The sequence below is a fragment of the Paenibacillus sp. FSL F4-0100 genome (genome assembly GCF_037993005.1).
Classification (GTDB): Bacteria; Bacillota; Bacilli; order Paenibacillales; family Paenibacillaceae; genus Paenibacillus_AQ.
On sequence record NZ_CP150303.1, the window covers coordinates 4317026 to 4374696 of the forward strand.

Genomic DNA, 57671 nt, shown 5'->3' on the forward strand with positions numbered 1-57671 from the left:
GTTGTCATCCGCTTCTTAGAGCCATTCGACTTTCCTCCTTCTCTATGTTTACGCTAGTATATCAACAGATGGATTGTGGATATATATCCAAAACTGATGTAATCGAGCAATCCATAAAAGCGCACATTCCATTCCAACACCTTAGAAAGAAAAAAACGAACTCATTCCCTGATAGGAATGGTTCGTTTATGTCTACTATTTTATGAATAGATAGGCTTAACAAGGGCTTATATCTGTTCCTTTTCCTTCATCCATTCTTTATATTCTGGTAAAGTATATTCGTCAGTTTTTACGACGGTCCAATGGTTGTTCTTATGTTCTAAGAACAGCTTAATTAAATATTCCCCTCCGGACTCATCAAAATCATCTCTCAAATAAATCATACTTGCATGAATAAGAACTTCCACGTTACTATCGTTTATCGATTTCACTTTAATTCGTTCATAATCTTCAATATTATAATTGGCATCCAACAAGTTAACATTTTGATTTAAGGATTCAACCTCATATTTCTCAATATTAACACCTTGCTTGTGGTCAATATTTTCTTTTAGATCTGGGTAATGATCCCACAAAATATGAATATCCTTGTTAACCACGGCTTGTGTTCTATAATACATGTATTCTCTGACTGGCGTTATATATTTCACCCAATCCGATGGTTCTGGCTCCACAAAACCTTCTATATCTGATTCAGTAGTGAGGTTTTCTGTTGAGGTCGTATTTTGCTGACACCCGATTAAAGATACGAATAGTACAATCAATATACTTCTTAAAAGAATCATCATATTCTCTCCCTTCATTATATGACGATCTTAATTTCCATAAGTTGTAACATAAAATTACCCTTTCGCTCTCCTGACCATTAGTTGAATAACTTTACACGTTAATGCACTCGTTAACTATAGTGTGGAAACTGATCGCACATAAAAAGAGACAATGCTTCCTTCAAGTTTTTATTCTGGCTCATATATTCGAATAAGATGGTCGATGTGAGCACCGTTTCAGAATCTTCGATATGAATATTCCAGCACGTTGGCTCCTCATGGTTATTACTTTCCCTTACGATGCCATATGCTACACCTAACTTATCGATCATCTTATGAAGAATCTGATCCACTTCGCTGATCCATTGATCATTATCAATCCCATTATTTTCCAGAGAATTACCCTCATTGCCGTCGTCCATCATACCTTACCCTCCTCATGTACACGCGATAGATGTTTCACGAGCCTTCGTTTGTTGAACTTTCGCTTCCCGTTACTAAGACAAAAATAACCCTTCGATAATTACTCCCGAATCAAGTATCCAACCCCTCTTCAATTGTTCTTGACGACCATTTTACCACAAATTAGAAAGAGTGATCCTAGCCTGCTTCGCAAACTAAACTGCCCGTTAGTTTAGTGATTCGCCGCAGTTCCCCATCAGACATTCATCTTATCAACTATGAATCACCAAAATGGCGATTTTTTGGGTCCTTGCTTTATAATCCTTACGTGTTCTCGTCACTTTTGTATTCTAAAATATCTCCAGGTTGGCATTCCAGCGCTTTGCAAATGGCTCCTAAAGTTGAAAGCCTAATGGCTTTGGCCTTTCCATTTTTCAATATAGAGAGGTTAGCCATTGTTATTCCAACCCTCTCCGAAAGTTCGGTTACGCTCATTTTTCGTTTAGCCAGCATGACATCAATATTGATTATAATCGCCATCGTTATCACCTCAGACCGTCAATTGCCTCTTGTAGAAGCTTTTGAAGAACAGCAGCAAAAACGGCAATCACCATGGACGCAAAAATCAGAGCCATTCCGATGAGTATGATACCTGGGGCATCGTCTTTCTCCGCAATCAGATAGAAGAGTGGCATACCTACCACAAACAAGCTGCTGATTATGGTTGCACAATCTTTAGAACGCGCACGGATAATTCTGAGAAAGCTTTGTTCTTGTCAATATAGCCTATAAGCTTATAAGCCTGATACAAAGCAAAATAAAAAGGTATCGCGGCTGCATACAAATCGATGAGAACGAGATATTTCAAATAAGTATGATCTGGATAGCACTTGCTACCATAAAAAAACACACCCTAAAACTAGGGTGCGGAATGTATTTCTAAGTATATGCAGTTCGTTGTTCTATTAAATACTTTTATAACTTTAGTTATTTAAAATGGGTATATCTCCAAGGAGTTTCTTCAAGTTAATGGAGTCCCACGGCAAATGCTCTGTTATACCTAATCCAACGACATCTGTTGCTTCAGATAATTCTTTAATCAAACTCACTAGTTGAGGCATTTGCATGGTTCCTTTAGGAGATAAATTAAAGGGTTCTTCAGGATTAGCGAATAATAAAGAACGAAATGCCTGTGGATCAAGTACGTCTAAATCAAGGTGAATAGCCAGGTGCTTAATGCCGCTTTCTTTGATCCATTCTTTTATAGATTCAGTGCTGCTCGCTAATTCTTTCGTTCCGGCAGTTCTAATACCAAGCCTTTGAATCATTTCCGTGTCTGGTTCTGTAGGTGCAACACCTAGTCTTTGAAACGCTTCTGAAATCACTGCAACTTCTTCTTCTGTAGGAGTCGCTAATCCTGCAATAAAGACATTTTCAGGTTTTAGCGAGATTTTCACATGTTTTGCAAACTCCTCATCTCCTTCTCCCAAAAGATTCCCGAGAGGTAATGCGTGCCCGTTATCATAGCCGACATAATTGACCAAATCAGAGTGAGCGTCGATCCATATTAAACCTAATTCCCCATCGTACCGCTCGTTTAAATAGGCAAAAGGAGCTTGTTCAACTAAGCAATCACCGCCAAACATGACGATGCGATCTGGCTTATGAGCTTCAATAAGATGATGAGCAGCCTCTAGCTGTTTAAGCAGCTGTTTTCTTCCATTCATTCCATCCTCGTTTTCTAGCGGAGTTCCATCATATGCTTGAACCGGTACATGGATAAGGGGCTGATCACTGTCCGGAGCTAGCCAAGCAAGCAGCTCGGCTCCAAAAGAGTAGTTCGGGTTGTTTCCCCCTTGCCACTGTGGCATTAACAGGCGTATTGTTTTTTTAGTCATTTATTTCTCTCCTTTACATCAAAGTAAGGTTAGTATAGACTGAGCACAAATAATAAAATAGTACGCACAATTATGATAGGTACTACCCGAAAGGATAGTGTTAAGTATGAGTATGGCGGAATTTAAAGGTAAAGTTAAAAATGTTCAAGATACACCTTTTGGATATACCATTTCAATTATTGGTGGTAAATGGAAAATGGTTATTATGTACCTTTTGGCAGAAAACCAAACCGTTCGCTTTAATGATCTGAAAAGACAAATAGGAGCAATCACTTACAAAACATTGAGCTCACAGCTCAAAGAATTGGAAGCGGACGGCCTGGTGTCACGCAAAGAGTATCCTCAAGTACCGCCAAAAGTCGAGTACAGTCTTACAGATAAAGCGGAAACGCTATTACCCATCTTGGAACAGTTATGTGAGTGGGGAGCAAAAAACCAACACCATTAAGCCCAGCAAAAATAAAAAAATGGCGATCTCAGGGAGGTCATCCCTGTACCGCCATTTCCAAAAGAGTCAATTAAGCGGCCTTAGTCCTGAATTTCTTTAGGGTAAGGCCGTTTAATTTAATTTGCCATTTGAATAATTATGACAATGCCAGCATGGCATTCATGTCTTCCTCCGCCGTTGTCAGCTTCAGGCCGAACATATCGACCAGGATGTCCAGGCTGAATAAGCCCAGCATAATGGCAACCGCCTTTTGCTCAAACCAGGACAGCACGATGCTGACGGGCAGCTCATTGACCGTACACCCGAATGCATCGGCCAACGCCTGTGCAATTTTGACGGTGCATTGCCCCAGATCGATATAACGAGGAATGCCTGTATCGCCAACGGTGAGGTTACGTTTAAGTAAAGAGTAATTATTATGAATTTAATTTTTAATATTTCTCTGAATTATATCATTATAATGATATAATGTTTCAAGTAACTTATCGTTTTTGATAAAATCGGATTTCCGCAGACATGAAAGAATGCAATGGAGGATTTTCACCCAAATGACCATTCACAAGCTCAGATCATTCATCGTATCCACTTTCCGGATAAACTGGAATCACTTTAAGTCGAAGCTGCTCTTAAGATACGTTCTGTCTTATATTCTGATCTTCCTGATTCCCCTGACGGGGGTAACCATTTTCGTTTATGATAGCGCTGTCAGCGGGCTTCGTACCGAGATTGAACAATCCAACATTAATCAATTGAATCAGGTGAAAATGACCATCGACTCCCGTATCGCGGAGCTTCGGGAGCTTTCCGGTCGAATCGCTTACGACAGACGCTTAACCCCTTATATGGTCCGTGATTCTTATTACAGGGTGGAAGCCATACAAGCTTTGGCTAATTATAAGGCGAACAGCAGCATCATTGAAGACATTTTCTTATACTATCATAACGACCCGGTTATCTATTCTTACCGCGGCCTAACGAATGTTAACGTTGCGTTCGATTCCTTTTATCGTTATGAGAACTGGAGTCTGGAAGATATAATCGTTGCTCTGCACGAAACGAATCAGATGTTAATACGGCCTGCCGAGAATGTTACAATCAACAGCTCTAGGCAGGAGGCGATGCTGACTATAATCGTACCTATTAAGCCCAATGCTCCCTATCCCTACGGAAGTGTCATATATATGGTGAAAGAGTCCAACCTTACCGGGGTCATGGATTCCATTCTTAGCGATTTCACCGGGAGCAGCTACATCTTCAATCAAAATGATGAAGTGCTTACAGCCAACCATCAAGGCGTATCCCTGTCTCAAGAACATTTCGGGACATTGGCTGCGCTTGATGCCGGCATACACAATGTCTCCCTGAAGAATGACAAGTACTCCGTCGTATCCGTCAAATCCGGGGAGAACGGCTGGAACTACATGACCATCATGCCAAGCTACCAGTTCTTCAGCCGGGTCGCTCATGTACAGACGCTCATTCTCATGGTGTTTGGCATCGCAGTCGTAACCGGAGTGCTCGCCGCTTTTGTGCTGGCTAGACGCCAATATCACCCGATTAAGGACTTGATGGAATTCGCCAAGCTCAGAGTCAACGATGCCCCAGAGCCAAGAACGCGCAATGAATGGGATTGGATTCGTCAGACCCTTCACGATTACAGTGCCCGTATCGATATGCAAGAGCCCTTCGTGCGCAACCAATGCATGCTGCTTCTACTGAAGCACGGCAAGCCGGATGATCCCGAAATCGAGCGAATGATCGCCGGAGTCGGACTGGAATCTCCCCAAGAACAAGTCATTTATTTCTGTGTGATTCTGTCCTGGGAAGAAAACGATGCGACCGAGGATGTCCAGAATGATCGTCAGCAGGTGCATGAAATTCTCAGCCATGTTGAACCATCAGGGCTTCATGCGAATATTTACGGCGTTGAATTCTCAGCCGATAATCAATTTGCGCTTATCGTATCACTTCCTGACCCTGGTCAAGATTCGCTGAAGCTCCGGATGGAGCAGATCATTCGCGCGGTCCAGGAATTGATCTCCGAGAACACGCGGCTCGATCCGAGCATGGGCGTAGGTACGCCTTACCGGAGTTTGGGGCAGCTGAACCAATCCTTCATCGAAGCCGCAACCGCACTGGAGCACCGAATGGTTGGCAGCAGCCGCATCACCTATTTCGACCAATTGGCAGAGCAGAGTCATCCTGTCGCCAAAGGCGTGTGGCTTCCGAGAAAATCGCTGCTCAAGCTGGAGCAAAGCCTGAAGCAAGGCAACGAGTCGGTGGCTGTGCAGATGATCGCCGAGATGATGGAGACCATCCGGAGCGAACCGCTGCAGATTCATCTGCTGCGGTGCATTTGCTTCGATCTGCTGAACGCACTGCTTCGTTCCGCCTCCGAGGTCGGAATGAACGAAGTGTTCAGCAATATCTCGGACTATACGTCGTTTGAGACGCTTGAGGAATTCGAGGACAAGCTGTTGTCGCTGACGACGGAGGTTTGCGAGAAGGTTGAGCGCAACCATGAGCAAGCAGCGCCTAAACTGATCGATGATATCGTACATTATGTGAATCAGCAGTTTGCCGACTATACGCTCAGCCTGGAGCATGTTGCCCTTAAATTTTCCGTCTCTACCTCTTACTTAAGCCGCAGCTTCAAAGAGAAGACCGGGATCAGTTTCTCGCAGTATATCTGGAAGAGGCGCACGGAAGAAGTCATTCGGCTGCTTGTGACGACAAGCGCTCCCCTGAAGGAAATCATCGAACAGGTGGGCTACCTGGATGCACCCAATTTCATCCGCAAATTCAAGAAAGAAACCGGGCTTACGCCCGGTCAGTACCGCAAACAACATCGCTCGAACAGGCTGGATATATAACAAAAGGGCCCTTTAGGAGATCTTGTCTCGAAAGGGCCCTGATGCTTCTACTTCACTCACACTTCACTCACTGCGGTTCGTTCAAGATATGCTCTACCAGCTCATCGACCGGCACGGTAGCCAGTGCAATTGCAGTATCGGTCACACCATAATAGATATAGAGCAGGCCGTCTTTGACCACGTTTCCTGTCGGGAACACCACATTCGGAATTTGATAACCGAATTTCTCATAATATGTTTCCGGTTCCATAATGAAAGTCTTTGTTCTTGCTATGACCTTCTCAGGGTTGTTCAGGTCAAGAAGCATCGCCCCAACACGGTAAACGACCTGATCATCAACGCCGTGGTAAAGGACCAGCCAGCCTTTATCGGTTCGCACAGGTGGCGTTGCTCCGCCAATTTTCCTTGATTCCCACGCCGGATTCTCGGCCTTGGCCAGAAGCTTCGGCTCTTCCCAATGAACCAGATCCTCTGAGTATGTAATCCACATCGCCGCGCTGTCCGTTCCGTAAGCCGCACCCACGTATTCCTCCGGACGGCGCAGCAATACATATTTTCCGTTAATCTTCTCAGGGAACAAAATGTTGTCACGGTCGTTTATGTCGAGTGGTGTCGTATCTGCAACGAATTCCCAGTCGATCAGATTGTCCGACTTCACAATCGAAGAGCGAGTGAGCCAGTGGCCTTCCTCTTCTCCCCACTCGTCCGGATATTTCGGAATCGAACGCTCCGGTATGCCCGCTCCTGTCGGATAGTAACTCATGGCACACGGCCTAAGGGCATAGTTTAGATAGTACGTGCCGTCAATTTTGACAATCCGCGGGTCCTGGACGCTTCCATATGGAAAGCCCAGCATGTCAGGAGTCACGATCGGCTCGTCTTTTACGTGCGTAAAATTCACTCCGTCTTCACTCTCCAGCAGTCCCAAAACATTCTTGCAAGGCGTTAGCGAGCCTGCGGTACGCTCGATCATGTAAAACTTGCCGTTGTCGATAATAACCGCAGGATTGAATACGGTGACTTTACGCCATTCGTACTTCCCCGGAACGACGATCGGATTGTTCGGATGTCTCGTAATTTTCATAGACTATGCCTCCACATGTGTATGATATTCAGGATTTAATCAGGCCCACTGGAATTCTGCTAGGCACAATTTATGTTTAGTTCGACTTCCAGCGGTCATATGCACCTTGGTAGATTTCAACGACCCGATCGGCACCCATTTTCTTCATCGTACTCAGGTAGTTATCCCAATTTGACAATGGTTCTGCTCCGGTAACGAATTTCGCCTCCATCTGTTGTACATACGTGCTCAGATCAGAGTTCAGACTGTTAATCTCGGTTTGCTCTTCAACGGTAAGGAACAACGCAGGGAACGGAGGTCTGGCTCCGCGATCAAGCAGCTTTTCCTTCGTTTCCTTCTCAACCCACAGATCAAAGTCGGTCTTCAATCCTTTATTAATATCATCCGTGTTGATGGTAGGAGCCGGAATGCCGTAATTTGGCGTCAAAGTCGCACGGTAATCCTCCATTTCTTTGCCGTCTGGAACAGGCAGATAGCGCTTCACACGATTGGCTTCATCCGTGTACTCCCACAGCTTGCCTTCAGGTCCTTTGTTGAAAAAAAGCGATCCTTCATAAGAGTAAAGGTAGTCCACCCAACGCATCGATGCTTCAGGGGCAGGATTGGTAACCGTGATGGCAAAAGCTCCCATAGTAATCCCTCTGTTCTTGGCGATGGCCGGCTTGTCTACCAAATCGCTCTTCACCGGTGCGAACATCGGATCTTTGGTGGACGGTTCTCCCCCTTTGGTCATGTAGGCATGCCAGTCGGAGAACAGGGCCACCTGATTGTTCTGTGCCTTGGCCTTTTTCTGTTCTGCGGTTTGTGAATAGCTTTCGTGGTCAAGCAAATCCTCTTTCCATAGACGGTTCATATAGACCAGATACTCTCTGAAGCCCTCTTCTATCGGGGTATAATGAACAACATCCTCATCATCAACATAAATTTCGTCTTCATAAACACCGAAAGCGCCAAGAAGCCAAGTACGAATATCCCGAGCATTGGTCGTTGCTGTCGATACGGAAGAGATCGGGATTTCATCGGCGACACCATTGCCGTTCGGATCTTCTTCTTTTACCCGCTTCAGGAAGGTATAGAGCTCCTCGGTCGTCTCCGGAAGTTTGTCGATATTCAGGGCCTTCATGAAATCTCCGTTATACCACATCGGGTTGCGATACCAGTGCTGGCTTAAATCGATCGCAGGCAAGGAGTAGATATGCCCATCAGGAGCGGTAATGGATTTACGGATCTCGGGAATCTCGTCCATCAGCGCCTTGAAGTTCGGAGCATATTCCTCGATAAGCTCCTCAAGCGGAATCAGAATTCCCTGCTCGCCATAGTTCATCTGTTCAGCCGCCGTCAAGCCTGCAGCATAGAAGACATCCGGGTAATCGCCGCTGGCAAATACGAGGTTCTTCTTCGTATCAAAGCTATCCTTCGGAGCGTTTAAGTATCGGAAAGAAATGCCCGTCATTTCCTTCATCTGCTGCAGAACGATCATATCCTGCCAGTTCTGAACACCGACATCAGGTGCCATCATCGTCAGCGTTAGTGGTTCATTAACAATCGGGAAGCCTTCCTTATTCACTGCGGCTGCTTCTGTTGACTTCGTTCCAGTAGTCGTATCGCTGGCCGAACTGCATCCGGCGAGCAGAGACAGGGCCGTCATGCCCGTCAACACCAGCTTCCAAGGTTTGCTTGTCATCTTCATCCATGTTTCCTCCCTTTGAATACTCAAGTTCATATTTTTATAAAACGCTTTCATCATCCTTTTACAGAGCCAATCATGACCCCTTGGACAAAGTATCGCTGTAAAAAAGGATAGAGAGCCACAATCGGCAGTGTCGATACGACGATAACCCCGTATTTGATCAGTGATGCGGTTTCGGCTTTGGAATTCATTGCCCTGGCGGCATCCCCGCTGATTCCCGCGCCGGTCGTCTCCGCCGTCATTTCCTGAAGAACCAGAATCTGCCGTAATACCATCTGCAGAGGGTACTTGCTCTCATCGTTGAGATAGATCAGAGCCGGAAAATAGCTGTTCCAGTGACTGACCCCGTAAAACAAAGCCATGACTGCGATAATCGGTGCGGAAAGCGGCAGAATAATGCGGACGAACAGCTTCAGGTTGGTACAGCCGTCCATGTATGCCGCTTCCTGCAGTTCCTTCGGGATCGTCGTCTGAAAGAACGTCCGGGCAACGATGATATTCCAAACCGATGCTGCTACGGGAAGAATGAGCGCCCCCATCGTGTTGATCAGCCCCAAATTCCGGACTACGAGATACGTTGGCACAAGCCCTCCGGTAAAGAACATCGTGAACAGAATAAATCCCAAGAACAGTTGACGACCGACTAAATCAGACCTGCTGAGCGCATAGGCTGCAGGCAGAGTTACGGCCAAGTTCAACAGCGTTCCTATCCCAGTATAGACTATCGTGTTCAGATATCCGTTCCAAATCTTCGGGTTTTCGAAGACCAGCTGGTATCCGGCCAAGGTAATCTCCTTGGGAAACAGCCACATCGCACCCGAATTCACCTGCTGCGGGCTGCTGATCGATGCGCTGAGAATATAAATAAGCGGATAAAGGACAACAATCAGAGCGATGGATAAATAGATATAGACGCTGCCAAGAAATACCTTGTCCCACTTCGATTCCTTCATAGCGGTAACCAATGTACTTTCCTCCTTTCTACCATAGGCTGTTCTCGCTGGTGCGTCTGGCAATCCGGTTAACCGTTACCAGTAAAATGACGTTGATAACGGAGTTGAACAGGCCAACGGCTGTCGAGAAGCTGTACTGCGCGTCTACCAGACCGGTCCGGTAGACATAAGTTGAAATGACATCAGAAGACTCCATATTCAGTGAGTTCTGCAGCAGCAGTATTTTTTCGAAGCCTATCGTAAGAATGTTGCCCATGTTCAAAATCAACAAAATGGTGATGGTTGGGAGTATGGCCGGCAGGTTGATGTGCAACAATCGTTTGAAACGACTGGCTCCATCCACGATCGCAGCTTCATGCTGCTGGGGATCGACACCGGACAGCGCAGCCAGATATATAATGGTCCCCCATCCAGTGCTTTGCCAGACCCCGGACAGAACATATACGGTCTTGAACCAGGCCGGATCCGACAGAAAATTCGGCGCGTCGATGCCCATCCATTTGATAAATTGGATCAGTATGCCTGTGGACGGCGATAAGAACGTAATAATCATACCCGCCATGACAACAACGGATATAAAATGAGGCGCATACGTAACGGTCTGGACTATTTTCTTGAAGGGACCCGTCCGGATTTCGTTGAAAGCAAGCGCCAGGATGATCGGCAGCGGAAACCCGATTAACAGCTCGTAGAAGCTGAGGCTGAACGTATTCCACAGCAAATCCCAGAAATAGTAGGAATGGAAGAAACGCTCAAAATGATCGAAACCCACCCATGGGCTGTCCATGATTCCTTTGCTAGGGATAAAGTTCTTAAAGGCAATCTGGATACCATACATGGGCGCATAGTGAAATACAAGGAAATACAGCAAGACCGGCGCCAAGAACAGATAGAGCTGCCAGTTCACCCTGATTCTTTTACCAAGAGACGTTTGGTTTACGCCCTTATTAGGCGGCTTCGTTTCGCGATGGATTGAACGTCTTTCGGATATCACAGCAAGTAGTCTTTTCCCCTTCATGCTTCCCCTCCTTTCTCAAATATCGATTCATGTCAGGTTATCTGGTTCACTTACGTACATCACGTTTCAGTGATTAACAGGTAACGCTTACATTCCAAAGTGTAGAGAAGACAGCATGACATCGTAAATGTGTAAGATGTGCATTGTCATCCGTCTGTCCGGCGTAATCCCGCTGCTATCATCTTTTTTCTCATTCGAATCTCCGCGATCATTGCTCATATATGATGTTGAGAATGTGTGAATTATGAACCTATATCAAGTTTCATAAGTTACATATTGTGCTCCATCAAGCATTGTACGAACACCGCCTTCGAACACCGAACGACTCGCAGGAGAACAAGGAAAGACAAAATAAGATACAATCTAGGAGGAGAATCCTAATGAACCTGCCAGCCTCTATTATTGAGCATTTGAATGAAGCCGAAAAGCGGCTTAGCCATCATCCCAAACTGCAGAGAAGGTACGGAAACCGCTAGCGTTGAGTCGGGTAGCTTTCGCTCGCCCACAATTTGCTCAAGAAGAATCAATAACCAAAAGCCAGAAATGGCAGTGTAGGGATTACCTCCCTAGCACCGCCATTTCCTTATTATTGTTGTTTCTTTCATCTATCGAGTGGTCTTTTCGAGCGAACAGATCTTAACTTTTGGGACAATCTCTTCTAAGGTTGATCCATTGAAGCAGTGAATCAGAGTTGTAACACGGTTATTAACTCGTCTCCGATGCTTTCGCCGTTGTCACGGAAGCCGTAGCTTTCATAAAGCTTTTTGGCGGCCATGTTATCAGCTTTATAAGAAATCCAGCAGTAATGTGCAGGTCCTGCCGGAAAGGTGCGGATAAATTCCAAGATTTTTGTCATGGCTTCCCGACCATAGCCTCTGTTCTGATATTGCTTGTCAATCATCAGCCGCAGGATGCAATAGCTGTCGTCTGCGATTGTCGGGAGTTCGTACCCGGTGATTCTATAAGTAATCATAACAAAACCGACCGGCTGTTCATCCGCGTAAATAGCAAATGGAAAAGGATGTCCGTCATTGGTTGCAAGGACATAACACGAAGCCACGCTCGACAGATTGGACGCAACGAAGCGCCGTTGGTCTTCTGAAACTTCCAGATTAAATATGGCACGTCGGTTTTCTAACGTGATTTTTCTGAGTGTAATCATGCAAGACTTCTCCCCTCATTATCTTGGCTTATTCGTTTTGCGCCGCGGTCGCTTATATAACATACAATTTATCCAAAAAAAGTAATAGACTTATATTGAATTTTTTTATATAATATCATGTATCTATGGCTTTTTTAGGTATCAGAAATATCAGTCAACCGGCACATCCTTGTGCCGGTTTATTTGTTGTTAATATAAGCTGCCCCCTAGCATTCCTGTAACTGGATACTCCAGATGGAAAGCATTCATTTTGCTCGTTGTCGCTTATTCATCTGTTCCACCGCATTCTGCTAACTCATTGGGATTGACCGTTAACTTTCAGGCTGCCGCTAACCATGTCGATTGGGGAATTATATTGACCGAAAAGGTACTGGAAATGGTAAAGGTCAAGGGGATCAGCGGCGAAGGCGATACTGCTCACGGTGAACATTTAAAAGCAGAGGCTGAAGATACATTTTAATGAAGTAACCCCCCATAAAGTTGATATTGTTGGAAACCCATATGGGAAACCAATCATACTTTAGGGGGGGGATGAGGAAGAAGCTGATTGAACAACTCCGAGCGGACCGTGATTCCGCTATTTGTGAACAAAGGTGCTAAGCATAAGGTTAAGCGGACACAGGTTCCGCTATTACCGATATATCACCGCAAAATCAGGGAAAAACCGAGAATAACGGATCCTGTGTCCGCGAATCCTTGAATTTGGTACAGTTGTTGGGAAATAGCGGACCTCCTGTCCGCAAACATCAGATGCACTCTGCATTTATTAGAGCCATATCGCAAACATCAGTGCAGACTGCATACATCAGATGCCCACCGCATACTCATCAGTACACACTGCATACATCAGATGCCCACCGCATACATCAGTACACACCGCATACATCAGAATCAGATGCACACCGCGCACAGCTGTGCACACCGACACATCATCCACACTGCCCATCAATCGTCCGACGTTTACATTATTGAATCGGTATTGTTATTTCCAGCTCTTTTGTGGAGTTTTTCCGGCTTATCCATTTCTATCATTAAGCCATTGTATTAGCGGAGAGGCTTTTGAGAGAATAGAATCTGGATCATGCGTTGTTTCAAGTTGCGGAAAGAAGTCAGGAAACATGGCAAGATATTCGCTTACACACCATCGAACTGTCCAATTGATATCCGTTGACAATGGAATCCATTGGGAACCTTCATTTTTCCTTGAGTCTTGCAAAAATGCATAGGCATACCAACCACGGACGCCGCCTTCGGGTTCCCGAGCTAATCGATCCCAGAAAACCTTTCGCTCACCTTCATTCATGGGCTTTTCCAAAGCCGAAACAGCGATTTTTTTTACGATGGGCGAGTGATCGAATGGTGCGGACGCAAATCCACCTCATTTTAAAAAGCGACCCACCTGGGTGATCGAAATCGACGAAACGATTCCACGTTGGATCGCTTCGTCCCGAACCTCTCGAGGTGTCCAATGGCTGGTGGGACGACCGCTGTCCGCTGGATCTTCGCACACGATGGAAGCGGGCGACCAGACTTCCTGATGATTGACCGGGATTTTGCGAAAATTCGACTTCACGCAACCTCTTTGGACGACGAATTTTGCCACCATTGTTTGAGCGGAAAGCCGTATATCCGGGCCGCAGCTGCGGCCATCGCGATCGACACCAAACAGACCGCCACGAAATGAAGCAAGCTGTTCATGATCAGGAACGATTCCAAATGAACCACTTTTGCCACCCCGCGGACGAGCACGATCGCAATCGGATGCAAAATGTAGATCCACACCCGCCATTCCCGAAAACGTTTGTTTGATTTTCCCTTCCACGAAAAAGCCCATTGAAACAGAAAATAGGATGCGGGCAGGGCGAAAATATACATACTGTCATGGCGGGGAATTCCGACGTAATTCAGAAGTATTCCCTCGAGCAGCATGAGGTCAAGCGACATCATAAACAAAATTCCGTTAATGGCCGGATTTTTCAGGAACGTTTGTTTGCGGGCCACCAGCGCCCCAAGCGCAAGATAAACAGGTGCATAAAATAAGCCATTGCGTGTGTAATCAAACAAGTGAAACATGACATCGTAAATTTGCGAAATTCCTGTACCCTCGATCGAACCGTAGTAGCTGTCACCCAGCAACCCTATGATATATAAAAATACTGCTGCCGCCAAAAAGGAGATCAGTGACATTTTTTTATACAGAAAAGAAGTGATTAGAATCCCCAGTATAAGCGCCGGCAAATACCAAAGATGATAGAAGGTTCCGTCAAAAATGATATCTCTGAGCAAAGAATACAGTGTGAACTCATTGGTGAAGTAACCTGTATATACGTTAAGTGGGATATAGATCAAGATTACGGTGGCATATAACTTTCCGATTTTTTTCAAATACCCGTAAAGAGCCTTTCTATCATGAAGCCGATCTCCCGTCCATTTGCGGAAATAAAAAAATCCGGTTGACATAAAAAAGATCGGCACGGCAATTCGTGTCAGAACTCCGCTTATCAGAAAATCCAATTGAGGGTTGAAAGAGCCAACAGGGCTGGTATGGTTGGCAATGACGAGAAAAGCCACGAAAAACTTAAGCCAATCCAGTCCGCCATAATTAGTTTTTGAAGTCATTGATGCTATCTCCTTTGGAAGGTAAGGTATCCGGTAAGCACCGCTGCAATTAAGATGCAGAGATGAGCCTGCCTGATACCAAGATAACCGCTAAATTTAAAAAAGATTGCAACCAAATTTTAAATAATTCTAAAGATTTATAAAGAGAAGGCGATCTCTATGCTATTTTGAAGAAGAGTGCAGTAGGGTCAAAATTAAATCCGTTTCAGGTAAAAATATCACCCATTCCTTTTCGCCGTGGCTGTATACAATATGGCTGCAAAATCCATTTTTGAAAATGGGGAGGTGAATTGAATTACGCAAGGCACATGCAAGAAAGAGGACGAATTCGAGTTTAACAACGACGCGGGCATGTACGTATGCAAGGCCGGTCACATGGCGATTCGCAAAGCACGGCAAGGGAAGAAAGGCGTAGGTAAGAACCAGGTCGATACCTACTATTTCGATGTGAATAAATGCAGAAGGTGTCCGTTTAAGGAAGGATGTTACAAGTATAGAGCTAAAAGCAAAACATACTCGGTGACGATTAAATCTAACGCGCATACGGAACGAATGGCTTTTCAAGAGAGCGAATACTTAGTGAAGGAGCGTTACAAAATTGAAGCCAAGAATAGCGGAAAGCAAGATTGACGGGCTAAGAAAAGAGAAGAACTTCACCATAAATCATTCGACACCTACCCCAAAAATAAGGTAGGTGTCGCATTTTTTCTCTGGTGACTCAGTACCACCGATAAATCGCAAGTTCTTCAGTGGCCTCAGCAATAGCTGGCAGGTTTTTGTTCAGAAACTTAATAATATGCTTAACAAGCAGCCTCTAGAAAAGATTTTTGATCGAATTAAACAAATTCGCGAAGAAATCGCTAATCGCGTCTAAAAATTGTTTGAACCAACCCGCTTTCTCAGTCTCCTCGCTCGTAACCAGATTCAGCTTGTCGCTCTGAATGCTGGACATACCTTCGATTTTGTAACTATAAGTCACAGATCCCACCTTCATGTCCTTGGTGACTGGTGCTGTCAAGGTATCGGTGTCCAGTTTGGCCTCGACCTGAAGGTTGTCGCCCGTAAAACCCTTAGGCACGACGAGCGTTAGCGCACGGTCGGTTACAAGCTTCGTTTCCTTCACTTTGCCTTTCTTCACCTGCACATGCTCGAAGCCTTCGACGATCGCCCCTTCAGGGTGCAATTCTCGCACTTCAAAATGGTTGAATCCGTAGTCCATAACTTTGCGTGTCTCCTTAAAACGTGCATGCTCCGATGCTGTACCCATAACGACACTAATCAGGCGCATACCGTTACGTTCAGCAGTCCCGGTAAAGCAGTATTTTGCAGCCTCAGTATACCCTGTTTTCAACCCATCCAGGCCATCATAGGCATACGTGAGGAAGTTGGGAATGTTTTTGTTCGTTGCCAGCATCCAGTTATTGTTGATAATCGGTTGATCGTCACGGTCACGGAATTTATAGTTTTGAAGAGCCGTGAATTCAGCAAAATCCGGATGGTCTTCAATAAGAAATTTCGCTAGGATGGCAGCATCCATCGCGGACATGACCGTCTCTTTGTCCTCTGCCGGGCGAAACTTCTCCGGCATATCCGCAAGACTTAGCCCTGAAGAGTTGATAAAGAATGCTGTTTTAAGGCCCATTTTTTTCGCCGTTTCGTTCATCATCTTCACGAAGGCTTGCTCTGAGCCGGCAACATGCTCCGCCAGGGCAACGGTCGCATCGTTAGCCGAGCCGACAGCCATCGCAGTGTAAAGCTCTCTAACCGTATGTTGATCGCCTTCGGCCAGAAATACTCGGGAGCCGATGGTATTCGCCGCATTTTCTCGAATGGTTACCGTATCGTCCCATGACAGCTTTCCTTGCTTCACCTGTTCCGCTACGATATATTCACTCATCATTTTCGTCATACTGGCTGGGGGCAACGCAACATCCGCATTGATGGACAAGAGCACTTGACCCGTGGACGGCTCCAGCAGTACGGCCGATTTCACGTTCAATCCGAGCTGCTCTACCGATGGGATTCGATCAGACTTGGTCTTGTTATTCTCTGTTGCCGACTCGCCTGTACGGGACGTATCTGTGGTTTCCGCCGTAGCGATGGTACTAGGAGCAGCCAGCAGAACGACCGGTGCTGCCAATAAGCTTAAAAGATTAAGCAGCATCCAGGATCCCAAAATCCTTTGGATACAATAGTGCTTGTTTCTAGTAAAAAACTTGTCTATCAACGGTAATACTCCTCTCTGTTTCACAATAAATTATGGGCTTATTCTATAAATGCAAACAATTGCTGACAGTTTCTATTTTCACTCCATGTTGCCACGCGCATGATCAATGATCTTTTTTTATATGTTTGGGCGAGCCATCGAGTCCATAAAATTCATCATAAGCGTCGAAGATCTTTCGAGCCACCGGTGCAGCACTCTGCGAACCAAAGCCACCTTCAGGTATGACGACAGCTACTGCAAGTTTCGGTTTTTTACGTGGGGCGAAAGCAATGAAAACACCGTTCTCTAGTCTTTTTCTTTGACCATTCACATAGATATCTTGCTCCGATGTACCTGTTTTTCGCGCAAAATCATATTTGAAATCTTCAAAAGCCCGAAGCCCTTGTGTATTCATCCCAGCTATCACTTCCTCCCAAAATTGCTCAGGGAATACTACTTTATTTAATATTTCGCGCTCGTATTTCTTAATGACTTGACCACTCTGATCTTCGATCTTGCTGGCAAGCTGAGGCTTTATACGCACACCGCGATTCGCTAGTGTACTTGCATATTGTGCCAATTGAAGGGTTGTATATTTACCCGATTGACCGAATGAAGCATACGCCATGGCCGCCAAATAACTGCCTGCTTGTTCAATATTTTCATATTCAACGATTCCAACATGCTCATAAGGCAACCCGGACTGAGTTGAAACACCTAAGCCAAAATCCTTCATATATTTGTCCCATACCTCAATAGATTTAGATCCATGTTTTGTATGCAGCCTTTCCCCGATCCAATTGACCATAAAAGCATTAGAGGAATTCTCAATGGCTTTTCTTGCATTTAACGCCCCGAACGCTTTGCCCCCGGAGTTCCGAACCCTGGAATGATCCTTTCCAAAAAAAGCAGCCCCTTGATCAATATAATAATCATTAGGACCAAACAATTGTTCATTAAGGCCAATCAATACCGTCAACGGCTTGACGGTAGAACCCAGAAGCACTAGTGATTCTAATTTGTTACCAGATCGACCAGAGGCATATGGTGAAATCGTCCCGTTCCCGTAGTGACTCAATACGGTGTTCCAATCATCTGATCCCTGTTCCCACACATTCGGATCATAGTCAGGTATGCTGGCCATAGCTACAACATTGCCTGTATCCACTTCCAAGGCAACTGCATAACCGGTTTGAGCTTCACCGTGTAACTTTCCGGAAACCGGATGAGTGCGAAGCCATTTCAGTTGATCGACGATTGCCTGCTGTGCAGCAACCTGGATATCCTTATGAATGGTAGTATGAATAGTGTAGCCTTTCTCCGGGGGAATCATGGCAGGCACGCCGTCAGCCATGTTTCGCGGATTTATGGGAGTACTCATGTAGCCGTTCTTTCCGCGTAACTCCTCCTGAAACATCATCTCCATACCGTCTACGCCGACTTTCTCCCGCTCCGTATAGATAAGCCCTGAATCCTTCTGAGTCTTGTTCTTCGCATCCATCTCTTTATATTTCTTGATTTCCTTGCTTCCACGAAATTCCTTCAAATAGCCAATCGCCTGGACTGCTACTTGATCAGGGTCGTATTGCCGCCGGCTTTCTTCTACAACCTCTATACCAGGGTATTTGCTTTTATGCTCCATGAAATAAGCAACTTCCCTGGACGAAAGTTCTGCCTTAATCCGACGCGGTTCATAACCAAGCTGCATTTTATAATCAAGGTCCATCGCTTTCATCACTTCTTCGATCGTCAGCTTGTCTGCTTGGGGATCACCGAATTGATTAAAGACTGTTACTATTTCTTTCGCCAGCTTTTCAATCTCTGGCCGATTCTTCATCCCTCTATCAGATGAACTGTAATCTTTGAGGAGCGTAATATACAACGCCTGCGATGATGTGGAGTACGCAAGCGGAGTTCCCGAAGCATCGATAATGCTACCCCTGACCGGCAAAAGCGGGATATTTTTGACCTGACCGCTAGCTTCCAGTTCTTTAAGTTCGGGTCCTTCTACGAATTGAAGAACCGCCAGCCTTATAATTATGGTGCAGAATAAAAAAAACGTGCCGAAATAGAATAGATTTACTCTCAATTTGGATGTAGTGCCTGTATCTGCATCATTCTTTTTAAAATGAGTTCGTGTAATTTCTTTCAACCTTCGATTCATATTTTTTCAAGTCATACGATCTGAACAGCAATTTAATTTCTATAGACTCTTTCAACCCGTTCTCCGATTCCGCTGAGTACTTCGTTGGTCACCGTACCGGAACGGCGAGCGATCTGCCCTGCTGTGATCGTCTCCTTTCCATCTTGTCCGATGAGTGTGACCGTATCTCCCGCCTGAACGCCTTCAATATGAGTGACATCGATCATCATTTGGTCCATGCATATGTTGCCGACAATGTTCGCTTTCCGGCCCCTGACCAAGACGAATCCGTCTTGCTCGAATAACGCCCTGGAAATGCCATCAGCATATCCAATGGACACCACCGCAATTCGGCTTGTCTGATTCGGTACATAATTCCGTCCATATCCGACGGGGGTCTCTGCTTGAATTGTCTTGACTTGAACAACACTTGCCTTCAAGGAGAGAACGGGACGCAGGTGAATCTTTACATTGGGCCGATCATCTTCCTTGGAAAGCAGGCCGTACAGAGCAATGCCCGGACGCGCCAGGCTGTATCCATCAGCGGGATAGTTCAAAATGCCGTAGCTGCTTTGAATATGAAGCATGCCGGGCTCAAGGCCTGCCTTCCTTATCTGCTCAATCACTTGATGGTAGCGGTCGATTTGCTGATTTGTGTAGAGAATATCCTCTTCCTTCTGGCTGTCGGACATCGATAGATGACTGTAAATACCGGTTACTTGCAAATTCGACTGCTTGTACATACTGCAGATGGGTTCGATGTTGTCATAAAGTACCCCAAGACGGCTCATCCCCGAATCAATTTTGATATGAACATTCATTTTCTCGCCATGCTTTCGGCCGAACCGGTTAAGCTCTTCCGCATAATCAACACTCACCACCGTTTGTATCAGTCGATATCGCACCAATTCGCTGAAGGCTTCAGGTGGTGTATATCCCAATACCAAAATCTCGACGAAAACGCCCTGTTTTCGTAACGCAATCCCCTCCGAATAAGCCGCCACCGCAAAATATCTCACGCCTTCGCCAGCAAGAAATTTGGCCACCTCGGGCCCACCATGCCCATAAGCATTTGCTTTCACAACCGCCATCATATCGCAAGTATCAGGAAGAACGCGTTTCAATTCTTTCAGATTATGTCTTAAGTGGTTTAGATTGATCTCTGCCCAGGCTCTGGGCTTGCTGACCGGTAGTGTAGTGCTTCGACCCATTTTTTTTACGATGTCCGCTATGATTTTGAGCTGATCGATTACACCGAAGTTGTTGCTAAATGCCACCATATCCACTGCCCTTTTCATGAAATACCGTTACTACAAATCCGTCTACGTTGTTTCCTGATAGTTGATATCGTTCACACTTCGTGATAGGTACCTTTGTCATGGCTGCATGTGCTGGCATGGAATAAATTTCGATCATAGAGCTTTCATGCTCGAAATAGAGATGCTCTTTTCCAAACTGATACGGTGTTAACCACGAAATATACTCCTCAAGGCATAGTCCTTGTTGTTCAATAATGACCGCGTGCGGGAATCCGACATATCGAAAATGCCAGGGTTCCTCTGCAATGTTGGTTATTTGCTCTTTGCCCTTTTTGTACCGCTGGATAAACCCATATTTCGATGCAAGCTGCTTAAATGTCCCGCAAACACCATGATCAGGAAAGGATGGACTAATATAATCGACATTGCCGTCGTTATATCCTACATCGACTGCGAGACCCGTCTGATGCTCACTCTCATTGGGACGGGCAACATAATTGGCTGTAAACAATGCCCCTCTTTCCAGTAATGAACTTTGATAAAGCTCTCGCTGCTCCATACTGGAGCGATAACCGCTAACGGCCACAATTTGCTCCAACCCTTGGCATGCATGCAATAATGCGGTCAGCTGCTGCAGACAGATTTGCTCTAGACACATCTTTTGATGCTCCGCCCCAATTGCTTGAATGTGCTTAACTGGAAGTAGATTCAGTGCTTGCGGAACCATCTTAACAGGATGCTGGCGATTTACTAGAATGAGATGTCCACGATGAACGGCTGCCCGATCAAGCTCAATTTCTGCAGCCTGTTCCAAGTAAGGCCTGTGGATACCATGCCAGATATTCATGTTCTCCATAAGTCTCAAACCTCCACAACGGCGAGTTGTAGTAGTCGGTCGAGAATATCCGCATAAGTCAAACCGCTGGCTTGGAGCATGCTCGGATAGCGGGAGTTCGACGTGAAACCCGGTATCGTGTTGACCTCGTTAAACACAATCCTTCCGTCAGGCGTAAGGAACATGTCTACCCGCGCAAACCCACTGCAGCCTAGCGTTTTATATATAGCGAGCGCAGTTTCTTTAACTTTGTTTGCCGTGGCCTCATCGATGCGGGCAGGCAAATGAATCTTCGAAGTGTGCAAGGAGTACTTTTCGGAATAATCAAAAAATTCTCCCTCTAGTTCAATCTCATCAATCACGCCGATTATAGGATCAGAATGGCCTAGAACGGCACAGCCCACTTCAAATCCGTTTATATTTTGCTCAATGACGACTTTACTGTCGTGTGTAAACGCAAAAGCTGTCCCTGCTGCCAACTCTTTCATGTCATGCACCTTCGTAATGCCTAGTGAAGACCCGGACCTAGACGGCTTGACAAAAAGCGGGAACCCCAGCTCTTCTGCTGCTGCCAATACCTTTTCCATACTCCCGTCCCTATAGACCGTCAAGGAACGTGGCGTATCGATGCCTGCAGCCTGAACCAGCTTGTGAGCCAACTCCTTGTCCATACATAATGCGGATGACAGCATGTCACATCCAACGAACGGTATACCCGACAGTTCCAATAATCCTTGCAAGGTTCCGTCCTCACCGTATTTCCCGTGAAGCACCGGAAATACAATATCAATCGGCGTCACATGATATTCCGTATGAACAAGCTCAATGAGTCCTTTTATTTCCCTGCTAGGCGAGAAAAAGGAGGGAATACAACTCGGATGCGCATGCCAGCGGTCATTGCGAATATCCTCAAGATTTCCACTATATCTAAGCCATGATCCTTCCTGTGTAATTCCGATTAACACAAGATTATACTTTTCAATATCCAAATGTTCGATCACTGAAGCGGCGGAGCTTAAAGATACCTCATACTCGCCGGAACAACCGCCAAACAATACCGCAACCGTCTTCTTCTCCATGTAAAAGCCTCCTGAACTGTGATATGAAACAAAAAACTACTTGCTTTTCCCCACCTTTACAGTGAGTAAGAATAGTAGAAACTACTTAATGAGAATTCTGTTTTTAACCTCAATCATGGTCATACTGTTATTTTGAAAGGAAGAATTTAAGGAAAGTGTAAGAGGAAATAAATTTTTTCTTAATGTCTGACAAAAAGCCAAGATCAGATCCGGGCTAATCCAATGAAATTCTAGGGGGTGCTTTTTCGTGACAACCAGAGGACAAAAATTTAAAGACTATTCGTATAAGATTAAGACAGGGGAAATACACGAGAAAACAACGAGATTTAGGTGAGTTCGAACTGGTGGATTTGCGGGGACGACGATAGGAATACATCGATCAAAGTAGGCAAGTACAGCGACTCAAGCGGGAGAATGAAATGCTAAAAAAGTGCTTGGAATCCGGATACAGGAAATGAAACACAAAGATATGCAACGTTTGAGAGATCTTCGAAGGTATCCCGTTAGCCTTCTCTCAATCGTTCTGGCCGGCTGCGGTCGTTTCTTTATTTAGTTAAAGGGCCGATCTTTGTAGGATGGCCCTTTCTATATACACGACAGTAGATGATTGGAATAATTTTCCGAACAGTAAGGCCAAAGTCGTATATGGTAGAGTCACTATCCTATGAACCTGTGAGGTACGAAAAGTGAAACTACCAAAAAATCCTCCAAGAGGATCAGAACAATCCTGAAATTCTGGCGATTAAAGCGGTGAAATCGACCGCATCTTATTCATTGACGAGTTCATGATTCGCGACTACCAATCGCTTTCTCGTACCTGGTTTGCCAAAGGCAAACGGAACATCGTCTCCACCTACGGCAAGCATCACGGAGCAAACCAATATGCCACCTATATGTATCTGTTTAACATAATCAGAGTCATTAAATGCAACTGTAATTGAATAATTATTCTGAGCATCTTCTGGTTCAATATTTAGTATGTGGTTTCACCAACGTACGTTTTATGGACAGTATCATAAACCTAATCAATGATTTCATCCGAAAGTTTTACAGGATACTTGTCACCATATTGTTCACTTACTATATTTTTTAAGTCCCCAACTTTTAATCCTCTCGATCATATTATAGAAAGATTCAAAAATATCAAGCCGCTGCTCAACGTTTGGCGTAACAAAGTAAAACGCAACGAGCGTCCCCCTGTAGATTACAGAGAAACGCTCGCAACTTAAAACCTATCCTTTTTGGGGCTATGACCATTACACGCTACGGCCTCTCCCATCATATCAGAATCCGCATCTTTTTCTTATTAGACATCTGTGCTTCGCTGATACGACTAATCGCTATCTGTTTTTTTAGCCTGATCCTCTTCATAAGTATATGGATAGCTTTGACTTCCTAGCATTATTCTCTGCCCTTGGAACTCATCATACAAATTGATTCGAACCGCCCCTCCACTTACGATTTTGCTGAAGTTGCTATTCAAGTTAATGGAGTATGATTTGTTGTTGCCGATGGTCAGATCGGTACCGAGTGTTAATATCTTCTCTGTCGACTGTCCGGTTGGGTCAATCAGCTCCATGATGAGTTTATGGTCATAAGAACCGATCTCGTAATCCCCATTCCTGGAGAGATTATAATGAATAACGGTGTTGAGCATATCTTTCCCTGCGCTAAGCGTACCTTCTCCTCTCGTAATGGTGAGATGGTACGGAAACAATTCTACATTTTGCAGATTCGTTGCTGGTTGTGTAACTCTAGGGCTAAGCGCTAAACCCACCGTATTGATAGATCCCGTTGATTCTTCCCCTAATTCTGTCATCTTTCCGTTTGCTACACCTTCCCCGACATACAATACAAGCTCCGAAGTAACTACATTCTGCGGAAGCTTGCTCCAAACGGTCACCAGATTCTTCCCATTCGGACTTGTCTTATCGGATGATTGACTGATTTTCGCCTCAAAAAACTCGTTTTCCGGTGTTTTATAATAGGCAACAAGCTGTGCCTGCTTGGATTGACGTGTTTCCTGACTCGCCATCTCCAATTCCGTATAAATTAAATTGGAACTGCTGTCTTGGTAAACGGTCGTCAATCGTTCACGGACTTCCGCTTTCTTGCCTGGCGTATGGATAAGATAAGATTCGCCGGCAGCGACCTGTTTCATAACATTGTTGAGCGAATTGGTATTCAGCGACAGAAATTTGTGAACGTCCTCTCCTGAAGTTTCCTGCAGATCGACTCTGAATTGATTGAATTGATAGGAATACGGTACATTGGCAAGTACATACAACTCCATGGTTTCATCCGGGGCCAGAGTTGTTTGATCGTTCGGTACTACAATTTGGGCCGTACTGCTTAGATCGCGCATTCCTGCCTTAACTGCAGCTTTGAACTCGGGCAGCGATACGGTCGACGATTTGGTATTACGAATACTGATTTGGGCTACAATTTGATCCACATCTCCCTGTGGCACCCGCTGATATGAGCTCAGCTTGACGCCAAATGTTCCATGAGCATTCTCGATGATATTTTCTACACCCAGATGACTTTTACCTTCCTGAGCATAAGGGATTTTATAGTGGGCTGCCGGGAAGCTGATCTTCCCCTCCACAGCAGGCTCTGTCAATTGCAGCTGCAGTTTATTCTGTTTCATATGCAATGGCACATCTGCACTGAGATCGATGAGCTTCTCCTCCAGCGGCTTCAGAGCAATCTTGTCAAACGCCTTCGCATTCACCGGGATGCTGTAACCTTCATCCGTGAGGATGGACAGCTCATAAGCTGGCAGCTTCAATGATTTTTCACTGAGATTTTTCACGCGGAATTGAAGGTTCCATTTGCCGGTATCGTTCTCAGCAAATACAGAAGCATGTTTCAACTGCGTCTCCATCGTTTGATGGTTTACCGATATGTTTTGGATTGCATAATCCGCCGCAGGCACATCAGCGGTAATGGTCGGAAGTTTAAAGGTTTTTACCGGAAGCGTCATTTTCAAAGCTTCGTCTTCCTGTGTGAATTGCATCGTCATAAGGTCTGTTTTCAGTTGGGACGGAACCTCTGCCAGATAATAAATCGTGCGTTTCTGTCCTGGCTGGATCCTGAAGCTGTCCTCTGTGTCATCCTCAGGTATAAGATCGAATGCCGAGCCGCCGGTCGACTTCAATTGTACTTTATATCCAGGATCGCTCAGTACCTTCTTGCCTCCGTTTGCAAAATGAACCCCCACTCTCATATACACTTTTCCATTCTGCTTCATTCGCTTCACACTTTCCGCCTTGACCGTCACAGTTTGCTGTTTCATCCTCAGCTCTGCACCTTTGCCCTTAGCTACAGCAATATCTGTGGCAGCCGCCGGAAGCTTGAACGATTGCACTGGAAGATGTATCTTCAAGGCTTCGTCTTCCTGCGCCAGCTGCAGTGTCATGCCATTCGTCTTTATCGTGGAAGGGATCTCCGCCCAATAGGAGATGACGCTGCTTTCCTGAGGCTGAAGCCTGTAGCCAGTGCTGGCCGAATCGGTAATAAGCTCAAATACCGAGCCGCCGGCCGACTTCAGATATGCTTTATACCCGGGGTCACTTAGTGCCTTGGTTCCTCCATTCGTGAGCCTGAGTCCTAATTTTATATATACTTTTCCATTGATGGTATACCTCTGCAAGGTATCCGCCTTGGCCGTAACCGGAAGATGATTCATCGTGATCTTCCTGCTCTTGCCTATCGGAACTACCGAAGAGTACTCGGCCGGAATTGTGAGTTGCCCCAGTTTCTTCTGATAATTCGCGCTGTCAAAATCCCAGCCAAACATTGAAACCTTGATCCCGTTTACCTTAGTCGATTTTCCAACGTTGACATAGTACGTCACGGATAGGCTGCTGTTTACTGGCACCGTTCGTTTAACAGTATCACTCGTAACTTCCTTGCCTTTTCCAGTCGTCCCACTTGGCGTAGAAACTTGAGAAAAATAATCAATAAGATCTACTCTACTACTACTGCTGTTACTATAACGTAGCGTATAGACGAGAATATTCCCGTCAGGCTGAGTGAAAATATCCACCCCCGTCAACTTTACACGGACGTTCTGCTTCAATGTAACCGAGCCCAGTTTATCTAGTGTCAGGCTGGACGCGGCTGCAGCCGATTTGGAAACAGAGTAGCCTGCTGCGGATGCCCCATACACGTCAAGGAAAAAGTAATGATTCATCATCGCTGCACTGAGCATGATTAGTGCGCATGTCTTTTTTGGCCTGTGCATAATGTACCTCCCGAATAAAAAAGAAAATCAAAAAGCCTATTCTCCGCTTTCCTTTTTCTGTGAAATAGGAAGCAGCGCACTGACGTGGGCTGCTACCTGGATGATCTTCCTATTCGTTCAAATAGGTGGTTACTCGGTTCTGGATCAGCTTCGCCACTTCTGCTGCCGTTTTCTGTCCGCTGAAGTACGCCAGAGACTCTTCACCGGCAATTGATATCACTTTACTGTCTAGATCCACGTATTGATCCGCGGACTGAACAATTTGTTTAAACACGGTAAATTGTTCGTCGGATACTTTCGCCTGCTTTCCATTCGGAAGTTTATAATCGCCACCTTCCACTTTTTCCTGAAGATCATTTATCATCTTTTCATTGACGGATTTAAGCATCGAGAACCCTTCTCTTTCCTGCAGTAATTGTGCTTCTTCCGACAATAGGAAGGCGATGAACTTCCAAGCTTCATCTTTCACTGGCGATTTGGCATGGATCGCGAACTCGGTTGAAGTAAAAACTCTCGCACCTTTTTGACCTGCGGTTTCCCCCGCATGGGGTAACAGCATTAACTTTGGATGATCAAATAGCGTATAAGGACCTTCGATAAAATTAATCGGTGACATAATCGGGGTGGAACTAAACAATTGATTGCCCGGCTTTGCCTCGTCGGATGTTATGATCTTATCATCATTCATCTTCATGGCTTGCTGAAGCAAATCCACAAATTCCGGAGAGTCGAACGATGCTTTTTTGGCTGAAGGTTCAACAAATGCAGCGTAGTTCTCATAAAGCATCTCCTGAAAGAGGTATTCCGGCGGGTAGGACGCTAATGCATAAATCTCATCGGTACCGCTCTCCTTTGCCTTATGGATCACTTCCTTCGAAACCCTCTCGAACTCCTTCCAATCCCAGGTCTTATCATCGAACGTCACATTGGCGTTGCCCAGCATGTCCCCATTACCAACTAATACTCTCAAGGAGTATCCCAATGGGATGGTATATACCCCGTCATTCAGCTTCAGACCGTCCAAAATATTCATTTGTAAATCGTCTTTATCGAGCGTCTGGTCTTGCTCCATTAAATCATTCATATTGAGCAGGAAACCTTTGCTCACATATTCTTTTAGAGGCAGGCTGTCAACTTGAAGAATATCCATGCCTTTTCCCGATAACATGGCTGCATTCGTTGTCGTTCGATACTTCTCGAATTCCCCAGGTCCCCATTGTTCACCCATGGTTTTATATGCATTGATCTGCAGATCGATATCCGGATATTTCTCTTCGAACTTTTTTTCCAGCGTTCGATAGAACGGATTCGACTCTGTCAGTGACAGGGTAAGTACCGTTTTGCCCTCTTGTGTTGTAGACTTATCCTCTTTCCCGCCTTCTCCTGAGCCACATGCGGTTAAACTCGCGATTAGAGCCCCTATAGATATCATTAAAAGCCATTTTTTCATCGTATGATTTCCTCCTGAAAGGTTCTGATTGAAACGCCTCACTATTCCAAGCGAATACGGTTGCCATCCTGCAAAGGCTCGCTGCTTTTCAGAATGATCTTATCTTGTTCATAGATGCTATCCGTTTGGATCATCGTTTCTTTGTCATTCTTCTCGCTGAACTCGATGCTGACTTTACGGGTAACAAAAACATTACCGAGTGCACCTGGCCGCTCTTCGACTACAAAAACATACATGCCTTCCCGGTCCTGATGAATAGCTTCATTAGAAACAAGCAGCCCTTGATCGAGAGAGCTTTTCTCGATGTTAATCCGAGCCTGCTCACCTCCCTTCAGTTTGGCGTTGATGAGTTTAATACGAATCATCTTTTGAGGGACGGTTACCGTCTCCGCTCCTTCGGTTGCCCCCTCAATCATCGGCTCCGCATTGGTGATTTCTTCAATGATGCCTTCAATGATACTGGCTTGCTGCTCTTTATCTGTGTGTACCTCTACCTCGATCCGCTCACCAACGGATATTCCAATGCTGGACAAGCGTTTTGCATCGGCACCAACGTCAAACCTATAGCCTTGACTGCTATTCGAGACAATGACATCCGGCTCGCCCGCAGATGCCAGTCCTTCTACCGCATTCAGCTTCGTAATAATACCGTCGAAGGGAGCGGTAAGCATCTGATCTTTTGCCAGTCGTTCTTTCATCTCGTTGATCTTGCGTTCCTGCGTTGCAATATCAAGTTTGCCTTTTTCAATTTCACGTTTTGCGCTGCGCAGTTTAAGTTCATCCTCTTCAATAGAAGATTGAATAAATTGATCCTGAAGATTTTGCTGCTCAATTCTTTGCTTTTCCAGATTCGTTACTTCAAGTTCGATTTCTTGTCTTGCCGTTGGGTTGTCATAAGCGATAAGCTTCTGTCCCTTCTTCACACGTTCACCTTCTTTTACGTGAATCTGCTGAACTTTCCAGTCGTTTGAACTGGATAGCTTAGCTTCGGCGATCGGCTGAAGTATTCCGCTTCCTTCTATCGATAGCGCAATGCCTCCCTGTTTCGGCTGTTCCGTAGTCACCTTGGGCAAGGTCAACGACTGTAGCGTGTTACTAAACAAGGTAAACAGCAGCAGCATCCCCATAAAACCCATGAACACGAATTGAAGGATTCGCTTTCGTCTTTGGTCAGCTAACCCTTTTCCAAGCTCCATATCCTTTCTTCTCCTCCTAAAAACCGCCTTGAAAAGTTAACCCTTAACACCTGACAATTGGATTCCCTCGATGAAATACGACTCCGCATACAGAAATAACATCACCATCGGGGCCATATAGAGCATGGATGCAGCAAAGGCAATCCCCCGGTCGCTATCATTAATCCTGGATAGAAAGACAGACAGCGGCTGCTTGAAGGGGTCTTCCAAAAAAATAAGCGGCTGCTCCACCATGTTCCAATAATCAACGAACAGCAAGATCACAAGTGCGGCTACCCCCGGCTTAATCATCGGAACAATCATCGTCATAAAGATCCGCACATGTCCGGCACCGTCTATTTTGGCAGCTTCAATGTAGGCATAGGGAATGTCCAGCATAAACTGTCTGAGCATAAACACGCCGAAAGCTGCGAAAATGCCGGGAACAATGATGGCGCCCGTACTATTCAGCATGCCAAGCTTATCGACCATAATATAGTTGGGCACCAGCGTGACTTGGAACGGCATGAGCATCGTCATGACATATACCAAAAACATCGAATCCCGGCCGGGGAATTTCAGCTTGGAGAATGCATAAGCAGCCAGTGCTGCGACGAGTGTCTGACCCACAATGATCGGCACCACCATGAACACGGAGTTCCAGAACATCGTCAGATACTTTGGGTTGTCGATGAACACCTTCCCATACTGTGCGAAAGACACCTTGTCCGGAATCAGTTTCAGATTTGCAAAAGAACCCTCTCTACCTGGAATCGCTTCTTTCATTTGACCGATGAGACCGTAATTGATCTGGATCTCCAGTTCTGTCATTAACGAGTTTGTGAATGTAATCACAATTGGCGATAGTAAGATCATGGCGATAACACCCATGACGAATGACAATACACTTTTTTTCAATATATGGACGACTCGCACGAAACTTCGGTCCACCTCCTATTCCATGTACTGCCGATGTCGGCGCTCAATTGCAAACAGCACCAGGACGATCAGCAGAATACAGACAAACATTAAGGATGCCGCTGCGGTCAGCTTCTGAATGTCGAGTGAAATGAACATATTATTCATATAGTGCTGCATCATATAAATGCTGTCATGGGGATAATCACCTGCGATGAGATACGTTTCCCGGAACACTTTGAATGAGTTGATAATGGACATAATCACAACAAAGAACATGGAAGAAGTCAGATAGACCAGCGTAACGCTTCGGAATTGCCTCACGCGGCCAGCCCCTTCAATCCGGGCCGTTTCGTAGTAATCCTTCGGAATTTGCTGCAGCCCGGCCAAGAATAAAATGACGTTGTAACCGATGTTCTTCCATAGATACACCATGATCACGACCAAACGAGCCGATTCCGACTTCATCCAGTCCACGCGTCCATATCCAAAGCTGTTCAGCCATGCGTTCAGGGAGCCGTTCCAGTCAAATAGCATCTGCCAGATCATGATAATGGAGGCAACGGGCACAACAAGCGGCATGACGTAAGCAGTCCGAAGCCATTTTTGAAAATATGTATTTTTATGGAGCAGCATCGCTAACCCGAGTGACAGCATGACCATAAGCGGAACACTGACCGCGCTGAAGAAAAACGTGTTGGATGCCGCCTTGCGGAAGGAAGCACTCCCAAACAGATCCACGTAATTATCGAGACCCGCAAAATGGCCGTCTACCGATTGGCTCATAAAGGAATAGTACACGCCCATGGCAAATGGAATAAGGTAAAAGAGTGCAAATCCGATACCGCTGGGCACGAGAAAGAATATGGCCGCCGAAGCATCCTTACGGAGCCATTTTTTCATGATATTCTTGATCCATCCTTTCACTGTTTAGTTTGTCCTTCAATTCTGATCCATGTTACTCTCCCCCGACACCTTTAGTTTAGGGAAGAAAACTTAAGAAAAAATATGGTAAATATTAAAAATATCTAAAGTAGTGAATAGAATCATACGAATCGGGAACGTAACCGGAGTGCTTTCATTTCAACGCTGTACGTTTAGATTCGTCTAAACAAAAAAAGCCGCGATTTCCGCGGCTTCAAAAGCATAATTGTTTTTTCTTCAGACAGGCAAGATCCCCCCAGCCTAAACGACGTGCTGTTCCGAATGACATCGCGATCAACAAGTACATGTTCCAACGGATCGTCCCGTAAATAAACCTACAAGGCTCGTCGTCGATCATGCAGAACAAACAGAATGATCATGAACATCATGACGCCTAAGATCACACCGGCCTCTGTGGTTAGTATCCGCAGCAGCTGGTACTCTGGCGAGAACTGCGAATCGGTACGGATAGCGGCAAAGAGGTTATAAGAGAACAGCATGCCCGACGAAATCCATACCGATGCCATCGGGTACAGAAATCTCTGCGGTTCGCGGCGGGAAGTTAACATCAGCAATCCCCATGCCCCCGCGATGGACCACGCTCCGGTACTGAACGTCAGCAGGTGCCACCACACATCACGATCGTCCAATCTGGCAGGATCAATGCCGAGGGTGCCTCCAGCTGCCCAGAACACCTTAATGATACCTAACAGGATACAGCCGGCTCCAATCAGCCTGGACAATGTAAGCTGCAATCTACAAGTATTACCAGGTAACCTGCTATAGTCAATCGAACCACCGAACGCCTCCGGCCACCGTGTCTTCGCATACCCTGCGAAGGCGATAGGCAGACAAATGCCGATGCCAACGGACGAGATCATAACGAAGAATTGTTCGTACACCCAAACATCGGCCGCCCCCGCTTCCTGATCCCGAGTCATAGCCGCCGGTCCCAGCACAGGTGCCAAGACCATCATGGGAACGAGCAGACCCGTACCAACCCATACGGGGAAGGCAATCAGCCATGCAGGCAGACGTTCACCCCATGGCCTGGTGAACGCCATTGCCAGCAGGATTCCGATAGCTGCAAGCACTGCGGTAGCTGCGTTAATCGCACGCCAACTAATGTCGCCCATTTGCTCGGTTGGTATGAAGTAACCGAGCGTCCATGCCATTTTAATCAATAGATACGGCGTCACCGCTATGACAGCGCCATAACCACAAACTCTACGCATCTTCATCCATGGCGGTGCATGCAACTTGACGGAAACTTTCTTACGCTCAACCTTCATGTTGGTTAACTTACCTCCTTAAATAACTCGGCCTTTGCCTCATACTCCATTCTATCTCCCTAATCGAAAAACAAAGTGACCTCAAGTTTAAGTTTGGGTTAAATTCGTTGACGAGAAGCCGTAGAGCTCTCTTTCCGGATTTAGGTATGTCAATACTCAAAAAAGAAGCTGCGTATAAGTCACTCTGAGCGACTTGAACGCAGCTTCTTCCTTGGTCTTCGAAAGGCAACGTATATTAAATTCGAATAACATGCGGGCGATTTCTATGTCACACTAGTTCCCTTTACCTTACCCTTTCAATGCTTAATCTGTCACGTTAGTTATAACACCGCAACTGCTATCCTTCCAAATATAAAAAGCACTTCCGTTTGCGTCGGATTTCAATTCCCATTGCATATCCATCTCCCTGGCCATCATCGATACAATGGACAAACCGATTCCTGCGCCTTTTTCAGGTGACTCGCTGCAGGATCCAGGCCCCTTATCGCTGATGACCAGCATCTGCTGCTTCTGACGCTCAATCATTTGAATGCCAATGTAGCGACCCGCTCCCGCATGACGTACCACGTTTTGAAACACATTATCCAGGATCCGGTTAAACCACAATGGGTCCGCATCCCAAATTAATGTCTGGTCAGGAAGCTCGACAAGGACATCAAATTCCTTAGCCTCGAATACCGGATACCACTGAGCCACTCGATTCCGAACCTCTTCTATAATATCAATTGGCTGCTTGTGCAGCGGATACTTCCCCGCCGATAATAGCGTGTATGACAGCAGATTATCCATTAGATTACTGATGTCATCGAGCTTATGCTCGATGACAGAAAGTGAAACCTGTCCCTGGGAAGAAGCAGGGTCTTTTCGAACGGTATGGACATGCTGTCGGATGACAGTCAGCGGGGTTCGAAGATCGTGGGAAATCGTTGAAATGAATTGCTTACGCAGTTCCTCCTCCTCCCGCTCCCGTTTTTGACTTTCTTTGAGCTCCTTCACCATCCGGTTAAACGAGCCTTCAAGTTCTCCGATCTCGTCGTCCTTCATGATTGTGACTTCATTCGGAATTTCTTTCAATCCGTTTACGGTCATTGCCGATTGAAGCCTGATAAGTCTTTTGCGAAGCTTAATGAAGAACAGCCATGACAGCATAAAGAAGCATCCACAGATCATTAAAAACAGAAAGATTAGGGGCAAGTTTCCCGAAAGCGACATTTCTGCATTAAGGATATGGGATTCCGGGACCCGCATCACCATAAAACCTTGCTTCGGATCGTTTCCGATGAGAGAGGTTAAGACCAGCGTTTCTTGATTACGGTCTTGCGCTCGAATCGAAAGAATATCCAGATAAGTCCATTGCTCAGGTATATCCTCTGAGAGGTCCCCGACTGCGTTCGTCCTCCCTGATGGGTCCACCCAGAATATCTCAGCATGCGGATAGTCCTCGTTCAACTCTCGCAGTCTAGTATTAATCCTATCCCTTCCTGCACCATCCAGGTTGGCTGCCTCCTGTTGCCACATGCGGGTTATCTCTTCCGGCCGATATACTGGATGATCGCTGAGCATATAACCTGGTAAATAAAACAGGGCTGGAATAATCGGCCACAGCAGTAAGGCGGTCAAAATAAAGATCAGGTATTTGCTCATTAACGAGCCGCGGATCCTCATGATCGCACCCGGTATCCTACACCGCGGATCGTTTCGATAATTTGGGGGGTGCCGGAATCCAACTCGATCTTCTCGCGCAGATGACGGATATGCACGTTCAACGTTTTATCTCCGTTCAGATGCGGTTCACCCCAAACGGCTTCATAAATCTGCTTCTGGGTCAATATGTGATTCAGGTGGTCCAGGAAATACATGAATATATGGAACTGCTTACCTGTAAGCACAATCTCTTCCCCAGTTTCGGAATTCCATACACGGTTTCCTTTTCGGTCGATGCTTAAATGCCGAATCAGAAGCTGTTCCGGCTCCGCGGTGACAGAACGCCTGAGGAGGACTTGAATCCGGGCAGCCAACTCATCCGGATGAAACGGCTTGGTCATATAATCATCAGCAAAAGACAAGCCAGTAAGCTTATCCTCGATTGCGGTTCTGGCCGTAAGCATCAGGATGGGTACGGCGGGATTGATTCGTTTTAGCCGCTGACCGACCGTGAATCCGTCCAGACCCGGAAGCATAATGTCCAAAATGACGAGATCGCAATGTTCCATTGCTGCTTCCGCATCATGGCCTGAGCTCTTCCATATCACTTCATAGCCTTGACCGATTAAAAAATCCTTGGACCAGGAACCGATTTCCTGATCGTCTTCAATGTACAAGATGGTAAATGTCTTCATCGTATGATGGACTCCTAAAAGTAATATATAGGTAGTCTAGCATATTATCGCTGTCAGGAGATCGGGAAATCCATCGAAAAAAATTCACGTAAATCGCAAAGTATCGTCATAAGTTCACAACATGGATTTGTTAATGTTAATAACAGCCGAGAACTTGAAGCACCGGGGCATCGGCAATCATCATACTTGTTGGGGAATGAATTGGACTATGGCTTATCGACTTCATCATCCACAACATAGAGAGGAACGGATTAGATATGAGAACAATAGATATTGTGAAAGAAAATCTGCTTTTAATTCTTGGACTGGGCGCTTTAGCGCTTATCAGACCCATCATGAAGATGACCGGGATCATGGATCTGATCGGTCAAGCATTCGGCAGCATGCTGATGACGGTCCTTATCTCCTTGGCCTGGCTCATGATCGTTCTATTCAAAAGAACGGCTTATCCCGTTGTCATTCTTGTTTTTGCGGGTTTGAGTTATGCCTTATTTGCTATCATTATAAGCGGGATTGCCTCTCCCCTTATCGATGGAAAACTGCAAGGTCCTTTAACTAATCCACTGGCAATGGTAAGTGTCTTTGCGGTAAATGCTGTTTGGGGCTTCATCGTGGGCCTAATTGCCAATGCATGGCGTCGTAAAGGGTAAGCATGCAGTTGAGCTACATTCTAGGTTAACTCCCGCTCAATACTATCAAGCGAGTGTAACTACGCTCAAATCATTAGATATTCGAAAACAAAGAAATGGCGGTACCGGAGTAACCCCCTGTACCGCCATTTCTTTATTTGTAGCATCTATTTGACCCAAACTGGCGATCTCTCATACGGGCATGCCACTTTTTTGGAACACCCTCAACACCTGCTAATAGTCCACGCCATGTGGATACGGAAGCTATACCACTGCCTTTTGGGCGTGATGAAATTCCTCCATCGCCTGACGAACCGCTTGGGGCGTATCAAGGCCAAGAATGCGCTTTGCCAGCTCGCGACATTCCTGACGATCCAGGCTAGCGAGCCTTTCCTTCATCCGGCTGAGACCACCGGCCTCCATGCTCCATTCGTCAAGACCTAGTCCGAGTAACAGCGGTGCCGCCAGCGGATCACCCGCCATACTGCCGCACATGCCGGTCCATTTACCGGCCGTATGGGAAGCCTCAATGACCGTGCGGATTAACTGAAGCACAGCTGGATGGAAATAATCGTACAGGTGCGCGACGTGTTCATTCATGCGGTCCGCTGCGACCGTATACTGCACGAGGTCGTTCGTACCGATGCTGAAGAAATCGACCTCGCTCGCGAATCGTTCCGCCAACACGGCCGTTGAGGGAATCTCAACCATGATGCCAACTTCCATCTTCTCGTCAAACTGGATCCCGTCTTGCCTCAATTCCACCTGCACTTCCGTCAGGATGGCTCTTGCCTGCCTCCATTCCTGCAGACCGGAGATCATGGGGAACATCACCTTTACCGTACCGAAGGCACTGGCCCGCAGCACCGCCCTCAGCTGCGTGCGAAGCAGCTCTTGGCGGACAAGGCCTACCCGTATCGCACGGTAGCCCAGGAACGGGTTTGTTTCCTTCGGCAGCTGCAGATACGGAAGCTCCTTATCTCCGCCGATGTCCATCGTGCGGATGATCACGGGGCGGCCCTCCATCATCCGGGCCGCTTCCTGATACGCACGGAACTGCTCCTCCTCGCCCGGCATGGCCGGGGCGTTCATGAACAGGAACTCCGTGCGGAACAGCCCTACGCCATCCGCGCCCTGCCGGACGGCGGTCTCGGCTTCCGCGGCGCTGCCGATGTTCGCCGCGAGCTCCACGCGTACGCCGTCGGCGGTCACTGCCGGACGCGCCGCGTACACCTCGAGCGACTGTCTGCGCTCGAGGTCCTGCAGCATGCGGAGCCGATACTGCTCCGCTTCTGCCTCATGCGGCCGGGCAATGCACAGCCCGGCTGAGCCGTCAAGGACGAGCGTATCGCCGTCCTTGATGCCGTCGACGCCGTCACCAGCGCCGACGATAGCGGCAATTCCGAGCGACCGTGCGAGAATAGCGGTATGTGAGGTCGCTCCTCCAGTACGGGTAATAAAGCCGATAACCAAGGCAGGGTCCAGCTGTACCGTATCCGACGGCGCCAAATCATCAGCGACCAAGATAACCGGTTCGGTGATTCCCGTAAAGTCACGCGATTGTCCTGGCAACAAGCAGGCGAGAAGACGATTACCGATATCGCGAATGTCCGCGGCCCGCTCCTTCATATAATCATTGTTCATGCCTTCCAACATGGAAGCGACCTGGCTCACAATTTCGGCAACGGCACTTGGCGCTGGCTCCAGCTTCTCTCGGACTCTTGCCTCCATCTTCGGATAGAAGGCAGGATCGTCCAGAAGCTTCCGCTGTCCCGCAAGAATGCCGGCTTGCTCTTCGCCCACGGCTTCCTTCGCTCTCTCCGTTAGCTTCTCCAATTGTTCCGCGCAGCCGACTTTGGCTTCACGGAGCTTAATAAGCTCTGCATCGATTGCGGCCGGGGTATCCGGAATAAGCTTCTCTTCAAGGCTGCTGTCACTGCTGGTCCCCTGCGAAGGCTTGTAAATGAATGCCTTAGCGATCCGGATTCCCTCCGATACGCCGATTCCTTGAATATGCAGCCTCTTCATCAGGCTTCACCAAACTTGCTTTCAACTAGCTGTATCAGCGCTTCGACTACCTCTTGTTCTCCATCTCCGTTAGCTTCGATGGTCACAACAGCTCCTTGCTCAACGCCGAGCGTCATCAGCTCCAGCATGCTTTTGCAATCCGCGGAGCGTCCTTCGCTAGTCTTCAGATGAACCTCTGCTCCAAACTGTCCTGCTTTTTCCGAGAAAAGCTGAGCTGGACGGACATGAAAGCCCTGCTCATTCTGTATGGTTACGGTTTGTGCAAACATGTCTTTCCTCCTCTATGTCAGACCTCGTATATTTTCTTTACTGCTCGGTACATCCTGATCAGGCCAATAAAGCGATCCGTCCTTTATAAGCCTCAACCAACGCGTTGTTGTGTTCATCGGAACCATCGATATTTCCGCTGAGAAATACAGGGGGCTTGAAACCTTGTTCAATCATAATCTCAATAGATTCGGCGAACAGGGAGTTCAATATGAGGGCCCCGACGACCGTCGAGCTCGGCGTGAAAGGCACCTGGAGGCCCGGATGGCTTAATACGGCATCTCCCTTTACCGAGAAATTATCGATCACCAGATCCACGGCATCGGCCAGATGCTTGCCGCTGCTGTGCCGGGACGGCATGCTTTTGGAATATTCCAGTGAGGTAATGCCTACAGTAAAGGCCCCCTTCTCCTTCGCCATCAAAGCGACATCCACGGGAACGGGATTTCGGCCCGAAGTGGACAGTACGAAGACAACCTCGCCCTCGCGGATATCCTGCTCCTTCATAAATTCGACAGCAAGGTCGTTTTGTCTTTCCAGCTCTGACGAACGGACCGCGCCTTCGTGAAGCATCAGCTTCTCGACCAGGATCGGGCGAATCGGTACGAGTCCGCCTGCTCGGTAAAAGACTTCTTCGGTCAATATATGCGAATGTCCACAGCCGAATAAGTGTATAATACCACCTTGCTGAATACAGGCAGCCACTTTCTCTGCCGCTTCACGGATCGACTTGGCCTGCTCGGTACGGACTTTGTCCAACAACCCGCCAATCACATCAAAATAGGTGTTCATCATCGTCTCTTTCACCTCGTTGTTCTTGTATTTACAATGCTATCTGTTCTCTTCCGGTTGATGATCCGTTGACAATGCTCTTTTAGCCCGGAGCACCATCTCGGCCATTACTTCCAGGCTGCGCTCGATAATCTTCTCCCCCTTCTCCCTCGTTGCCAGCGTTGCATCCCCGAGTACGGCAGAGGAAGTCATTTCCTCCCACGGTGTTGGCGTGCAATCCGCTTCGATCGGGATATGCGGGGCGCCATCGATCGCTTTGCTCATGTCCACATATTCGCCCGCAAGATAGAGCATGTAGGATGTTTCGATTTCATCGGCATGCATATAGCTCGCATGTGCAGCCGAAGCTTCCCGTACCGAAGCCGTTACTTCCTTCGTGCCAGGATAAAAGAAATAGAACACCTTAAGTTCGGGCACCCGTTCGTATAACATTCTCGCAGCTTCCTTCAACGCAACCGCATTGCCGAGATGGCCGTTGACCATGACGAAAATGCCGAATCCTTGCTGGTACAAACTTTCGCCGATATCTGCAAGCAGTCGGATGAGCGCTTCGTTTGAGACGTTGATACTCCCCGGGAAATTGCGCAGACTCCACACCTGTCCATAGGGGAGGGTCGGCAAAACGAAGCTTTCCGTCCGCTCTGCTAATCTGTCCGCGAGTCTGGTCGCGAGCAGGTTATCGGTACCCAGCGGCAGATGGGGACCATGCGCCTCAACGGCACCAATAGGAAGTATGGCAGCGCGGAAATGGCGAATTTTATCCTTCACCTCAACCGAATTTTCGAATTCGAATTTCATAGCGAGCGCCCCCTTACTTTTTAAATGAAAAGCAGTTGGCCGGGTTGCTTACGAAAAATTTCTCCACCAGTTTTAGTCCATCAAAACCGTTTCGGTTCGCCTCGTCTACAAAGCGCGGGACCCATTTGGAAATAATGTACTCCAGACCGAGACCCTGGTCGTAATGCTTGTAGTAGGTTTTCCGGGCGGTATCACCGCTGATGAGAATCTGATTTTCGAAGCCTTTGCGGACAAGCTCCAGAATAAGCGAGATTCGGGTGCTTTCCGGTGCATACTTGATTTTGCCGATACCGTCAAAGCTCATGTAAGCTCCCGTTGAGGCGATCTGCTCATGGTAGTAGGGGTCGGGATTGCGGTCCATATGTCCCAGGCTCAAAAAGGACAGATCCACACCTTCGCTCTTCAAGAGCTCGATTTGCTCCAACGCCATGGTGCCAACTTCGGTATGGGAGTGGATGGGGGCCTTCGTCTCATGATGAGCGCGCGCTACAGCGCGCAGCGTCTTCTCCTCAAGAGGCGTAATGCGGTTATAGCCTGTCCCGAATTTAACCTGGCCTGCTTTGAAAGGTGTGCCTTCCAGCCCTTCTTCCACCTCCCGGATGACGAAATCCGCCAGCTCGTTGATGCTTTTTGCTTCAATCCACTGGGCGTAGGTTTCATAATGACCGATCAGCGGTTTAAGCTCCTCTTTGATTTTGGCATCCCATAAAAAGCTCTTGTTGAATCCCGCCGTTCCTACAACATGAATGCCGGTTTCGATTGCGATTTCCTGTACCGCCTGAACATCCCGCCCATAATCGATGGCTGTAGCGTCCACGATCGAGCGTCCGCCGTGTTGTTTGAAATCAAGAACGTCGCGCTTGGACTTCTCCTTATCGTCCAGCAGCAAATCGTCCTCTCCCCGTTCTTGCCAGTAGGCCGGGCGGCATACGATATGTTCGTGGGAATACGTAAAGCCCAGCTCCTCTTTGCTGATATCTCCATGTAAAGTACGGATAAAGCCCATATCGTTTCTCCTCCACTCTGTTATCTTTTAGACGGCTGAGTCGAGGGGACTCAGCCGTCTTTGTTATCGGATGGTTAAAAGAACAGTTTCGCCAGGAAGTGCAGAATCGGTCCAATGATGAACATATCGGAATCAGCTGCCCACATGGCTGTATCCGGCACCGTCGAGGCGATGAAGAAGCGAACCATCAGAAACTGTCCCCAAGCTACAACGGTGGAAGTGATGAAGCCGCCGATAACGGCCCCGCGAACACCGCCTGTCGAGTTCCCGAACACCCCAGCCGTAGCACCGTGGAAAAATAAGACGATCATCGTTGGCACGAAAATGTAAGCAACGGTGTTGCCAAGTACAAGCAGCCAGATAATCGCTCCCGCGAAAGCTCCCAGGAATCCAAGAACCACCGCATTCGGCGCGTAAGGGTACACAACTGGCGCATCGAGTGCCGGTTTGGCGCCTGGTACGAGTTTGGTCGCGATCCCGTTGAAGGCCGGAACCAACTCGCCGACGAACATCCGGACCCCCATCAGAACGATGGCGATTCCGCCTGCGAATGTGAACGATTGGATTATAGAGTAAATAATAAAGTTCTGGTCACCCGATTGTTTCATCAGTTCCGCAGCCGCCGGTGTGCCTTTCGTTGATAGAATAATGGCCCCGATCAGGAACAAAACTCCCATGCTGAGCGCAGTGATGACGTTGGAATCGCGGAGGAACTCAAAGCCTTTGGGTACTTTGATTTTCTCGGAATCGTTGTTTTTGTTGCCGAACAATTTACCGGACAAGGCAGCAAGCAAAGCAACCGAAGCCGATGTGTGACCAAGCGCAATGTTATCGTTGCCCGTAATTTTACGCAGGAACGGCTGAACCAGCGCCGGCTGGAATGTCCAGTACACACCAAGGACGACAGCGAGCATCAGTACCAGCTTCCAGATGGAGATGCCGCTGGCCGCATGAACGATCACGCCAGCGAAAACAGTCGACGTCCAGAACATCATGTGCCCGGTCAGGTAAATAAATTTAAACCGGGTGAAGCGTGCAAGCAGAACGTTGATCAGAAAACCGATAAGCATAGCAAGCGTAACGGCGCTTCCGAATTTGGAGTTGAATGCCTCCTGACCCATGAAGGTACCAAGGGATCCGCTCTCCAATCCGAAGACTTCCTTCCACATTGGCTCGAATACATTCAAGGCTTTTACAATGACATCAGAGCCTGCGCCGATGACGAGGAAGCCGATGATCGCTTTAAAGGTGCCGCTTACAAGCTGGCTCGTTGATTTCTTCTGAAGCAGAAGGCCGACCAGAACGATAAATCCGAGCAGAATGGCGGGCGTTCCAAAAATGTTGGTGGCAATCCAAAAAAGTACGTCCATATGCCCTCTCCCTTTCTAATGGTTTACAGCACTTCTTCCAGCTTCTGTTTGATTTCGTTATTGTCAAAATAGTTGTTGACGATAACAATTTTGGCCGCATGACCTTGAAGGCTTTGTGCCAGTTCATTGCTTGTAATGATATAGTCGGCAGCGGTTCCGGATGCCGTGGAAACGTCCGTATGCTCCACGTCGGCATTTACTCCCATACCGCTCAGCACGTTCTCCACATTCATTCTCAAAATCAGACTCGTTCCTTGTCCAAGACCGCATACGCATAAAATTTTCATTGTTCGTTCCCCCTAATAAGTTGTTGGATTGTCTCTACATCAGTTGCATTCATGAATTGTTCAATACTGCCCGGGCTGCTTAGCAAGGTGGTCAACTTTCGCAGCATGGCGATATGCTCCGAACTTGAAGAGCCGCCGAGCGCAAATACAAGCTGTACCGGGTCGTTGGCCGCATGGCCGAATACGACCGGCTTCTTCAATTTAATCAGCGAGACGGACGCTTCATTCACCCCATCCTCTGCACGAGCATGCGGAAGTGCGATATGAGGTGCAAGAACAAAGTACGGACCTCTTTCATGGTAAGATTTCACCATGGCGTCGGCATAACGTTCTTCCGCCGCACCCGTTTTTACCAGCAGATCTCCTGCTAAGCGGATCGCTTCTTCAGCCGTCTCGGCCTCCACATCCAGCGCAATTAGTGACGGTTCCAAAAATTTCATTCTCATCTCTCCCAAGTCCGATATTCTAATCGATGCTAAAGACCGGTGTTTAATTGCTGCAGTATCTCTTCTTTCGTCTTGGCCTCTTTCAGACGGATCAGGTTTTCCTTCTCCCTAAGCAGGATGGTCAGCTCCGACAGCGCTTTGAGGTGGGATTCACCGTCAATCGCCGCCAGTACCAGAATGATCTGAACTTGATGCCTTGCTTCTTCTGAAAAGGCCACGGGTTGCTCCAGTCGCAGCAGACTGATTCCCAGCCGCCGGACACCATCCTGCGGCTTGCCATGCGCAATCGCGATGCCTGGTGCAACGACGATATAAGGGCCTAGCGCCTCCACTTTGGAAATCATCGCATCGATATAGGCTTCATCGATGCGCCCATCCTTCAGCAGGGGTTCGGAGGCTTCGCGTATGGCGCTCCGCCAGTCGGCCGCTTCTCTTTTGATTTGGATCATCTGTCCAGTGAGCAGATCCGATAATGATGGCTTGCGTGCTTCACTCAGCCATGTTTTCCCAACAGACAAGTAGTGGTTAAGCTCCTCCGTAAGTCCTGCTTCATCCCTAACCGCGGCATATTTATGGACGATGTCCAGCAGCGCTTGAACCGAGTACGCCGGGGTCTTTGATTTACGGCCGGCAACCATGTTGACTTGGTTCAGCAGGTGTTCCTTATCCTTATCGCTGAGAATCGGATTCACTAGGAGAACGGGCACTTTACTATCCGGCAGCGGTACCGTTGAGAAAATAAAATCAACATTCTCTTCATCAAACGACTCGTAATTCCGCAGCGAGAGTACCGCTGTAATATCCACTGCCGAGAAGAGGTTCTCCAGCTGCGATTTCAACATTCGCGAAGCGGAAATGCCGTTGACGCAGACGATGGCGGCCTGTCTACGTACAGCCGGCTTCGTGTTCTCTCTACGCAGCCAGCCGCCGAAATGCATGGCAAGGTATCCGATTTCGTTGTCGTCAAGTGGACGTCCAACCAGTTGTTCGAACGGTGTCGCGGAGCGACGGGTCAGCTCGAATACTTCCCTGTACTTGGACAGGATATTTTCGAGCAGCGGATTTTCAAGCCCGAGTCCGTATATGATCCGGTAATAAGCCGGCTTCAAATGGACAAGCAGATTCTCCTCCATCGCTTCCCGGTTCGGTAGGAATACGCAGGCGTAACGCTGAAAATCATCTGTCATCTGTTTGGTCACTTGCCGAAGCTGCTTGAGCACTTCTTCGGATCCGGTCATCTGTTCCATCCGATTGACTCTCGCTCCCAGCAGATGCATCGTAAAGTAGCAGATTTCTTCATCCGGGATAGAGACACCGAACATTTGGCCGAGACCTTCAGCAACCCCAGCGGCAACTTCATACTCTGGCATCCGCCGCAGCACGTTTCGTTCATCTTCGTCTATTGAGATAAACTGCTCTTCCTGAATACGTCGTACATACAACAGGAAGCGTGCCGTCAAATGAAATAACATCTCGTCCGTCAAATCTACGCCCAGCGTTACTTCGCTATCCGAGATAAGGCGATACACCCGCTTCAGGTGTTCCGAATTCATAGGGGGAAATAAGTTTCGGGCAAGATCCGGTCCCTCCGATTCCGGTTTCCGGTTAAATACCTGCTCCCAGCCTGCATCGCCGAAAACCTGACCGAAATAATAGCTCAGGGCCTTCCGCTTGTCACGTTCCTCCCCATTTACGTCATAGCCCTGCTTGCGATCGTAGGTTACCTTGAGTTTTGAGGCCTTTATGTCCGACCGGACCATATTTAAATCCTTGAGCACAGTTCCTCGGCTAACTTGCAAAAGATCCGTCAAATGATGAACAAAGAGCGGACCCTCCGCCGACAACAGATAGAGCGACATCCACGCCATTCTTTCCCGTGGGGACAAATAATACGGCTGTGCATGAGGCTTCCCGGTTGACTGCGGAAGACCGGCCCTGCTCTCATCGGGCAAATAATAGCCAACTGTCCTGACATATTTGACCGGAGGAAGATGAATCGCTTTCAAGTAATCGTTTATTTTTTCCATATCATAATAAACGGTTCGTCTGGAGATACCGACCTTCTGCATCAGTTCTTCCAGCGATACATAATCGGCCGCCTCATAAAGCAGCGTCAAAATCCGGGTACTTCTTTCGTCCAGAATACGGCATCAACTCCTTTGCCGTTAGTGTAGTGCCTTTTGCAATTTGATTATACCCGCAGGCAATTGATGAAAGACAGTTCAATTCATGGAGACCCTTTTGTGCAAAAATGAACTCAAGTGTTTTAAGTTAATCCCCTACTTGACCTCCGTTAGTTTCCTTTTTATTTGTCTATTGTTCTCAGTCAGTTCATCTTAAAACAAAAAAAGACGCATACAATGCGACTTTCGAAGTCATAACGTTTCTTTTTCCATACTGGTAAATCTCCATTCATTAAGCATGACTGCCGGACAAAAAAAGCACAGGCTGAATGGCCTGTGCAAAATTTTGTTCACTTCAAGATTGTCATGTTAAATCGATGCCTGTACATTCTGAAGTAAGTAGTGTGCAAGATTAGCATCTTATTCAAATAAATTCACTTACCGAGCGACCGGCTTATGTATCGGTAATTTCGCGACTAGTCCGTCGCCCTGGCGGATCCATGTCTCGAACTGTCGTTCGCCCGCCTTTAATCGAATGACTCTTGCTCCCGTCGGAAACTTATCCTTACGCACACCATCTACATAACTAACGTAACGAGTAGACCTCCCGTAGCAAAGACGTATGCCGTGCAGTGTCCCGCAATAATCGTTTGAGTGGTCATGTCCGACGAACGTGCCCATCACATCGCCCATCTCTACCATGGCGGCAAACAAGCCTGAATTTACCTTCGGCGAGCTGATCCATTCGCTGCAATGGCCCTCACACACTTTCGTCTTCCATACCTCATCGTATTCGGGCAGCGGAATATGGAAAAAAGCCAGTGCGGGCAAAGGCGCCCCGCCATTTCGCTCGGCCAATTGCCGTGATTCGGATACATACCATTCGATTTGATCTCGGCGTATCCAGTCGTATCCGCCCACCGCTTCAATCGGTGAGTAATCGCCGCTATCGAGGAAAAACAACGAGACCGCTGGCTTCTCCGCCCGATCGTTAATCGTCAGCACGTAGTTTCCCGCTCCGCTAACCCCCGGAGGATCCGGTTGGGCTACGCAATATTCATGCAGGAGCTGCTCCTCATGCATTCTCTTTCGAGGCAAGCTCCCTTCCGAGTCATGATTGCCAAACACAGCCGCCCATGCTACGCGGTTTTCTTCAGCGACAGCGACCGCGCTTCGAAACGATTGAAGTGGATCTTTGCTTCTAGCACTTGCCGTTAAGTCGCCTGCAAACACAACAAGATCCGGCTGCTCAATCGCGATGATTCTCTCCATCGTCGCCTTCGTCATCGAGTCGAGAAGCGGCGTCTCCGGATCCAGGTCCTCAGCGTCAATAAACTCTACATCAGAAAACTGTACGATGACAAACGTTCCATCCTCACGAAACTTTAGCTTTTTCACCAAGGTATACCCGCCCCTTTGTCGCATATTCTTTCCAATACCATAACCCGATCAAAATGAATACAGCAGCGCACGCCAAATACATCGATGTCACGCCATACTGCAAACCGACCACCCAATAAATCAATGTCGGACCGATCGCCGCCCCTAAATCGGTAGATACGGAATAAGCGGTCATGACTGTAATAACGGATGTGCTCTTCGCAGCGTCAGAAGCCATAGCGTCCATGATCGTACCCAGCGCAGTGCTTGTAATCATGACGAAAATGACAATAACAATCCAAATACCGATCGGCAGCTGCCACGGAAGTAATACGTAACCGGCTGCCGCACCCGCCAACGAAAGCATAAATAAAGGCAGCCTTCCTCCCGGTCCATCCGTACGCTGTCCGAACCATCGAGCCAAGAACGGCTCCCAAGCACAGCGCAGCGCTGTCAATACGCCGCCTAACGCCGTACTGCCAATGATCAATCCGAACCATGGTATCCCCGTTGGATAACTCGTATCGATAAGATACGTAAGTGTCGCGCCGAATACGGCGTGCAGTAATGATATAATTAATCCGCTTATCACGATTTTCTTCACCTGAAGCGACCACACCTTACTTCTGTCACCGCGAGGTAATTCCATTTGGTGTGATCCGGATGCTTTCCCCTGACTGATGGATGCCGCGATCAACGGAAGTCCGACCAATGCCGTCATGCCAAACCATATCGAGACAGACCGTAACCCGAAGAAGGGCACAAGCAACCCTCCAAACAGTACGCCTACCAAGCTGCCAAGGCGCCACAACCCGTTATACGTTCCCATTAAGCGCCCTCGATTCGTATCATCGGAGTAGCGAATGACGGTCAAATACCCGCCCATTCGCATCAAGGACCATGCAATCCCCCACACCGCTCGCAAAGCTATCCAAAGAACGAATCCTTTGAAGATGCCGTATCCTACTGTGGTAAGCGCCGCTAACAAAACGGAGATGAACAGACCGGTTCGAAGCGACATCCGATGATACAGCCAGCCAATTACAGGATTCAGGGGCAGCCTTACTAGTCGATTTACTGACAACAGCACGCCTACCTGCCAAAGCGCGTCCAGTCCCGCTTCCTTCCAATACACTGGGAGGACAATGTACAGCATGGAATCGCCGAAGAGGGTTAGCGCGGTTACGATGCCGACAATCCTAATCTGGCGCTGTTCAATTGCGTTGCTGCTGTCACTCGTCATAGGTCGACGATCAGACCATCGTAAGCCACCTTAATGCCCGCGGGTTCGAAAGCGCGTTCAAAATCATCATGCAGAAATCCGGAGTTATGTGTAAAATGAGTTACATATACAAGACCGTTACTCCCAAGCGTACCTTCTTCCCGCCACACGCGCTGAACCTCAAGCACAGTTTCAATCCCCATATGGTTTGGATTTCGATCATTGTTCGTAAAGCTATGCGTGCAATCGATTATCGCCATATCGATCACTTTGCCCTGAAGCCATTTCCAAGTATCCTCATGCAGCCATCCGGTGTCATTGCCATAAAACAGCGTTTTGCCCCCTTTTTCTATGTAAAACAGCAAACAAGTTTCCATTGGGTCATGATTCGCAAGCAAAGGGGTGACTTGTGTGTCGCTGAGTGAAATCGTCTCGAACGGGCGCAATAAGTGGAACGCGAACCTGCCTCCAGCGTCCGGCCCAAGTGCGGCTATAGTCTGGTTAATGGCCGTATCGTTGCCGTAAATATGTAAGGGGTGATCGATACCGTGCGCAAATCCTTCAATACGGTTGTATAGATCCGATGGCTGAAAATGATCGTAATGCGTATGCGTGAATAATAGATGCTCAACCGCGCCCAAGTCGATCCGATCACGGAGCGCCTGCATATGCGAATCTGCGGAATAGTCAACCTTGATAACGCCATCAATCAATACAGAGCTTCTCGTTCGAATGTTTTTTCCTGCGAGCGACCTCGCGTTGCAGCAGGCGTCACAGCGGCAGAACGGGTTTGGAAATCCTTCCGCTGCAGCCGTTCCAAGAAAGTGGATTTTCATTGGTTTCTCCTCCCTTTGAGAAGCAATCGTTTATTTTCTTGACCCTTGATTAATACAGATAATACCACATATATACAATCAATCACATACAATTATTTATGATTCACAATCTATTTTCTTACGAAATCTGTTGACCGATCATACCTGTCCCATTAACACATAAACACATAAACACACACAAACACAACCTCTTATAACCAAAAAACCGAGTATAAACATAAAATAAACGATCCCTGGTTCGTAAAAAACCAAAAATCGTTCATATGGATTCTATTAATTGTAGACGATTTCGATGCCGCTTTTGCTAAATGTATCAACGATATCCCGGTCGATTTTGGAATCCGTCACAAATCGTTCGACCTCGGTTGCTCCGCATACTTTGATAAATGAATTTTGTCCGAACTTGCTGCTGTCTGCGAGGGCGATGCAGCGCTTCGCGTTCGCGTGCATTATTTTTTTCACTTGGACTTCGCCGATTGCGTTATCGGTAATTCCTGCTTCCAACGTAACCCCGCTCATACTCATAAAGAACAAATCCGCATGAAAGCGGGAAGTAAACTCTTCCGCCAGATCGCCTATGATGCTTTGCTCTTCATGACGAATGACGCCCCCGGTCATAATCACCGTATAACCTGGCATCGAAACGAGTTCGTTCACGATCGGAAGCGAATTCGTAATAACGGTTAATCGATCGAACTTGGCCTTCAACGCCTTAGCAATCTGGGTGTTCGTCGTACTTGGGTCAAGCGCGATGGACATCCCTTCGGTCACATAACGAACCGCGATTTGAGAAAGCTCCGTCTTCTCTTCCATATATATAGATTCGCGGATCGGCAGCGGGATTTCCCGGCTATAGTCGGGCTCCTTCAGAATCGCCCCACCGTGCACCCGCCGCAGGTAACCTTCACTTTCTAAATATTCGAGGTCACGTCTGATCGTTTCAAACGAAACCCCGAAATGCTCGATGAGCTCTGACGCTCGGATCGATTTGTCCTGATTCAGTTTCTGAATAATAATTTGATGCCGCTGCTCAGCAAACAACCACTCCACTCCTTACTTGCCTAGACTTCTTAATTAGAAGTTTACCATAAAAGCATTCAATCCTCCTGTTCAACCGTTTCGGGAGTTATTGTGGTGTTACCGCGTTATTTTACAAATAGCTTCATCAACTGTATGTAAATCGGATGTATCATGTAGCCAGTCGGGTTAACGGAATATCGTGTACCCGTATCTAGCTGCCAGATTCGGTCCATTTCTTCCTCGCTCAGATCAAAGTCAAAAATTTTGCTGTTTTCCTTTATCCTTTGCAAATTTAACGATTTGGGGATAATAATAACCCCCCGATTTATATGCCAGCGAAATATGACTTGTGCAACTGACTTTTGTTGATTACGGGCAATCTCAACGAGAACCGGATGCTCCAGCAAAGCCTTGTTTCCTTGACCTAGTGGGCCCCAAGCTTCATGCAGTATCCGATCACGAACCATATAGTCATGCAAATCGTGTTGTTGAAACTCCGGATGCGTTTCGATTTGGTTGATCATCGGTGATATCCGAGATTGCTTAATGAGATGCTTCAAATGCTTAATTTCGAAATTTGCTACGCCGATGACATTAATTCTCCCTTCCATGTACAAATCCTCCATCGCCGCCCACGCTTTCTCGTAATGAGGTCCAGCAAAATGAATCAAATACATATCGAGATACGTAACATTCAGTTTCCGACAAGTTTGCTCAAACGCTTTTTTCGTTGCATGATATCCAAGATCTGTTGTCCATACCTATCGATGTCACATTCCTGTAAGAATCAACAGTCATTCAGCTTATATCGCCGTGTGCCCCTTTTTTTTCAGTAAAAAAGTACAGTAATGCCAAGATCGGAAAAAGAACGCCAACCCACATCGCCGCTTTCCAGCCGCCCATGGCGTAAGCCCAACCTCCGACTGCAGAGCCTATGGCTCCACCCGCAAAAAAGATCGCCATATACATGCCGTTCAGCCGGCTGCGCACCTCATCTCCCAAAGAGAAGATCGCTCGCTGTCCCAACACCATATTGGCTGAAACGCCCATGTCTAGAAGGATGGCAGCAATGACCAGGATAACGATAGAGAATATAGAACCTCCAGGAAACATAATCGGCAAAAGCCCCGACAGTATCACCAGCACGATGGACAATCCGGTTGCCGAACGTATCAGACCTTTATCTGCAAAGCGGCCAGCTATAGGCGCTACCGCCGCGCCGGAAACCCCTGCCAAAGCGAACAGCGCTACGCCTGTTGATGAAAAATGAAACACCGGACTCGTTAAAACGAGCGGAACCGTTGTCCAGAACAGACTAAACATGCCGAACAAAAACGCGTGATACAGTGCGCGGCGCCGCAGAATCGGCGTTGTCTTGAGCAAATGCAGCATGGATGAGATGATTACCGGATATTTGTCCTTAGTTTGCGGCTGCCTTGCCGGAAGGACTTTTGCCAAGACAAGAGCCAGTACCAAGAGCATGGCAGAGGAAATAATAAAGATGGCATGCCAGCCGAAATATTTATCCACCATACTCGAAACCGGACGGGCCAACATGATTCCCAAAAACAGACCGCTCATTACGTTGCCTACATTACGTCCGCGCGTCTCCTCAGGAGAAAGATGCGCCGCATAGGGAATCAGGATCTGGGCCGCGACGGCCCCCACGCCTATAAACAAGGAGGCGGCAAGAAACAGCGCCGCGTTCTGTGCCTCAGCGGCGATGATTAATACAATGGACGTCAGAATCAACAGCGTAACCACCAGTTTGCGGTTTTCGAGCAAGTCTCCCAAAGGGACGATAAATAACAAGCCGATTCCGTAGCCGATTTGAGTCAGCGTGACGATCAAACCTGCGGCTTCCGAAGATAACCCTATTGCCGAGCTGATCGATTCAATTAAAGGTTGTGTATAATAAAGATTTGCAACGATCAACCCACAGGCAACAGCAAGAATCAATGTGATCCATGTAGAAACGGATTTCTCCAACCTTTCCTTTGCGTTTTCATTCATGTTAAGCACTCCTTTTTTTATGAACTATTGCATTACAATACAGGAATGATCATTCCAGTTTGATGAAAAAAAATAGATTTACAGCATCTCGAAGACCGCATTCATCATACCGTGGACTTTATTAATATCGCTCTGGACCCTGGCCATTACGTTGATGCTATGGTTGAGATTCAGCAGCAGGTACGAGAACATTTTAATATCTTTCTCCGGGGCTATCTCTCCCGTTTCTTGCCCTTTCTTTAACGTCTCATAAAACAGCTGCTCCAATTCCGTAAACCTTTGGCGAATCATATTCTGCAAGGGCTCATCCACCGTATCCAAACCAACAGAAGCATTCGTAATCAGACATCCATTGGGGAGAGCTTCGCCGTGCGTGGCAAAAGCGTTCATGATATGCAGCTCGAAATACTGGCGGATCCCCGCGATCGCAGAAGTTGCATGTATCATCTGATCGCGTTTTTTTTGCGACATTTTTTTATAATATTGGATGGCCTCGTAATACAGCGTCTGTTTATCCTGAAACGTTTCGTACATACTGGATCTGCTCAACTCCATGGATTCCAGTAAATCCGGTATGCTTGTAGCTTCATATCCTTTTTCCCAAAATACGATCATGGCCTTGCGCAGTACTTGCTCCCGGTCAAATTCTTTGGTCCGTCCCATTGATACCCCCTCCTTTTCTACATGAGTATAAACAAACTGGAACGAGTAGTCCAGTATTTTTTCAAGCAGCAGAAGACGATTCAAAAATGATACGGACGAGTATATTAAATGACCCTCACATCAGCCTGGGGTTCCAAAAATAATGAAGAGAAACGTCAAACTTCCCATGACCTTCCTCCTCATTCGTTCATTTAAATAGATTTTCGATAACCCCAAAATCGAAGTCGTTCACGATTTTATACTCCCTGTTGTACCTTTTATGATTGCTCGAACCGTTATAGATTCGCACGTGGTCTGAACTAAAGAAGTATACGGCGAAGGTCGGGCCGTTACGGCCCTGGAACCAAACTTCATATTCATCGTCACCGTGATCCACTCTGCTGGTTTTACGCAGTTTGACTTCGGAAAAGGTGTTCATGATGCGCTCGATCTCTGCGGGATCTGTAATTTCTATCACTTGCTCGTTCGGACGGAACCGATTTTTCCCGACGCTCATATGGCTAATAGTCCCAGGTTCATTCAACTGATCGAGGACCATCTCCTTAAACGATGTTCTGTTTTGAAACGCCGAATATATCATCGCGCTGATTAGAATCAAAACGCAAATTGCCAGAAAGACATACCATGTGCGTTTATTCAGCCGCCATCTCCTCCCTCGTGTCGAAATAAAGCGTCCACTTTGATTATAACATCAATCACAGCCCAGAATTATCCAATATCCAAAGTGTGGCTATATTTTCACCTTGTACCAGCCAGCTTCTCCTAAGAAATCAGACCTTGTCAATCCATCTTTACCTAACAAGCATCGGTAGTTCGTTACCGTTCCATCATGAGTTATGATAAAGACCCTCTTTACACGCAGCGCTTTAATCCACCTTATCAATCTCAATCCAAGTGGTGCGAATGCGGATTCAGACAACGTATTAATTCCCGTTTTCCATAACTCCGGATGATCCTTTTCCAATACAATATAGTCTGAATGGTCGGTTATGATCATACCAAGTGGATAGTGGATATCACATTTCAACATTAAGGCTTCGGGGTTTGTGGGTATTGGAAACATTCGTGGTCCAACGAGTGGGGTCACGTATTTCTTCGCCGAGTTCAATCCACATGTAACTATATTGGTGGTCTCAATTGTTCTTAATGTTGGGCTGGAGATAAACACATCCTCTTGATGAAATGAGAATTCTGACCTCAGTTTAGCTACCTGCTCACGGCCTTTTTCGGTCAAGCGGGGATTCACTGTATTCAGTCTGTCAGGGATGTCTATATTATGTAAGCCTTGCCCATGACGAATAAAAATGATGTCCAATATTCCACACCCCTTTCAGTTATGAAGTGTTTATCAAATATCTAACCATACTTGTTCCGTCTTTTCCTCGCTTTTATAAATTACTGGAATTCGTCGATCAACGAAATTCCTTTTAGAATCCGCATCCTACTATCACTTAAAAAATCACGGGTCCAACCATCTGCTTGACTTAGATCCCAACTCCGGTGTATACCGACAACCACGATAATTTCACGCAGTCTCAGGAAGAGCTCCAGCTGATCCTTCCAGCCGTCAGGCATTTGACGGCCATCCTCTGTATAGCCCCGCTCGAAATGTTTCATGAAAAGTTCGTACTGCAGCTTACGCTCTGCCTTCGAATCTTCCCCGAATACGTAGAGCAAATAATAAAGCTGGATGGCAATGTCTTCGACATACCAACTGTACTGGCATTCATCGAAGTCAAAGAGCGTTATTTCCCCTGATTCATCAACCATGAAATTTCCTACATTGATATCTCCGTGTATCAAACCGAAATTATCAGTAGTAACACGGAGACTGGACAAATGTCTTTTAAGTTCATCAAGTGCATGAAGAATTGGTAGATGCTCTGCAGGTATATAATGTTTGGCCCGTAATAGGTATTCATTGCATTCCCATGTGTGTCTATTTGCCTTTTGTTTGTAACGCTTCGACAGTTCATGGAGACGGCCAGTCAGGCGTCCGCATTGCTCGTAAAGTACTGGATTATCTAGGCATTCGGGGTATCCAATTTTACGACCAGGCGCATATCTGAATGAGGTCACGTAGAAATCAATATGATTTCCTTGGATTCGTTCAAAGTCCTTTCCTTTAATCGAAGATACCGAGTCTGAAACTGCCAGACCATTCTCTGATAGATAACGAATCCATTCTATTTCAGCTGCAAGTCCTTCATCTGTGCGATGAGTGCTCGGTGTGAAACGGAGGATATATTTCATATGATTGCGATTGTAGGAATATACAAAATTTTGAAATCCTCCAATAAAAGTCAGCTCCTTGGGGCTAACTCCGAACCGTGCTGCACCTTCAATGGCATGTTCATCCAAGAACATTAATTTTATGTTTTGGTCCATGCGCACTCCTTTCATACGAACCCCATTTCGAATCGCTTGGGTGAAACTTAACTCAACATTAGGGGTGCAGGATATATCCCATATAACGGCTCCTAGTGAGATTATATATTTTAAAGGACCTCCCCCTTTTCCTCATACCAGCGGATCATTCCCCAAGCCGGTATATTTGAGAAGAGAGTTCTGATTCTATACTCATTATATGTTTCTCCTTTATGAATTTTAAAGATCCTTACTGGCATACTTACTTCAGGTGAGTATATAGTTACTACCGATTTCATCACTATATTAACGTTAATATATTACAAGCATAGCATAACATGGATTATACAAGTTTTATCCAGCATGAAAAACAAACCTATATAGTCTTATGTTTTGCTGGGAAAACCATGTTTCTTCGAACTCCACGCAATAGTCAATGCAATGAGCAGCAGAATCAACAGCACTCCCGGAAACGACTTGACTCCAATAAACTCCAACAAAGCACCCCCGACAATCCCGCCACCGGCGATGGCCAGATTCCAGACTGTAGTATTGATTGGCATTACGATATCCACACCTTCTTCACCACTTGCATCGGCAAGCGCTGTTTGCAGTATGGTGGCGGCACCGCCGAAGGTAAATCCCCATAATGCCACGACCGCATAAACGACGAATGCCGATGTAACGCCCGTCCCTAGTGCTGCGGCTGCCAGCAGGAAGCCCAACAGACTAAGTAAGACAAGCAGGCGCAGGTGTCGATCTATCAACAGACCCACAATCCAGATCGAGATCAGTGCGAACGCTCCAAATACAAGCAAGACCAGATCAACACGCCCAGCCAGTCCCAAAGGCTCAAGAAACGGCGCGATATACGTATATAAAATATTGTGTGCCAGCATCCACGTCAGTACCACCATAAGAACCGGACGGATGCCGGGCATAACAAACACTTGACGGATCGTCATACGTTGATTTCCAGGCTGTCCGGGATAGTCCGGCACCTGCCACAGAACCCATCCAATTAATGCGAGAGTCAGAAGTGACATGAGTCCGAATACAAGTCGCCAACCGATCAGATCACCGAGCAAGGTGCCAACCGGCACGCCTAGCGTAAGAGCAATCGGAGTACCAACCATCGCGACTGCCAAGGCACGACCTCTTAAAGCATCCGGAACCATACGACGTGCGTATCCGGGGATCATCCCCCATGCGGCACCGGCAGATACACCAGCGAAAAATCGAGCGACCAGCGTTAATGCATAGCTGCTTGACAGTGCGGTAATCGAGTTGAAGATGAAAAACCCAACAATAATGGCTAGCAGAAGCGGACGTCGCCTCATCCCACCGGTAAACATAGCAAACGGAATTGCCGCCACAATGGAACCCAAAGCATAGGAAGTTACGAGCTGTCCGGCCATTCCTGTTGTAATATTCAAACCTCCCGAGATATGCGGTAGTAAACCGGCTGGAATGGTTTCTGTAAAGATACAAATAAAACCTGTCATCGCAAGCGCGAGCAGTGCTAACCAAGGAAGTCTGGCAGGCGTAATAGCCGTTTGTGCCGTACCCGTGGAAGATGATAATTGAGACAAAATATTTTACCCCCCTCATGATAAATTTAATTATGGATCGATCATTCCATATATTAAATTCACCCTTCTCCCTTGTCAAGGACTTCTGGATCGATTAGTATAAAAGTAATAAAGGAGGGGCATTTATATGGCACGAACGGGACGTCCACGCGCTTTTAATCGTGACGAGGCAGTTGCTGCCGCCATGCTTCTGTTCTGGGAACACGGCTATGAATCCACTTCGCTTGCTCAGTTACGTGCTGCCATGGGCGATATATCTGCAGCGAGTTTCTATGCCGCTTTCGAATCAAAAGAATGTCTGTTCCGAGAAGTAATGGATCAATATATCTCGACGTATGGACAAGTTTCTGAAAGTTTCAGGGATACAGGTGTGACATCAAAAACTGCCATCGAACAAGGACTACGACGATCGGCTCAAATGCAGACAGAAGGCTCCCACCCTCTAGGTTGTCTGTTGATTTTGTCCGCTGTGAATTGTTCACCCGAGCAACAACACATCCGAGAGATGCTTGCCAAGGAACGAGCTAGGGTCCACAGTTGGCTAAAAGGCTGTATAGAGCGGGCCGTAGCTAATAAAGAGTTGCCGGATTCAACGGATATCCCCATGCTGGTAACCTTATTCGAAACATTTCTGCAAGGAATGTCGACGCAAGCACGAGACGGTGTTTCATACGAAGCCCTGGATGCCGCCATTACTCAACTGATGAGCATATGGGATTCATTATCGACGAAGTTAGGCTAACGCGACCATCATTAAGCCATAAAGTAAAATGAACAAAAAACCTGCTAGCCATGGCTAGCAGGTTTTGCTCTAACAATACTTCACCTATTACTGAATACCCGGTCTGCTTTCTAGTATGTATCGCATCGGGTTCCGCAGGTACTTACCAGTGACTCCTTCGAGCCTTCGAGCAGCGTAATCAGTTTTTGCAGGAGAACAGGCTCTTCCTTTTGGAACTCATCGAACCGGAGCCTCAGCCGTTCAAACATTTCTTTATCTTCGCGAATTTCATGACGAATATACTGATCTCTCAGCTTCATCGCCCTTTTGGTGATATCCTTGTAACCAGCCACAAGCTCTTCATCATACGGGATGATCCTCTCATCAACCAAGTATCCAATCCGTTCGCTCATCATCTTTTTGTGCTCCCAGAGCACATGAAGGTGTCTTACATCGTTACGGTCACCGAGCCGGGAATCGTTACCCTCTACGGCATCAAAGTACAGTTGCAAATAGTCGTAGACCTTAATTCCAAAAGCTTCCTCGTTGTCCGAATTGTAATTGATCCGGTTGAGATGAGTTTCTCCGTTTAAATAATCGCGCAGCTGATCAATCGCGGCCGTTTTATCAAAAGGATATGGAGAATGCGGCTCATATTTATAAAAGTACGTATGATGGTCGGCCGTGAGCCTCTCCTTTAGAAGATGCCTCATGGACTGAACGGCGTCCTGGAACTCCCGGAACGGGATCTGCAAATTGCGGTAAACTCCCGTATGGTCGAACATCGACGCATAGAAGACACTTTCGTCCCAATCGAAACCATATAGAAAAAGATGATGTGGGAACGGCTCCTTCTGATAGGAGGCCGCCGGCGATAGCCTGGCTTCGTCCAAAAACACAACGCAATAATAGCCGTTTTGGATCTGATCCGCGAAAAATTTCGGCCAGGCGTCCAATGCCAAACTCTCCAGAATCGTATAATTGACCGAGCAGGTGAGAAGAAACGGGTTGTTGAAATTCAGTTCGTTGGGCTTGCCCCGAAAAAAATCGACATAATACTGCCTGCCGTCCTCCAGAAAGTTTTTTTTGCAAAACATCTGGATAAAATTGCTGTAATACCAAGGCATCGTTTCTTCGTGGATGCTGGTGATCGAGAGTGTGTAAGCCCACCGCAAAAATCCTTTAAGCGGCGGATTCACCACCGGAAGCTGAAACGCGTTCATCTGATTCTCCCCTTTCTGACAAGTGATCCGGAATCCTGACCAGCAGTGTTCGGTGCGATTGAGCCCGGGCGCATCTACTCCCCTTCCTCATGCAAGGATGCAAGC

General features: G+C 47.0%; 49 protein-coding genes and 4 pseudogenes. 7 read left to right on the plus strand and 46 right to left on the minus strand.

The window, feature by feature from the left end; translation table 11 throughout:
- Nucleotides 1-227: 227 nt before the first annotated feature.
- From MHH48_RS19445 to MHH48_RS19465, 5 genes and pseudogenes are all read right to left on the minus strand, one after another.
- Nucleotides 228-788 (minus strand): hypothetical protein, encoded by a 561-nt coding sequence (locus tag MHH48_RS19445; protein ID WP_144023423.1) that lies wholly within the window; start codon nt 786-788, stop codon nt 228-230.
- Between the two features lie 110 nt (nt 789-898).
- On the minus strand, nt 899-1192 hold the full coding sequence (locus MHH48_RS19450; protein WP_256720447.1) for a hypothetical protein: 294 nt from the start codon (nt 1190-1192) through the stop codon (nt 899-901).
- Between the two features lie 301 nt (nt 1193-1493).
- Complete coding sequence (locus MHH48_RS19455) at nt 1494-1709, minus strand: helix-turn-helix transcriptional regulator (RefSeq protein ID WP_076321584.1); 216 nt, start codon at nt 1707-1709, stop codon at nt 1494-1496.
- A 5-nt stretch (nt 1710-1714) separates the two neighbouring features.
- Nucleotides 1715-2070: pseudogene (locus MHH48_RS19460) on the minus strand (DUF2975 domain-containing protein); the annotation flags it as partial.
- Between the two features lie 82 nt (nt 2071-2152).
- The gene (locus tag MHH48_RS19465) at nt 2153-3067 is read right to left on the minus strand and encodes an arginase family protein (RefSeq protein WP_076321585.1); all 915 of its coding nucleotides are present in this window, start codon (nt 3065-3067) and stop codon (nt 2153-2155) included.
- A gap of 106 nt (nt 3068-3173) precedes the next feature.
- On the opposite strand from MHH48_RS19465, the gene MHH48_RS19470 reads away from it, so the two are divergent.
- A complete protein-coding gene (locus MHH48_RS19470; protein WP_076321586.1) occupies nt 3174-3515 on the plus strand; it encodes a helix-turn-helix domain-containing protein in 342 nt (113 codons plus the stop codon).
- Nucleotides 3516-3651: 136 nt separating this feature from the next.
- Here the strand turns inward: MHH48_RS19470 and MHH48_RS19475 are convergent.
- Nucleotides 3652-3903, minus strand: a pseudogene (locus MHH48_RS19475) (hydroxylamine reductase); the annotation flags it as partial.
- A gap of 160 nt (nt 3904-4063) precedes the next feature.
- On the opposite strand from MHH48_RS19475, the gene MHH48_RS19480 reads away from it, so the two are divergent.
- Entirely contained in the window at nt 4064-6388 is a 2325-nt protein-coding gene (locus MHH48_RS19480; RefSeq protein ID WP_083659593.1) for a helix-turn-helix domain-containing protein, read from the plus strand.
- A 67-nt stretch (nt 6389-6455) separates the two neighbouring features.
- Here MHH48_RS19480 and MHH48_RS19485 read toward each other — a convergent pair whose 3' ends face one another.
- The 5 genes from MHH48_RS19485 to MHH48_RS19505 form a co-directional block, all read right to left on the minus strand.
- Nucleotides 6456-7472 (minus strand): glycosidase, encoded by a 1017-nt coding sequence (locus MHH48_RS19485; protein WP_076321587.1) that lies wholly within the window; start codon nt 7470-7472, stop codon nt 6456-6458.
- A gap of 76 nt (nt 7473-7548) precedes the next feature.
- Entirely contained in the window at nt 7549-9162 is a 1614-nt protein-coding gene (locus MHH48_RS19490) for an extracellular solute-binding protein (RefSeq protein WP_076321588.1), read from the minus strand.
- 53 nt (nt 9163-9215) lie between these two features.
- On the minus strand, nt 9216-10127 hold the full coding sequence (locus MHH48_RS19495) for a carbohydrate ABC transporter permease (protein ID WP_076321589.1): 912 nt from the start codon (nt 10125-10127) through the stop codon (nt 9216-9218).
- 16 nt (nt 10128-10143) lie between these two features.
- Entirely contained in the window at nt 10144-11133 is a 990-nt protein-coding gene (locus tag MHH48_RS19500) for an ABC transporter permease subunit (protein ID WP_144023424.1), read from the minus strand.
- 685 nt (nt 11134-11818) lie between these two features.
- Entirely contained in the window at nt 11819-12295 is a 477-nt protein-coding gene (locus MHH48_RS19505; RefSeq protein WP_076321590.1) for a GNAT family N-acetyltransferase, read from the minus strand.
- A 250-nt stretch (nt 12296-12545) separates the two neighbouring features.
- Here MHH48_RS19505 and MHH48_RS19510 point away from each other — a divergent pair, with 250 nt between their 5' ends.
- Nucleotides 12546-12755 (plus strand): hypothetical protein, encoded by a 210-nt coding sequence (locus MHH48_RS19510; protein WP_076321591.1) that lies wholly within the window; start codon nt 12546-12548, stop codon nt 12753-12755.
- Nucleotides 12756-13864: 1109 nt separating this feature from the next.
- Here the strand turns inward: MHH48_RS19510 and MHH48_RS19515 are convergent.
- Nucleotides 13865-14914, minus strand: coding sequence for an acyltransferase (locus MHH48_RS19515; RefSeq protein WP_076321592.1), 1050 nt, complete (start codon nt 14912-14914; stop codon nt 13865-13867).
- Between the two features lie 294 nt (nt 14915-15208).
- Between MHH48_RS19515 and MHH48_RS19520 the strand changes: the two are divergent.
- Nucleotides 15209-15529: pseudogene (locus MHH48_RS19520) on the plus strand (IS5/IS1182 family transposase); the annotation flags it as partial.
- A 199-nt stretch (nt 15530-15728) separates the two neighbouring features.
- Here MHH48_RS19520 and MHH48_RS19525 read toward each other — a convergent pair.
- From MHH48_RS19525 to vanG, 5 genes are all read right to left on the minus strand, one after another.
- Nucleotides 15729-17141 carry a D-alanyl-D-alanine carboxypeptidase family protein gene (locus tag MHH48_RS19525; RefSeq protein ID WP_076321593.1) on the minus strand — a complete coding sequence of 471 codons (1413 nt, stop codon included), beginning with the start codon at nt 17139-17141 and terminating at the stop codon, nt 15729-15731.
- Between the two features lie 103 nt (nt 17142-17244).
- Nucleotides 17245-19263 (minus strand): penicillin-binding protein 2, encoded by a 2019-nt coding sequence (locus MHH48_RS19530; protein WP_256720493.1) that lies wholly within the window; start codon nt 19261-19263, stop codon nt 17245-17247.
- 53 nt (nt 19264-19316) lie between these two features.
- A complete protein-coding gene (gene vanT, locus MHH48_RS19535) occupies nt 19317-20543 on the minus strand; it encodes a serine racemase VanT catalytic subunit (RefSeq protein WP_256720448.1) in 1227 nt (408 codons plus the stop codon).
- A complete protein-coding gene (locus MHH48_RS19540; RefSeq protein ID WP_256720449.1) occupies nt 20530-21378 on the minus strand; it encodes a D-alanyl-D-alanine carboxypeptidase family protein in 849 nt (282 codons plus the stop codon). Before MHH48_RS19540 ends, vanT begins: the two co-directional genes overlap by 14 nt.
- A gap of 5 nt (nt 21379-21383) precedes the next feature.
- Nucleotides 21384-22436 carry a D-alanine--D-serine ligase VanG gene (gene vanG / locus MHH48_RS19545; protein WP_076321595.1) on the minus strand — a complete coding sequence of 351 codons (1053 nt, stop codon included), beginning with the start codon at nt 22434-22436 and terminating at the stop codon, nt 21384-21386.
- 764 nt (nt 22437-23200) lie between these two features.
- Here vanG and MHH48_RS19550 point away from each other — a divergent pair.
- A pseudogene (locus MHH48_RS19550) lies at nt 23201-23308 on the plus strand (IS630 family transposase); the annotation flags it as partial.
- A 461-nt stretch (nt 23309-23769) separates the two neighbouring features.
- Here the strand turns inward: MHH48_RS19550 and MHH48_RS19555 are convergent.
- The 8 genes from MHH48_RS19555 to MHH48_RS19590 form a co-directional block, all read right to left on the minus strand.
- On the minus strand, nt 23770-26685 hold the full coding sequence (locus tag MHH48_RS19555; RefSeq protein WP_076321596.1) for a hypothetical protein: 2916 nt from the start codon (nt 26683-26685) through the stop codon (nt 23770-23772).
- Between the two features lie 109 nt (nt 26686-26794).
- Nucleotides 26795-28135 carry an extracellular solute-binding protein gene (locus tag MHH48_RS19560; RefSeq protein ID WP_076321597.1) on the minus strand — a complete coding sequence of 447 codons (1341 nt, stop codon included), beginning with the start codon at nt 28133-28135 and terminating at the stop codon, nt 26795-26797.
- A gap of 41 nt (nt 28136-28176) precedes the next feature.
- Nucleotides 28177-29331 carry a biotin/lipoyl-binding protein gene (locus MHH48_RS19565; protein ID WP_076321598.1) on the minus strand — a complete coding sequence of 385 codons (1155 nt, stop codon included), beginning with the start codon at nt 29329-29331 and terminating at the stop codon, nt 28177-28179.
- Nucleotides 29332-29367: 36 nt separating this feature from the next.
- Nucleotides 29368-30246, minus strand: a complete 879-nt coding sequence (locus tag MHH48_RS19570; RefSeq protein ID WP_076321599.1) for a carbohydrate ABC transporter permease — start codon at nt 30244-30246, stop codon at nt 29368-29370.
- Between the two features lie 18 nt (nt 30247-30264).
- The gene (locus tag MHH48_RS19575; RefSeq protein WP_076322164.1) at nt 30265-31131 is read right to left on the minus strand and encodes a sugar ABC transporter permease; all 867 of its coding nucleotides are present in this window, start codon (nt 31129-31131) and stop codon (nt 30265-30267) included.
- 356 nt (nt 31132-31487) lie between these two features.
- On the minus strand, nt 31488-32444 hold the full coding sequence (locus MHH48_RS19580) for a hypothetical protein (protein WP_076321600.1): 957 nt from the start codon (nt 32442-32444) through the stop codon (nt 31488-31490).
- Nucleotides 32445-32747: 303 nt separating this feature from the next.
- The gene (locus MHH48_RS19585; protein WP_076321601.1) at nt 32748-34109 is read right to left on the minus strand and encodes a HAMP domain-containing sensor histidine kinase; all 1362 of its coding nucleotides are present in this window, start codon (nt 34107-34109) and stop codon (nt 32748-32750) included.
- Nucleotides 34106-34783: a response regulator transcription factor gene (locus MHH48_RS19590; protein ID WP_076321602.1), complete on the minus strand. Its 678-nt coding sequence runs from the start codon at nt 34781-34783 to the stop codon at nt 34106-34108. Before MHH48_RS19590 ends, MHH48_RS19585 begins: the two co-directional genes overlap by 4 nt.
- Nucleotides 34784-35040: 257 nt before the next feature.
- On the opposite strand from MHH48_RS19590, the gene MHH48_RS19595 reads away from it, so the two are divergent.
- Nucleotides 35041-35433 (plus strand): hypothetical protein, encoded by a 393-nt coding sequence (locus MHH48_RS19595; protein ID WP_076321603.1) that lies wholly within the window; start codon nt 35041-35043, stop codon nt 35431-35433.
- A 243-nt stretch (nt 35434-35676) separates the two neighbouring features.
- Here MHH48_RS19595 and ptsP read toward each other — a convergent pair whose 3' ends face one another.
- The 20 genes from ptsP to MHH48_RS19695 all read right to left on the minus strand — a co-directional run bounded on the left by ptsP (nt 35677) and on the right by MHH48_RS19695 (nt 55622).
- A complete protein-coding gene (gene ptsP, locus MHH48_RS19600) occupies nt 35677-37440 on the minus strand; it encodes a phosphoenolpyruvate--protein phosphotransferase (RefSeq protein ID WP_076321604.1) in 1764 nt (587 codons plus the stop codon).
- Entirely contained in the window at nt 37440-37709 is a 270-nt protein-coding gene (locus MHH48_RS19605) for an HPr family phosphocarrier protein (protein WP_076321605.1), read from the minus strand. The genes ptsP and MHH48_RS19605 overlap by 1 nt, the downstream gene beginning before the upstream one ends.
- A 58-nt stretch (nt 37710-37767) precedes the next feature.
- Complete coding sequence (locus MHH48_RS19610; protein ID WP_076321606.1) at nt 37768-38502, minus strand: SIS domain-containing protein; 735 nt, start codon at nt 38500-38502, stop codon at nt 37768-37770.
- A 36-nt stretch (nt 38503-38538) separates the two neighbouring features.
- Complete coding sequence (locus tag MHH48_RS19615; RefSeq protein ID WP_076321607.1) at nt 38539-39297, minus strand: creatininase family protein; 759 nt, start codon at nt 39295-39297, stop codon at nt 38539-38541.
- A gap of 13 nt (nt 39298-39310) precedes the next feature.
- The gene (locus MHH48_RS19620) at nt 39311-40303 is read right to left on the minus strand and encodes a phosphotriesterase (protein WP_076321608.1); all 993 of its coding nucleotides are present in this window, start codon (nt 40301-40303) and stop codon (nt 39311-39313) included.
- 74 nt (nt 40304-40377) lie between these two features.
- Entirely contained in the window at nt 40378-41673 is a 1296-nt protein-coding gene (locus MHH48_RS19625; protein WP_076321609.1) for a PTS ascorbate transporter subunit IIC, read from the minus strand.
- Nucleotides 41674-41696: 23 nt separating this feature from the next.
- A complete protein-coding gene (locus MHH48_RS19630; RefSeq protein WP_076321610.1) occupies nt 41697-41960 on the minus strand; it encodes a PTS sugar transporter subunit IIB in 264 nt (87 codons plus the stop codon).
- Complete coding sequence (locus MHH48_RS19635; protein WP_076321611.1) at nt 41957-42400, minus strand: PTS sugar transporter subunit IIA; 444 nt, start codon at nt 42398-42400, stop codon at nt 41957-41959. The genes MHH48_RS19630 and MHH48_RS19635 overlap by 4 nt, the downstream gene beginning before the upstream one ends.
- Before the next feature lie 35 nt (nt 42401-42435).
- Complete coding sequence (locus MHH48_RS19640; RefSeq protein ID WP_076321612.1) at nt 42436-44523, minus strand: BglG family transcription antiterminator; 2088 nt, start codon at nt 44521-44523, stop codon at nt 42436-42438.
- Between the two features lie 444 nt (nt 44524-44967).
- A complete protein-coding gene (locus MHH48_RS19645) occupies nt 44968-45927 on the minus strand; it encodes a metallophosphoesterase family protein (protein ID WP_306024091.1) in 960 nt (319 codons plus the stop codon).
- On the minus strand, nt 45905-47152 hold the full coding sequence (locus tag MHH48_RS19650; RefSeq protein ID WP_076321614.1) for an MFS transporter: 1248 nt from the start codon (nt 47150-47152) through the stop codon (nt 45905-45907). The genes MHH48_RS19645 and MHH48_RS19650 overlap by 23 nt, the downstream gene beginning before the upstream one ends.
- The gene (locus MHH48_RS19655; RefSeq protein ID WP_076321615.1) at nt 47149-47967 is read right to left on the minus strand and encodes an MBL fold metallo-hydrolase; all 819 of its coding nucleotides are present in this window, start codon (nt 47965-47967) and stop codon (nt 47149-47151) included. The genes MHH48_RS19650 and MHH48_RS19655 overlap by 4 nt, the downstream gene beginning before the upstream one ends.
- 273 nt (nt 47968-48240) lie before the next feature.
- Nucleotides 48241-49017, minus strand: coding sequence for a DeoR/GlpR family DNA-binding transcription regulator (locus tag MHH48_RS19660; protein ID WP_306024094.1), 777 nt, complete (start codon nt 49015-49017; stop codon nt 48241-48243).
- Nucleotides 49018-49112: 95 nt separating this feature from the next.
- On the minus strand, nt 49113-49664 hold the full coding sequence (locus MHH48_RS19665; protein WP_076321617.1) for an aldo/keto reductase: 552 nt from the start codon (nt 49662-49664) through the stop codon (nt 49113-49115).
- A 121-nt stretch (nt 49665-49785) separates the two neighbouring features.
- On the minus strand, nt 49786-51000 hold the full coding sequence (locus tag MHH48_RS19670) for an MFS transporter (RefSeq protein ID WP_076321618.1): 1215 nt from the start codon (nt 50998-51000) through the stop codon (nt 49786-49788).
- Between the two features lie 78 nt (nt 51001-51078).
- A complete protein-coding gene (locus tag MHH48_RS19675; protein WP_076321619.1) occupies nt 51079-51663 on the minus strand; it encodes a helix-turn-helix domain-containing protein in 585 nt (194 codons plus the stop codon).
- Nucleotides 51664-51850: 187 nt separating this feature from the next.
- Nucleotides 51851-52159, minus strand: a complete 309-nt coding sequence (locus tag MHH48_RS19680) for a hypothetical protein (RefSeq protein WP_256720450.1) — start codon at nt 52157-52159, stop codon at nt 51851-51853.
- Nucleotides 52160-52393: 234 nt separating this feature from the next.
- Entirely contained in the window at nt 52394-52978 is a 585-nt protein-coding gene (locus tag MHH48_RS19685) for a histidine phosphatase family protein (protein WP_076321621.1), read from the minus strand.
- A gap of 80 nt (nt 52979-53058) precedes the next feature.
- Nucleotides 53059-54051, minus strand: coding sequence for a phosphotransferase (locus MHH48_RS19690; protein ID WP_076321622.1), 993 nt, complete (start codon nt 54049-54051; stop codon nt 53059-53061).
- A 365-nt stretch (nt 54052-54416) separates the two neighbouring features.
- Nucleotides 54417-55622 (minus strand): MFS transporter, encoded by a 1206-nt coding sequence (locus MHH48_RS19695; RefSeq protein WP_076321623.1) that lies wholly within the window; start codon nt 55620-55622, stop codon nt 54417-54419.
- A 127-nt stretch (nt 55623-55749) separates the two neighbouring features.
- Between MHH48_RS19695 and MHH48_RS19700 the strand changes: the two genes are divergently transcribed.
- Entirely contained in the window at nt 55750-56364 is a 615-nt protein-coding gene (locus MHH48_RS19700; protein ID WP_076321624.1) for a TetR/AcrR family transcriptional regulator, read from the plus strand.
- 110 nt (nt 56365-56474) lie between these two features.
- Here the strand turns inward: MHH48_RS19700 and MHH48_RS19705 are convergent, their stop codons facing one another.
- Entirely contained in the window at nt 56475-57566 is a 1092-nt protein-coding gene (locus tag MHH48_RS19705) for a hypothetical protein (RefSeq protein ID WP_076321625.1), read from the minus strand.
- Nucleotides 57567-57671: the final 105 nt, after the last annotated feature.

Excerpts from the sequence above, each read along its gene's own strand:
- MHH48_RS19445 (WP_144023423.1), bottom strand. The coding sequence starts at position 788 with ATGATGATTCTTTTAAGAAGTATATTGATTGTACTATTCGTATCTTTA.
- MHH48_RS19450 (WP_256720447.1), bottom strand. The coding sequence starts at position 1,192 with ATGATGGACGACGGCAATGAGGGTAATTCTCTGGAAAATAATGGGATT.
- MHH48_RS19455 (WP_076321584.1), bottom strand. The coding sequence starts at position 1,709 with ATGGCGATTATAATCAATATTGATGTCATGCTGGCTAAACGAAAAATG.
- MHH48_RS19465 (WP_076321585.1), bottom strand. The coding sequence starts at position 3,067 with ATGACTAAAAAAACAATACGCCTGTTAATGCCACAGTGGCAAGGGGGA.
- MHH48_RS19470 (WP_076321586.1), top strand. The coding sequence starts at position 3,174 with ATGAGTATGGCGGAATTTAAAGGTAAAGTTAAAAATGTTCAAGATACA.
- MHH48_RS19480 (WP_083659593.1), top strand. The coding sequence starts at position 4,064 with ATGACCATTCACAAGCTCAGATCATTCATCGTATCCACTTTCCGGATA.
- MHH48_RS19485 (WP_076321587.1), bottom strand. The coding sequence starts at position 7,472 with ATGAAAATTACGAGACATCCGAACAATCCGATCGTCGTTCCGGGGAAG.
- MHH48_RS19490 (WP_076321588.1), bottom strand. The coding sequence starts at position 9,162 with ATGAAGATGACAAGCAAACCTTGGAAGCTGGTGTTGACGGGCATGACG.
- MHH48_RS19500 (WP_144023424.1), bottom strand. The coding sequence starts at position 11,133 with ATGAAGGGGAAAAGACTACTTGCTGTGATATCCGAAAGACGTTCAATC.
- MHH48_RS19505 (WP_076321590.1), bottom strand. The coding sequence starts at position 12,295 with ATGATTACACTCAGAAAAATCACGTTAGAAAACCGACGTGCCATATTT.
- MHH48_RS19515 (WP_076321592.1), bottom strand. The coding sequence starts at position 14,914 with ATGACTTCAAAAACTAATTATGGCGGACTGGATTGGCTTAAGTTTTTC.
- vanT (WP_256720448.1), bottom strand. The coding sequence starts at position 20,543 with ATGGTGGCATTTAGCAACAACTTCGGTGTAATCGATCAGCTCAAAATC.
- MHH48_RS19540 (WP_256720449.1), bottom strand. The coding sequence starts at position 21,378 with ATGGAGAACATGAATATCTGGCATGGTATCCACAGGCCTTACTTGGAA.
- vanG (WP_076321595.1), bottom strand. The coding sequence starts at position 22,436 with ATGGAGAAGAAGACGGTTGCGGTATTGTTTGGCGGTTGTTCCGGCGAG.
- MHH48_RS19555 (WP_076321596.1), bottom strand. The coding sequence starts at position 26,685 with ATGCACAGGCCAAAAAAGACATGCGCACTAATCATGCTCAGTGCAGCG.
- MHH48_RS19560 (WP_076321597.1), bottom strand. The coding sequence starts at position 28,135 with ATGAAAAAATGGCTTTTAATGATATCTATAGGGGCTCTAATCGCGAGT.
- MHH48_RS19565 (WP_076321598.1), bottom strand. The coding sequence starts at position 29,331 with ATGGAGCTTGGAAAAGGGTTAGCTGACCAAAGACGAAAGCGAATCCTT.
- MHH48_RS19575 (WP_076322164.1), bottom strand. The coding sequence starts at position 31,131 with ATGAAAAAATGGCTCCGTAAGGATGCTTCGGCGGCCATATTCTTTCTC.
- MHH48_RS19580 (WP_076321600.1), bottom strand. The coding sequence starts at position 32,444 with ATGAAGGTTGAGCGTAAGAAAGTTTCCGTCAAGTTGCATGCACCGCCA.
- MHH48_RS19585 (WP_076321601.1), bottom strand. The coding sequence starts at position 34,109 with ATGAGGATCCGCGGCTCGTTAATGAGCAAATACCTGATCTTTATTTTG.
- MHH48_RS19590 (WP_076321602.1), bottom strand. The coding sequence starts at position 34,783 with ATGAAGACATTTACCATCTTGTACATTGAAGACGATCAGGAAATCGGT.
- MHH48_RS19595 (WP_076321603.1), top strand. The coding sequence starts at position 35,041 with ATGAGAACAATAGATATTGTGAAAGAAAATCTGCTTTTAATTCTTGGA.
- ptsP (WP_076321604.1), bottom strand. The coding sequence starts at position 37,440 with ATGAAGAGGCTGCATATTCAAGGAATCGGCGTATCGGAGGGAATCCGG.
- MHH48_RS19605 (WP_076321605.1), bottom strand. The coding sequence starts at position 37,709 with ATGTTTGCACAAACCGTAACCATACAGAATGAGCAGGGCTTTCATGTC.
- MHH48_RS19610 (WP_076321606.1), bottom strand. The coding sequence starts at position 38,502 with ATGATGAACACCTATTTTGATGTGATTGGCGGGTTGTTGGACAAAGTC.
- MHH48_RS19615 (WP_076321607.1), bottom strand. The coding sequence starts at position 39,297 with ATGAAATTCGAATTCGAAAATTCGGTTGAGGTGAAGGATAAAATTCGC.
- MHH48_RS19620 (WP_076321608.1), bottom strand. The coding sequence starts at position 40,303 with ATGGGCTTTATCCGTACTTTACATGGAGATATCAGCAAAGAGGAGCTG.
- MHH48_RS19625 (WP_076321609.1), bottom strand. The coding sequence starts at position 41,673 with ATGGACGTACTTTTTTGGATTGCCACCAACATTTTTGGAACGCCCGCC.
- MHH48_RS19630 (WP_076321610.1), bottom strand. The coding sequence starts at position 41,960 with ATGAAAATTTTATGCGTATGCGGTCTTGGACAAGGAACGAGTCTGATT.
- MHH48_RS19635 (WP_076321611.1), bottom strand. The coding sequence starts at position 42,400 with ATGAAATTTTTGGAACCGTCACTAATTGCGCTGGATGTGGAGGCCGAG.
- MHH48_RS19650 (WP_076321614.1), bottom strand. The coding sequence starts at position 47,152 with ATGACGAGTGACAGCAGCAACGCAATTGAACAGCGCCAGATTAGGATT.
- MHH48_RS19655 (WP_076321615.1), bottom strand. The coding sequence starts at position 47,967 with ATGAAAATCCACTTTCTTGGAACGGCTGCAGCGGAAGGATTTCCAAAC.
- MHH48_RS19665 (WP_076321617.1), bottom strand. The coding sequence starts at position 49,664 with ATGTATTTGATTCATTTTGCTGGACCTCATTACGAGAAAGCGTGGGCG.
- MHH48_RS19670 (WP_076321618.1), bottom strand. The coding sequence starts at position 51,000 with ATGAATGAAAACGCAAAGGAAAGGTTGGAGAAATCCGTTTCTACATGG.
- MHH48_RS19675 (WP_076321619.1), bottom strand. The coding sequence starts at position 51,663 with ATGGGACGGACCAAAGAATTTGACCGGGAGCAAGTACTGCGCAAGGCC.
- MHH48_RS19680 (WP_256720450.1), bottom strand. The coding sequence starts at position 52,159 with ATGAGCGTCGGGAAAAATCGGTTCCGTCCGAACGAGCAAGTGATAGAA.
- MHH48_RS19690 (WP_076321622.1), bottom strand. The coding sequence starts at position 54,051 with ATGGACCAAAACATAAAATTAATGTTCTTGGATGAACATGCCATTGAA.
- MHH48_RS19700 (WP_076321624.1), top strand. The coding sequence starts at position 55,750 with ATGGCACGAACGGGACGTCCACGCGCTTTTAATCGTGACGAGGCAGTT.
- MHH48_RS19705 (WP_076321625.1), bottom strand. The coding sequence starts at position 57,566 with ATGAACGCGTTTCAGCTTCCGGTGGTGAATCCGCCGCTTAAAGGATTT.